Annotated in this window: 48 protein-coding genes (1 of these 48 running past the window's edge); 34 read left to right on the forward strand and 14 right to left on the reverse strand. The window is 37.2% G+C overall.

The genetic code is table 11. The annotated features are described in order from the left end of the window. From ACFIKO_RS02015 to ACFIKO_RS02090, 16 genes are all read left to right on the forward strand, one after another. Positions 1-442 (forward strand): YadA-like family protein (locus ACFIKO_RS02015; protein ID WP_375673163.1); only part of this gene is annotated, 442 nt, incomplete at its 5' end. Beyond that, positions 439-1,041 (forward strand): invasion associated locus B family protein, encoded by a 603-nt coding sequence (locus ACFIKO_RS02020; RefSeq protein ID WP_375619476.1) that lies wholly within the window; start codon positions 439-441, stop codon positions 1,039-1,041. The genes ACFIKO_RS02015 and ACFIKO_RS02020, both read left to right, overlap by 4 nt. Before the next feature lie 934 nt (positions 1,042-1,975). Further along, positions 1,976-3,286, forward strand: a complete 1,311-nt coding sequence (locus tag ACFIKO_RS02025) for a Ppx/GppA phosphatase family protein (protein ID WP_375619477.1) — start codon at positions 1,976-1,978, stop codon at positions 3,284-3,286. Positions 3,287-3,315: 29 nt separating this feature from the next. Beyond that, a complete protein-coding gene (locus ACFIKO_RS02030) occupies positions 3,316-4,044 on the forward strand; it encodes an RlmE family RNA methyltransferase (protein ID WP_375619478.1) in 729 nt (242 codons plus the stop codon). 173 nt (positions 4,045-4,217) lie between these two features. Beyond that, positions 4,218-5,243, forward strand: coding sequence for a GTPase ObgE (gene obgE / locus ACFIKO_RS02035; RefSeq protein WP_375619479.1), 1,026 nt, complete (start codon positions 4,218-4,220; stop codon positions 5,241-5,243). A gap of 1 nt (position 5,244) precedes the next feature. Continuing rightward, entirely contained in the window at positions 5,245-6,384 is a 1,140-nt protein-coding gene (proB, locus tag ACFIKO_RS02040; RefSeq protein WP_375619480.1) for a glutamate 5-kinase, read from the forward strand. Between the two features lie 45 nt (positions 6,385-6,429). Further along, complete coding sequence (locus ACFIKO_RS02045; protein WP_375619481.1) at positions 6,430-7,686, forward strand: glutamate-5-semialdehyde dehydrogenase; 1,257 nt, start codon at positions 6,430-6,432, stop codon at positions 7,684-7,686. A gap of 29 nt (positions 7,687-7,715) precedes the next feature. Further along, positions 7,716-8,309, forward strand: a complete 594-nt coding sequence (locus tag ACFIKO_RS02050; RefSeq protein ID WP_375619482.1) for a nicotinate-nucleotide adenylyltransferase — start codon at positions 7,716-7,718, stop codon at positions 8,307-8,309. Positions 8,310-8,420: 111 nt separating this feature from the next. Next, positions 8,421-8,807, forward strand: a complete 387-nt coding sequence (gene rsfS / locus ACFIKO_RS02055; RefSeq protein WP_375619483.1) for a ribosome silencing factor — start codon at positions 8,421-8,423, stop codon at positions 8,805-8,807. A 1-nt stretch (position 8,808) separates the two neighbouring features. Further along, positions 8,809-9,291 (forward strand): 23S rRNA (pseudouridine(1915)-N(3))-methyltransferase RlmH, encoded by a 483-nt coding sequence (gene rlmH, locus ACFIKO_RS02060; protein ID WP_375619484.1) that lies wholly within the window; start codon positions 8,809-8,811, stop codon positions 9,289-9,291. Between the two features lie 96 nt (positions 9,292-9,387). After that, on the forward strand, positions 9,388-10,668 hold the full coding sequence (locus ACFIKO_RS02065) for a murein hydrolase activator EnvC family protein (protein ID WP_375673164.1): 1,281 nt from the start codon (positions 9,388-9,390) through the stop codon (positions 10,666-10,668). After that, on the forward strand, positions 10,658-11,968 hold the full coding sequence (locus tag ACFIKO_RS02070) for a S41 family peptidase (RefSeq protein WP_375619486.1): 1,311 nt from the start codon (positions 10,658-10,660) through the stop codon (positions 11,966-11,968). The genes ACFIKO_RS02065 and ACFIKO_RS02070 overlap by 11 nt, the downstream gene beginning before the upstream one ends. Positions 11,969-12,007: 39 nt before the next feature. After that, positions 12,008-12,529 carry an RNA pyrophosphohydrolase gene (locus tag ACFIKO_RS02075; protein ID WP_375619487.1) on the forward strand — a complete coding sequence of 174 codons (522 nt, stop codon included), beginning with the start codon at positions 12,008-12,010 and terminating at the stop codon, positions 12,527-12,529. 100 nt (positions 12,530-12,629) lie between these two features. Next, positions 12,630-13,190: an invasion associated locus B family protein gene (locus ACFIKO_RS02080; protein ID WP_375619488.1), complete on the forward strand. Its 561-nt coding sequence runs from the start codon at positions 12,630-12,632 to the stop codon at positions 13,188-13,190. 333 nt (positions 13,191-13,523) lie between these two features. Then, positions 13,524-13,817: a YggT family protein gene (locus tag ACFIKO_RS02085; RefSeq protein ID WP_375619489.1), complete on the forward strand. Its 294-nt coding sequence runs from the start codon at positions 13,524-13,526 to the stop codon at positions 13,815-13,817. 22 nt (positions 13,818-13,839) lie between these two features. Beyond that, positions 13,840-14,154, forward strand: coding sequence for a DUF167 domain-containing protein (locus ACFIKO_RS02090; RefSeq protein WP_375619490.1), 315 nt, complete (start codon positions 13,840-13,842; stop codon positions 14,152-14,154). Between the two features lie 54 nt (positions 14,155-14,208). Here ACFIKO_RS02090 and ppa read toward each other — a convergent pair whose 3' ends face one another. The 3 genes from ppa to mgtE form a co-directional block, all read right to left on the reverse strand. After that, positions 14,209-14,739, reverse strand: coding sequence for an inorganic diphosphatase (ppa, locus tag ACFIKO_RS02095; protein ID WP_375619491.1), 531 nt, complete (start codon positions 14,737-14,739; stop codon positions 14,209-14,211). A 68-nt stretch (positions 14,740-14,807) separates the two neighbouring features. Continuing rightward, positions 14,808-16,634 carry a translational GTPase TypA gene (gene typA, locus ACFIKO_RS02100; RefSeq protein ID WP_375619492.1) on the reverse strand — a complete coding sequence of 609 codons (1,827 nt, stop codon included), beginning with the start codon at positions 16,632-16,634 and terminating at the stop codon, positions 14,808-14,810. A gap of 1,248 nt (positions 16,635-17,882) precedes the next feature. Beyond that, positions 17,883-19,259 carry a magnesium transporter gene (gene mgtE, locus ACFIKO_RS02105; RefSeq protein WP_375619493.1) on the reverse strand — a complete coding sequence of 459 codons (1,377 nt, stop codon included), beginning with the start codon at positions 19,257-19,259 and terminating at the stop codon, positions 17,883-17,885. 551 nt (positions 19,260-19,810) lie between these two features. Here mgtE and ACFIKO_RS02110 point away from each other — a divergent pair. After that, the gene (locus tag ACFIKO_RS02110) at positions 19,811-21,835 is read left to right on the forward strand and encodes a M3 family metallopeptidase (RefSeq protein WP_375673165.1); all 2,025 of its coding nucleotides are present in this window, start codon (positions 19,811-19,813) and stop codon (positions 21,833-21,835) included. A 159-nt stretch (positions 21,836-21,994) separates the two neighbouring features. Here the strand turns inward: ACFIKO_RS02110 and ACFIKO_RS02115 are convergent, their stop codons facing one another. Both ACFIKO_RS02115 and ACFIKO_RS02120 read right to left on the reverse strand, forming a co-directional pair. Further along, positions 21,995-23,071 carry an SGNH family hydrolase gene (locus ACFIKO_RS02115; protein WP_375673166.1) on the reverse strand — a complete coding sequence of 359 codons (1,077 nt, stop codon included), beginning with the start codon at positions 23,069-23,071 and terminating at the stop codon, positions 21,995-21,997. 14 nt (positions 23,072-23,085) lie between these two features. Continuing rightward, positions 23,086-24,342, reverse strand: coding sequence for a lytic murein transglycosylase (locus ACFIKO_RS02120; RefSeq protein WP_375673167.1), 1,257 nt, complete (start codon positions 24,340-24,342; stop codon positions 23,086-23,088). A 279-nt stretch (positions 24,343-24,621) separates the two neighbouring features. Here ACFIKO_RS02120 and ACFIKO_RS02125 point away from each other — a divergent pair, with 279 nt between their 5' ends. Together ACFIKO_RS02125 and ACFIKO_RS02130 are read left to right on the forward strand one after the other, a co-directional pair. Continuing rightward, on the forward strand, positions 24,622-25,512 hold the full coding sequence (locus ACFIKO_RS02125; RefSeq protein WP_375619497.1) for a UTP--glucose-1-phosphate uridylyltransferase: 891 nt from the start codon (positions 24,622-24,624) through the stop codon (positions 25,510-25,512). 39 nt (positions 25,513-25,551) lie between these two features. Then, positions 25,552-26,544, forward strand: a complete 993-nt coding sequence (locus ACFIKO_RS02130; protein WP_375673168.1) for an SIS domain-containing protein — start codon at positions 25,552-25,554, stop codon at positions 26,542-26,544. A 276-nt stretch (positions 26,545-26,820) separates the two neighbouring features. On the opposite strand, the gene ACFIKO_RS02135 is transcribed toward ACFIKO_RS02130, so the two are convergent. Further along, positions 26,821-27,180 (reverse strand): hypothetical protein, encoded by a 360-nt coding sequence (locus tag ACFIKO_RS02135; protein ID WP_012754593.1) that lies wholly within the window; start codon positions 27,178-27,180, stop codon positions 26,821-26,823. Between the two features lie 253 nt (positions 27,181-27,433). On the opposite strand from ACFIKO_RS02135, the gene ACFIKO_RS02140 reads away from it, so the two are divergent. The 3 genes from ACFIKO_RS02140 to guaB all read left to right on the forward strand — a co-directional run bounded on the left by ACFIKO_RS02140 (position 27,434) and on the right by guaB (position 32,444). Then, positions 27,434-28,819 carry a sigma-54-dependent transcriptional regulator gene (locus ACFIKO_RS02140; protein ID WP_375673169.1) on the forward strand — a complete coding sequence of 462 codons (1,386 nt, stop codon included), beginning with the start codon at positions 27,434-27,436 and terminating at the stop codon, positions 28,817-28,819. Between the two features lie 403 nt (positions 28,820-29,222). Next, positions 29,223-30,794, forward strand: coding sequence for a phospholipase D family protein (locus tag ACFIKO_RS02145; RefSeq protein ID WP_375673200.1), 1,572 nt, complete (start codon positions 29,223-29,225; stop codon positions 30,792-30,794). Between the two features lie 150 nt (positions 30,795-30,944). Further along, complete coding sequence (guaB, locus tag ACFIKO_RS02150) at positions 30,945-32,444, forward strand: IMP dehydrogenase (protein WP_375673170.1); 1,500 nt, start codon at positions 30,945-30,947, stop codon at positions 32,442-32,444. A 164-nt stretch (positions 32,445-32,608) separates the two neighbouring features. Here guaB and ACFIKO_RS02155 read toward each other — a convergent pair whose 3' ends face one another. Beyond that, on the reverse strand, positions 32,609-32,755 hold the full coding sequence (locus ACFIKO_RS02155; protein WP_375673171.1) for a hypothetical protein: 147 nt from the start codon (positions 32,753-32,755) through the stop codon (positions 32,609-32,611). Between the two features lie 465 nt (positions 32,756-33,220). Here ACFIKO_RS02155 and ACFIKO_RS02160 point away from each other — a divergent pair, with 465 nt between their 5' ends. From ACFIKO_RS02160 to ACFIKO_RS02190, 7 genes are all read left to right on the forward strand, one after another. Next, positions 33,221-34,507, forward strand: a complete 1,287-nt coding sequence (locus ACFIKO_RS02160) for an RsmB/NOP family class I SAM-dependent RNA methyltransferase (RefSeq protein WP_375673172.1) — start codon at positions 33,221-33,223, stop codon at positions 34,505-34,507. A gap of 132 nt (positions 34,508-34,639) precedes the next feature. Beyond that, positions 34,640-36,196: a glutamine-hydrolyzing GMP synthase gene (guaA, locus tag ACFIKO_RS02165; protein ID WP_375673201.1), complete on the forward strand. Its 1,557-nt coding sequence runs from the start codon at positions 34,640-34,642 to the stop codon at positions 36,194-36,196. Positions 36,197-36,365: 169 nt separating this feature from the next. Then, positions 36,366-37,088 (forward strand): glycerophosphodiester phosphodiesterase, encoded by a 723-nt coding sequence (locus ACFIKO_RS02170; protein ID WP_375673173.1) that lies wholly within the window; start codon positions 36,366-36,368, stop codon positions 37,086-37,088. Positions 37,089-38,028: 940 nt separating this feature from the next. Further along, the gene (gene ugpB / locus ACFIKO_RS02175; RefSeq protein ID WP_375673174.1) at positions 38,029-39,363 is read left to right on the forward strand and encodes a sn-glycerol-3-phosphate ABC transporter substrate-binding protein UgpB; all 1,335 of its coding nucleotides are present in this window, start codon (positions 38,029-38,031) and stop codon (positions 39,361-39,363) included. Between the two features lie 95 nt (positions 39,364-39,458). Beyond that, on the forward strand, positions 39,459-40,343 hold the full coding sequence (ugpA, locus tag ACFIKO_RS02180; protein ID WP_012754601.1) for a sn-glycerol-3-phosphate ABC transporter permease UgpA: 885 nt from the start codon (positions 39,459-39,461) through the stop codon (positions 40,341-40,343). Positions 40,344-40,353: 10 nt separating this feature from the next. Continuing rightward, positions 40,354-41,205 (forward strand): sn-glycerol-3-phosphate ABC transporter permease UgpE, encoded by an 852-nt coding sequence (gene ugpE, locus ACFIKO_RS02185; protein WP_375619505.1) that lies wholly within the window; start codon positions 40,354-40,356, stop codon positions 41,203-41,205. 2 nt (positions 41,206-41,207) lie between these two features. After that, entirely contained in the window at positions 41,208-42,254 is a 1,047-nt protein-coding gene (locus ACFIKO_RS02190; RefSeq protein WP_375673175.1) for a sn-glycerol-3-phosphate import ATP-binding protein UgpC, read from the forward strand. A gap of 1,952 nt (positions 42,255-44,206) precedes the next feature. Here ACFIKO_RS02190 and ACFIKO_RS02195 read toward each other — a convergent pair. From ACFIKO_RS02195 to ACFIKO_RS02205, 3 genes are read right to left on the reverse strand one after another with little or no spacing between them, the layout of a single operon-like run. Beyond that, positions 44,207-45,124 carry a metal ABC transporter solute-binding protein, Zn/Mn family gene (locus ACFIKO_RS02195; protein WP_375673176.1) on the reverse strand — a complete coding sequence of 306 codons (918 nt, stop codon included), beginning with the start codon at positions 45,122-45,124 and terminating at the stop codon, positions 44,207-44,209. A 10-nt stretch (positions 45,125-45,134) separates the two neighbouring features. Beyond that, on the reverse strand, positions 45,135-46,004 hold the full coding sequence (locus ACFIKO_RS02200) for a metal ABC transporter permease (protein ID WP_375673177.1): 870 nt from the start codon (positions 46,002-46,004) through the stop codon (positions 45,135-45,137). A gap of 3 nt (positions 46,005-46,007) precedes the next feature. Further along, on the reverse strand, positions 46,008-46,760 hold the full coding sequence (locus ACFIKO_RS02205; RefSeq protein ID WP_375619509.1) for an ABC transporter ATP-binding protein: 753 nt from the start codon (positions 46,758-46,760) through the stop codon (positions 46,008-46,010). Between the two features lie 679 nt (positions 46,761-47,439). On the opposite strand from ACFIKO_RS02205, the gene nrdH reads away from it, so the two are divergent. Genes nrdH through nrdF form a run of 4 tightly spaced genes read left to right on the forward strand, consistent with a single transcriptional unit; the run spans position 47,440 to position 51,180 of the window. Continuing rightward, a complete protein-coding gene (gene nrdH, locus ACFIKO_RS02210) occupies positions 47,440-47,664 on the forward strand; it encodes a glutaredoxin-like protein NrdH (RefSeq protein WP_139412768.1) in 225 nt (74 codons plus the stop codon). Beyond that, on the forward strand, positions 47,664-48,062 hold the full coding sequence (gene nrdI / locus ACFIKO_RS02215) for a class Ib ribonucleoside-diphosphate reductase assembly flavoprotein NrdI (protein WP_375673178.1): 399 nt from the start codon (positions 47,664-47,666) through the stop codon (positions 48,060-48,062). Before nrdH ends, nrdI begins: the two co-directional genes overlap by 1 nt. Continuing rightward, on the forward strand, positions 48,044-50,194 hold the full coding sequence (gene nrdE, locus ACFIKO_RS02220; protein ID WP_375673179.1) for a class 1b ribonucleoside-diphosphate reductase subunit alpha: 2,151 nt from the start codon (positions 48,044-48,046) through the stop codon (positions 50,192-50,194). Before nrdI ends, nrdE begins: the two co-directional genes overlap by 19 nt. 11 nt (positions 50,195-50,205) lie before the next feature. Continuing rightward, positions 50,206-51,180, forward strand: coding sequence for a class 1b ribonucleoside-diphosphate reductase subunit beta (gene nrdF, locus ACFIKO_RS02225; protein WP_375619512.1), 975 nt, complete (start codon positions 50,206-50,208; stop codon positions 51,178-51,180). On the opposite strand, the gene prmC is transcribed toward nrdF, so the two are convergent. The 4 genes from prmC to secA all read right to left on the reverse strand — a co-directional run bounded on the left by prmC (position 51,177) and on the right by secA (position 56,468). Then, on the reverse strand, positions 51,177-52,043 hold the full coding sequence (gene prmC, locus ACFIKO_RS02230) for a peptide chain release factor N(5)-glutamine methyltransferase (protein ID WP_375673180.1): 867 nt from the start codon (positions 52,041-52,043) through the stop codon (positions 51,177-51,179). The genes nrdF and prmC overlap by 4 nt on opposite strands. After that, positions 52,040-53,116, reverse strand: a complete 1,077-nt coding sequence (gene prfA, locus ACFIKO_RS02235; RefSeq protein WP_375619514.1) for a peptide chain release factor 1 — start codon at positions 53,114-53,116, stop codon at positions 52,040-52,042. The genes prmC and prfA overlap by 4 nt, the downstream gene beginning before the upstream one ends. A gap of 204 nt (positions 53,117-53,320) precedes the next feature. Beyond that, a complete protein-coding gene (locus ACFIKO_RS02240) occupies positions 53,321-53,812 on the reverse strand; it encodes a Fur family transcriptional regulator (protein ID WP_375619515.1) in 492 nt (163 codons plus the stop codon). After that, positions 53,751-56,468 carry a preprotein translocase subunit SecA gene (secA, locus tag ACFIKO_RS02245; RefSeq protein ID WP_375619516.1) on the reverse strand — a complete coding sequence of 906 codons (2,718 nt, stop codon included), beginning with the start codon at positions 56,466-56,468 and terminating at the stop codon, positions 53,751-53,753. Before secA ends, ACFIKO_RS02240 begins: the two co-directional genes overlap by 62 nt. Positions 56,469-56,903: 435 nt before the next feature. Between secA and ACFIKO_RS02250 the strand changes: the two genes are divergently transcribed. Continuing rightward, positions 56,904-57,671: the 5' portion of a peptidylprolyl isomerase gene (locus ACFIKO_RS02250; RefSeq protein ID WP_375619517.1), read on the forward strand. The gene runs 186 nt beyond the window's last position; 768 of the gene's 954 nt are visible here — the first part of the coding sequence; its start codon is at positions 56,904-56,906; its stop codon lies beyond the right edge, outside the window.

A 57,671-nucleotide genomic window follows, 5' to 3' on the forward strand; every position in this document is an offset into this window, starting at 1 on the left:
TGGAAAGATTGAAAAGGATTCGAAAGAAGCTGTTAATGGAGGTCAGTTACATGATTACACAGAACAGCAGATGAAGACGGTTCTTGAAGATGCGAAGAAATATACGGATGATCAAGTCAATAGTTTTGTCAATAATGGCGTTAACGAGGCGAAATCCTATACGGATATGAAGTTTGAGATGTTAAATTATGCTGTTGAGGATGTTCGCAAGGAAGCAAGACAAGCAGCGGCGATTGGTTTAGCGGTGTCTAACTTACGTTACTATGACATACCAGGATCTTTAAGTGTTTCATTTGGTAGTGGTTTGTGGCGCAGTCAATCCGCGTTTGCTATTGGAGCTGGTTATACATCTGAAGATGGAAATATTCGCTCGAATGTATCTATTACGAGTGCTGGAGGTCACTGGGGGATAGGTGCTGGAATTACTCTGAGGTTGAGATGATAATAGAAAAAATGGCTGTTATTGTAAAAAAGAGAAGTATGTTAGTAACGGTTCTGTTCGCTCTTGCCTTAATAGGCAAGAGCGAAAGCTTTGCTAGCGAGAACAATAATATTTATACAGTGCATCCACCGCACTTATCGATACCTAAAGGAGAACCTGGTGAAACACGTCGAATTATTATGCAGTTTTATGATTGGACTTTGATTTGTGACGAAAAACAAAAGCTTAAACATAAGCAAGGTATATGTAATGTGACACAGACTGTTCATGATCAAGAAGGAAATACCATTTTTAGTTGGTCTCTTGTGTCTACGACAAGTGGTCAAGCAGTGATGCTTTTTCGAACATTGCCAAATTCTGATATAAATGTTCCGATTCAAATGTTTGTAAAAGGTGTTAAAAAACCTGTTCTTATTCATTATACGCAATGCAATGAAACCGTTTGTTTGGCCCAGTCGCCTGTAGGGCCGGTTTTGACTAAACAAATAGAGCAGGACAATAAAGTACGTATTTCCTATAAAATTAAAGAAGGAAAGGTATTTTCTTTTACTGTACCATTTAAAGGGTTAAATGCGGCACTTAATTCTTTACGTCCTTAGAATCCATCGAGTATTTTTAACAAGAGTCATTTTTTCATAAATCGTTGTATTATATTTTTGAGTGTAAATTATAAGGTCAAATAAGTAAGAATTTTTATATAATATGATATCGAGGTGATTTATTGGAAAGAGTGAGAGTTTTATGAATGTAAAGTCACAATAAGTTCTTTATATGTAATAGAAAATCAAGTTAGTATTTTCCATAAAGCTTAAAGAATGATTTCGTTAGTTATTAAAAGTAAAAAAGATTAGAAATATTCGATTTAAAATAATTAAAAAGATGGCTTCCTTACAATAATAAGTAGGCTCAATTCTTTTTTAAAGCTTAAAATGGATTTTCAGAGCGGTCTGATTAAGCATTAATATTTTTCAGATAAATTTATAATCCTAGAGAGTTTTTTGAACGACAGTTTTTATTGGTATTCACAAAATAACAGCTATAGTAATTGCATTTTGTAGTACTACAGAACTTTTATTCCAGCATAATCAAAGCCACTTCATTGCATACAACAAACGAGGCTTGTGTGTGGATAACGAGATTGAAAAAAAAGAAAAAATTTTTTATAAACCTTACTAATGTATAGGTTGTTGTGACCTTAAGAGTCAGCAAATAGTATGATAATGTAGGTTTGTTACAATAAAGGTGTGCTCCGTGTAAATGGTATAAAGAAAAGAGCAAAATTTATAAAAATTGATGCGAACGTAAACGATTAATTTATAGTTTTAAGTTCATAAAGGGAAGCATGATTTCACGGAAACAACCAAAAGATTATCAAAAATATGAATGATGCTAGCGTGGAAAATTTTAATGATAGGTAAAGAAAGAATGATTTTTTGTATTTATCATTTGATGCTGCATTGTTGCTTTATTTAGGAATGAACAGAAGAGTTTTCGCGTTTATTTATTGGGGGAAACGCTCAAGGGATAAGAGAAATGACCCCGTTAAATTATGGTTCAAAAGAGTTAAAGCGAGGAGAAATATACGATACCAAAGCAGATCAGTTGTATGATCAGTGCAGTAGTAATACAAATAATCGTTCCGCATTGTCACGAACAGAGGCGTACTCTGTCTTTGTTGATATAAAGAGACAACAGAGAAAAAAACATTATGAACAGAAACAGTTTTTTGTTCAATCTGAGACAGCTTTTGAGTTTCATAATCAGATAATGATAGGTGCTCAAAAAACAAAAAAACTCAAAGCGCCTTTTCTTCGACGGTTCCCTCCAGTAAAATCTCCACCTCTTTATGCGGCACTTGACCTCGGAACGAATAATTGTCGTCTTCTTATCGCATCTCCTAGTAAACCTGGATATTTTCGTGTTGTTGATGCTTTTTCTCGTATTGTACGATTGGGAGAAGGTTTAATAAATAACGGTTTTCTTAATACACGAGCTATGGATCGTGCGATTGAAGCATTAAAGATTTGTTATTTAAAGCTAAAACAAAGGCATATTAAGCGTTATCGCTTGATTGCAACAGAAGCTTGTCGTTCTGCAGAAAATGGTAGACATTTTATTCAGCGTGTTTTGGAGGAGACAGGTCTTGAATTGGAAATTGTTGATCGGCAAACAGAAGCGCGTTTTGCTGTTACAGGGTGTAGTACACTTGTTGAACCAAATACTGACGCAATTGTACTTTTTGATATTGGAGGAGGATCATCAGAAATTGTGCTACTTGATGTTTCTCAAAAGCGTTCTTTTCGTTTAGCTAGACAAATTATCGCTTGGACTTCTCTTCCTGTTGGTGTTGTTACGCTTGCTGAACGTTTTGGAGGGAAGAATATTAGCTTAGACGATTTTGAAAAAATGAAAAGCTATGTGCGAGGGTTATTAAATAAATTTTCAGATCGTCATAAATTAGGAGAGTTAGCGCAAGGTTCGAAGTTTCATCTTTTGGGAACCTCCGGTACGGTTACGACTTTAGCAGGAATGTATCTTAATTTAGAGCGTTATGATAGGAAAAAAGTGGATGGCACTTGGATGAATGATGCAGACATTACTCTTATGACACAACGCTTATTATCATGGGATATAGAAAAACGTGTCATAAGTCCTTTTATTGGGCGCGAGAGAGCAGATTTAGTTTTAGCTGGTTGTGCAATTTTAGATGTTATTCGGGAAGTTTGGCCAAGTCAGCGTTTAAGAGTTGCTGATCGTGGATTAAGGGAAGGAATCTTGATAGAGCTGATGTTACGCGATGGGGTATGGTGTCGTCATAGAAAGAGCAGAGATTTCAAGCGTTAGAGAATTAAATATGGAGACAATGAATAACGATGAAAAAAACAATAAAAACACCGAGGGGTGGCTACGGAGGTTCAGGGTCACATGAATTATATCAGCGCGTAAAAAAGAAAGCAGGAACCATTAAAGCTTCATCACGACGATGGTTAGAGAGGCATCTGAATGATCCTTATGTCCATCAATCAAAAGTAGATGGTTATCGTTCTCGCGCGGCTTATAAACTCATTGAAATTAATGAGCGTTATAAGTTTTTGAAAAAAGGTCAAAAGGTTATTGATCTAGGAGCAGCACCTGGGGGCTGGTGTCAGGTGGCGGAGCGTATAGTAGGGTCAAGCGATGAAGATCCTAGCGTTGTTGGTATTGATTATTTACATGTTGATCCATTGCCTAGAGTTGCCATGTTAGAAATGGATTTTTTGCATACAGATGCACCACAGAAATTAATTGAAACTTTAGGGACAAAACCGGATGTGGTTCTTTCTGATATGGCAGCGCCAACAACAGGCCATCGTCAGACAGATCATTTAAGAACGATTTATTTATGTGAAGTTGCGGCTGATTTTGCTCTTTCGGTTCTTAAGCCTGGGGGACATTTTTTAGCAAAGGCTTTTCAAGGAGGAGCAGAAAAAACTCTTCTCACGATACTAAAACAGCATTTTAAAAAAGTCTATCATGTTAAACCACCCGCAAGCCGATCAGAGTCAGTAGAACTTTATCTTCTAGCACTTGAATTTAAGGGAAAAACAAAAATACAAGAATAGCGCCTTCTTTTAAGAAGACTTAACTTTACTTAATCTATTTAGATGTGATGATTTTTTTCTCAAAGAGTTATCGGCGATATTGACAGTTTTTCTGTTATCAATGATGAAAAACTGGTAAAACTAATGTATTGCCTATAGAGGTAGAGAGATTGATTCCTCAGTGAGTGCTTCTAATGAAATTTCTTGATCAAGCTAAAGTTTATATTCGTTCTGGTAATGGAGGTTCTGGAGCAGTATCATTTCGTCGCGAAAAATTCATAGAATTTGGGGGACCTGATGGGGGGAATGGAGGACGGGGTGGTGATGTTTGGGCTCTTGTTGTTGATGGGCTTAACACGCTGATTGATTATCGCTACCAACAGCATTTTAAAGCAAAAACAGGGGGGCATGGCAAGGGTCGTAATATGACGGGTGAAAAGGGTGATGATGTCATCCTTAAAGTTCCGGTTGGGACGCAAATTTTTGAAGAAGATAACACAACGTTAATCTGTGATTTAACGGAAGTAGGACAGCGCTATCGTCTTGCAAAAGGAGGGAATGGCGGTTTTGGTAATCTTCATTTTACAACATCGACAAATCGAGCACCGCGTCGTGCAAATCCAGGTTTGGCTGGAGAAGAGCGCGCAGTATGGCTTCGCTTGAAGTTAATTGCTGACGCTGGGCTTGTTGGTTTACCCAATGCTGGAAAATCAACTTTTTTAGCTTCTGTAACGGCTGCAAAACCAAAAGTTGCAGATTATCCTTTTACCACTCTACATCCTCATCTTGGTGTTGTACGTATTGATGATCGTGAATTTGTTTTGGCTGATATTCCAGGATTAATTGAAGGAGCGCATGAAGGTGTGGGAATTGGAGATCGTTTTTTAGGACATGTGGAACGTTGTCACGTACTTCTTCATCTGATTTCTTCTCAAGAAGAAGATGTAGCAAAAGCATATCAAATTGTGCGTCATGAACTTGAGGCATATGGAAATAATCTAAGTGATAAGACTGAAATTGTCGCTTTAAGCCAGATAGATACTCTGACAATTGAAGAGCGTAAAACGAAACAGGAAGCTTTGCAAAGAGCAGCGGATCAACCTGTTATGATGTTTTCTGCGGTTAGCCGCGAAGGTTTAGAAAATGTGCTGCGTGCTGGTGCACATATTATTGAAATGTCACGCAAAGAGGAGATCAGTGTGGATAGCAAGGTTGATTGAGATGGCTGTTGGATCGCAAAAACTTACACACTATAAACGTATTGTGGTCAAGATTGGATCTGCCCTTTTGGTTGATCCTCAGACAGGTTTACGGGTTGAATGGCTTAAAAGCTTGATCAGTGATGTTGTTGAATTGCACAAAAAAGGCGTAGAGATATTGTTGGTGTCTTCAGGCGCTATTGCTTTAGGAAGGACATTGCTACATCTTCCTAAAGGGGCTTTGAAATTGGAAGAAAGTCAGGCATGTGCTGCTTTGGGGCAAATTGAGTTAGCGAAAACCTATAGTGATGCCCTTGCTCAATATGGGCTCAAAACAGGACAAATTTTGCTCACTTTATTTGATACGGAAGAGCGAAGGCGTTATCTTAATGCACGTGCGACGATTAATGTGCTTTTACGTTTTAGAGCGGTACCTGTTATTAATGAGAATGATACTGTTGCGACAAATGAAATTCGTTATGGTGATAATGATCGTTTAGCTGCACGTGTGGCAACAATGATGGGGGCAGATCTTTTAATACTTTTATCTGATATTGATGGTCTTTATACAAAGTCTCCCCATAGTGATCCAACGGCTGAATTTATACCTTTTGTTGCATCCATTACGCATGATATCGAAAAAATGGCAGATGTTGCTGTTTCAGAGTTTTCACGGGGAGGAATGAAGACCAAGCTTGATGCTGGAAAGATAGCTAATGCTGCTGGAACGGCGATGATTATCACCTCAGGCAAGCGTATGAATCCCCTTGCTGCAATTGACAAAGGTGAACGCAAGAGTTTTTTTGCGGCTGGTGAGAAATCTGTTAGTGCTTGGAAAACATGGATTTCTGGTCATTTAGATCCATCTGGTGTTTTGACGATTGATCAAGGAGCCATTAAGGCTCTTGAGTCAGGAAAATCATTATTAGCTGCAGGGGTTATTGCTGTTGAGGGAAATTTCCATCGTGGGGATACGGTTGCAATTGTTGATACAAATGGGGTTGAGATTGCACGTGGACTTGTAAGCTATGGCAAAGATGAGGCTGTACGCATTATAGGACGTAAAAGCGAAGAAATTGAATCTATTCTTGGGTATGAGGCGCGCTCTGCTATGGTGCATCGTAATGATATGATTCTACGTTTCTTGACCAATTCTGTTTAAAAAAGTTACTTTTGTTTTTATTGTTTTGGCAGAGTGGATAATACGATGACTTTAGAAGAACAAATGAAAGATATGGGACAAAAAGCACGTTATGCCGCTGCAGCATTGGCTGTTGCTTCTTCTGAGCAAAAGAACAATGCATTGGAAATGATCGCTTTAAGTCTAGAGGCTCAGTCAGATAAAATTTTACGAGCGAATTGTCAAGATTTAGAGAATGCTGCTCAGAATAATTTGAAAGCAGCAATGATTGATCGGCTAAAATTGGATGACTTGCGTTTACGTACAATGATAGACAGTGTTCGCCAAGTTGCTCGTTTATCTGATCCTGTTGGACAGGTCATGAGTGCGTGGAAACGTCCAAATGGGCTTCATATAAGTCGTGTACGAACACCTCTTGGTGTGATTGGTATTATTTATGAAAGTCGTCCAAATGTTACAGTTGATGCAAGTTCTTTGTGCTTAAAAGCAGGCAATGCTGTGATTTTGCGCGGTGGTTCGGATAGCTTTCATTCTTCTCATGCTCTTTATGGAGCTTTGGTACAAGGTTTAGAACGCTCTGGTTTACCCAAAGATGCTATTCAAATGGTTGGAACGACAGATCGCGCTGCCGTTGGGGAAATGCTCAAAGGATTGGATGGAGCGATTGATGTGATCGTACCACGTGGTGGAAAGAGCCTTGTTGCCCGCGTTCAGTCTGATGCACGTGTTCCAATTTTTGCTCATTTGGAGGGACTTTGTCATATTTATATTGATAAATCGGCAGATTTAGCTATGGCACGCAATATTGTTTTAAATGCAAAGTTGCGGCGGACAGGGATATGCGGTGCTGTTGAGACAGTTCTCATTGACAGCCAGGCATTAAAAAAGTTTCTTCCTGTTTTAACTGCTTTACAGGAGAAGGGGTGTGAAATTCGTGCCACAGAAGATATTGTTTTTCTTATGTCAGATGTCAAATTAGCTTCTGAAGAAGATTGGTCGCATGAATATCTTGATGCTATTCTTTCTGTTAAAACGGTTGAGGGTGTTGAGGGAGCCATTTCTCATATCAAGCGTTATTCATCAGGACATACGGAATCGATTATTGCTGAGGATTTGAAAGTAGTGAAGAATTTTTTTAATCATTTAGATTCAGCTATTTTGCTGCACAATGCGTCCACACAATTTGCTGATGGAGGTGAATTTGGTTTTGGAATGGAAATTGGTATCGCAACAGGAAAAATGCATGCACGTGGCCCGATAGGTGTTGAACAGCTAACTTCATTTCAATATCATGTTAAAGGAAATGGTCAGGTTAGAGCTTGAGAACACCATTTTTTCCATGGAAAAATTGTATGCCACATGTTGAAAGATCCAATGTTGTGGGTCTTTTTGGGGGGTCCTTTAATCCACCGCATGTAGGGCATCTTCTTGTTGCAAAAATTGCCATTCGGCGTTTGCATCTTGATCAGTTATGGTGGATGATCACTCCAGGAAATCCTTTAAAGGATTGTACACAGTTGCTCTCTTTAGAGGAGAGAATGCAATTAAGTTTTAAACTTATTGACCATCCGAAAATTCGCTTAACAGGTTTTGAACAGGCTATAGGGAGCAAAGTATCAGTAGATACAATTTTTCATATTCTTACCCATTACAGTGGCGTAAATTTTGTATGGATTATGGGGGCAGATAGTTTTACGACGATACATCATTGGTATCGATGGCATGATATCGTCTCTATGCTTCCTATTGCGATTATTGATCGTCCTTTAGGCAATCGGTCGGCACTTTTTTCTCCTATGGCACATATTTATCGTCGTTTTCGTTTGGATGAGAGAGAAAGTAAGCGATTACCTTTTATCAAGCCACCAGTTTGGACTTATTTGCATGGACCTTTATCTTTTCAATCTTCAACAAATCTGCGTTTGAAAAAGAATGATTTTTCTTGAACATTTCATAAGATTCTGCTTCTCTTTAGAGAAATCTCTTTTTTAGATTCCACAACGATAAGAAAGGATATTGATCTGAAAAACATTGCACATAAACACTCTTACAATAGTATGCCTTCAAAAGAAAAAAAAGTTTTTTCTGTTAGTGAGAGTCTTGAAGTTATTCTCAAGAGTTTAGAAGATACAAAAGCAGAAGATATTGTTGCTATTGATATTCGAGGGAAGTCATCTTTGGCTGATTATATGGTCATAGCTTCAGCAAATTCGCAGCGTCATGTATCTTCTGTTGCTGATCATTTATTACATACTTGGAAAGATAATGGGCAGGGGCTTGCGCGCGTAGAAGGGCTTGCTGGAGGTGATTGGGTATTGATTGATATAGGTGACATTATCATTCATCTTTTTCGTCCAGAAATTCGCCTTTTTTATAATTTAGAAAAAATATGGATCACTCCGGATTTAAACGATACAGCTTTGCTTCTCTTCGGAGATCATTAAAATGCAAATTTCTATTTTTGCGGTTGGCCGTATGAAAAGTGGGGCGGAGCAAAAATTAGTTCAGCATTATTTGGATCGTTTTTCTAAAATTTCTGGAGTTGTAGGCTTTCATTTAAAAAAGTTACAAGAGATACCAGAAAGTCGTGCTCAAACAGCGTGTCAACGTATGGAGGAAGAGGGGAGAAGACTTATTGAATTTTTACCTGAAAAATGTCGATTAATTGTGTTAGACGAGCGTGGAGAATCGATTTCTTCAACTTCTTTTTCTGAAAAATTGAGGTGTTATCGTGATGAAGGCATTCGAGATGTCGTCATTGCTTTGGGAGGACCTGATGGGCATAATGAACAAATAAGGAAGCATGCTGATTTGCTTTTATCTTTTGGTTTGATGACGTGGCCACATCAAATTGCACGTATTCTTCTTACAGAACAACTTTACCGGGCTGTGACAATTGAAAATAATCATCCGTATCATCGTTTTTAATATTTTTGTGCAATTTTTAGCACTTATTTATATATTTATTAATATTGTTTTAGCTGACACCATTTAAAGCATCTCTAATGTATACGATGAGGTGTTGTGGTTGGGCAAATGAAAAAGCTTCTACATAGAAAGATGCTATATTTATATGGGGAATGCGTGATATTTGTCATTCTGCTCTTGAGTATGTTTTTTTGCTTTTCTGTATCGCATGCGGAAGATACAATGAGGAGTACAGAAGCACATAAAGAATTGGGAGAAATTCGCCAAAATATTTCACTTTCGCGTGAGCGTGTTGCTTTTCTTACGCATCAAGTTGAGCATTTAAAAAAAGATCAACGTGTTTTGAGTGATGCACTTATAAAGGCGGCTAAAGAAGAACGTACAGTAGCAGATGATATTGCTAAAAGGGAAGAAAAGCTTAAAAAAATGATAGAAAAGCGGGTACAAGTCTATCAAAGTTTAAAAAATCGTCGCGCTGAATTTGCGGAAGTTCTTGCAATTTTGGAACGTATGGGATTGAATCCGCCTCCTGCTCTTATGATACAGCCAGAGGATGCGTTGGCTTCTATACGTAGTTCTGTTTTATTAGGTACTGTTATTCCTCAGATGCAAGAGAAAACACGAGATTTAACACAGAAACTCAAGGAGTTGACCAATTTGAGTAATTCCATTACTACGGAATATACGGCATTAAAGACAAAACTGCAAAATCAAGCAGAGCAGCGAAAACGTCTAGAGCTTTTATTAGACAAAAAAAACAAACTACAAAAAAAATCAGAAAAAGAACTTACAGAACAGCAACAAAAAAATATTACTCTTGCTAAAAAAGCGCAGTCTTTGGAAGAATTGATTTTAGAGCTCGACCGTCAGTCAAAACTTAGCTCTGACGCATCAGTAAAGGTACGGAAAAGTTTGCAATTATTAGAACAGTCCAATTTTGAAAGCCGAAAAGGTTCATTACTTTTTCCTGTTTCAGGAAAAAGAATACATCACTCTAACAAAAGTTCGCAGATTACGCGCTTTGGTGAAACGATAGAAACAGAGGCAGGAGCTGTTGTTATATCGCCTGTGGATGCTTTTGTTGCTTTTGCTGGGCCATTTCGTTCTTACGGACAGTTAATTATTCTCAATGTTGGAAATGGTTATCATATCATTCTTACTGGAATGTCGAGAATTAATGTAAAACAGGGGCAGTTTGTTCTTTCAGGTGAGCCTCTGGGTATAATGGAGATGCAATTTATTTCAAACAGTGTTGCATTGGATATAGGAAAAACTTCTCCAATGCTTTACATTGAGTTTAGAAAGCAGGGAAAACCTGTAAATCCAACTCCTTGGTGGCAGACTGAAAAAATAAGAAGGAGCCAAAATGATTCGTAAAGTTATTCTTTTGGTCGCTGGGGTATTGCTCGGCGCCTGTTCAATGATTATGGTGCAGTCTGTTGCTGCGAATAATGAAGATAATGCATATAAAAAGCTAGCTATATTTGGCGATGTTTTTGAGCGCGTGCGTATGCAATACGTTACAGTTCCAGATGATAAAAAGCTTATTGAAAATGCTATCAATGGCATGCTCACATCACTGGACCCTCATTCATCTTATTTGAATGCTGAAGAAGCCAAGGATATGCGGGATTCTACGAAAGGAGAGTTCGGAGGTCTTGGTATTGAGGTCACTATGGAAAAAAACTTAATTAAAGTTGTTTCACCAATGGATGATACTCCCGCTTCAAAAGCAGGTATTTTAGCAGGAGACCTTATTTCAAAAATTGATGATGTACAAACGAATGGTCAAACATTGAATGAAGCTGTTAATAAGATGCGAGGTGCTCCTGGAACACCCATTACCTTAACAATTATTCGTTCTGGCGTTGATAAGCCATTTGAAGTGAAGATTGTTCGTGATATTATCAAGGTAAAAGCGGTGAAATATAGGGTTGAGGGTGACATTGGATATTTAAGAGTTATCCAGTTTTCTGAGCAGACATTGGGTAATCTTCTGGCAGCAATTAAAGATATCCAATCTAAAATTCCTGAAGATAAGCTAAAAGGTTACGTCCTCGATTTGCGGCTTAATCCTGGTGGGCTTTTAGATCAAGCTGTTAATGTTTCGAGTGCTTTTCTCAATAAAGGTGAAATTGTGTCGACTCGTGGGCGCAAAAAGAGTGATGTGACAAGATTTGATGCGAAGCCAGGTGATGTTATCAATGGAAAACCGCTCATTGTCCTTATTAATGGTGGTTCGGCAAGTGCTTCTGAAATTGTTGCGGGTGCATTACAAGATCATCGTCGTGCAACAATTTTAGGGACGCAGTCTTTTGGTAAAGGATCTGTTCAAACAATTATTCCTTTGGGTGAAAATGGAGCTTTACGCTTGACAACAGCACTTTATTACACGCCATCTGGTACTTCTATTCAAGGAACAGGGATCACGCCTGATATTATTGTAGAGCAACCACTCCCTGAAAAATATAAGGGTTATGATGTAAAAGTTGGTGAGTCTGCATTAAAAGGACATATCAAAGGAAAACGAGAGAGTAATAAAGGATCTGGTTCAGCTGCTTTTGTTCCGAAAGATCCTAAAGATGATATTCAATTGAATGAGGCCTATAAACTGTTACGAGGTGAAATGGCAAATGCAGCATTTCCACCAGATCCCAATAAGGATGTGTTAAAGTGAGAAATGATATCTATAGCTTGCGATTTTGAGGAATATTAAATGGATGCAGGTATTAATTTGAAGATTCTTCCATATCGCAAATGTGTTGGGATTGTTGTCTTTAATCATGAGGGGAAAGTTTGGGTTGGGCGCCGTTTAATGACGCCCATTCATGCAAATATTGACATATCTCATTGTTGGCAGCTTCCTCAAGGAGGGATTGACGAAGATGAAAAACCATTAGATGCAGCATATCGTGAACTTTATGAAGAAACGGGTATTCGATCTGTAAAGTTGATTAAAGAAGCACAAAATTGGTTCCACTATGATTTTCCACAAGAACTTATTGGATGCACATTAAGCAATAAATATCGTGGGCAAATACAAAAGTGGTTTGCTTTCCAGTTTACGGGAAAGCTTTCTGAAATTGCGATTAATCCGCCACCAGATGGTAATAAAGCGGAATTTGATCAATGGAAATGGATTGATCTAGAAACCCTTCCGTTGATCGCTGTTTCTTTTAAAAAGCATGTCTATATGAAAGTTGTCAGCGAATTTCGAGGTAGCCTTAGACCATTATAAAAGCTATATGATTATAAGAAAGCTTTTTTTATTAAGACGCTTTATATTATTTATAAACAATAAACATGTTTCTCTTTTATGTAAAGAACAGGAATATAAAATGAAAAAATTATTTAATTTACTTATAGTTTTTACTCTCTTGAGTATTTCATCCGTTGCATTTGCAACAAATTCAAAGCCTCCTGCATCAAAAGATGCGGCAGCGACATTGCCAAATGGAGCTTCTTCTTTGACTGAAACCTACGGTTTGTGGACTATTAACTGTGGTATACAAGAAGGGAAAAGAATTTGTTTTATGCACCGTCAAGAAGTGAATGAGCAGGGGCGTGTTGTTGTGGCTATGAGCCTTATTCTCAATGCTGAGGGTGTTGTATCTGGTAATTTAACAGTTCCTTTTGGTATTTTGGTTTCTAAGCCTGTTCGTTTACAAGTTGATGAGGGAAAAGCTGTTATCGAAACTGGTATTCGGACTTGTGTACCAGCAGGTTGCATGGTTCCTGTCGTTTTTGACAAAAATCACGTAGCAGCTTTACGTTCTGGAAAACAGTTAAAGTTGGCAATGACAATTGCTGCTACAGGTGAACCAGCTTTAAATGATTTATTTGTTCAGCTCAATGGTTTTAGCAGTGCTCTTAACCGTTTGACTGCTTTGCAGAAATAATTTTAAAAATAAAATAAAAGCGGCCTTTAAAAGGCCGTTTTTAGTTAGTTTGTTTTTTATATATTAATAATTAAAACGATGAGATTTAAGATTAATCCTATAAGGGATATTCAAATTTTTTGCTGTTTCTTCTATTTTCATGTACTATTTTTAATTTTGATATTTGTTTTCTAGCTGCATCGTCATTAAATAGAGAGATGAAGAATTTAGATGTCTGGTTTTTATTCAAGAAAAAAGAGTATTGAAGTATAAAACCATTTTTTGGTACACAAACCTACTTTAATGAAGGTTTTCTATACGCTCTTCTGTTTCCTTGATTGAAAGGGATGACGCATGATTTATGCATTGCTTCGAACGATTGATTTGATTTTTGATATTTATATTGATATTTTAATCGCTAGTGTCATTTTTTCTTGGCTTTATGTCTTTAATATCATAAATTCGCGCAATCGCTTTGTTATTTTGATAGGAAGCTTTCTAAATCGTCTTACAAATCCTGTTCTAAGCCGTGTCCGGCAAATTTTACCAAATTTTGGAACAATTGATATTTCACCTATTGTAGTGTTTATTATTATTTATTTTATTCGTACTTTCATGTGGCGCGTTTACGCAAACATGTATTTATAGAAATATTACTTGAGGCGAATACATGTTTTATCAAGTTGATAAAAATAACTTGATTTTGTTTGTATATCTCATTCCCAAATCATCCGTTGACAAAATAATAGGGGTTGAATGTAGGGATGGTGAAAAACAATATCTGGTTATACGCCTTCGTGCTGTTCCTGAAGATGGAAAAGCGAATAAAGCTCTCATTAAATTTCTTGCGAAGCAGTGGAGAATACCATCTTCTTCTATTTCTCTGAAAAACGGCACAATATCTCGATACAAACAACTTTACTTTTCAACACATTTAGAAGAGCTAAAGCAGATATGGCAATCCTTTAGAGATTGTATCTCGTAGAAAAAATAAATAATAAAGCTTATTAAAAAAACAGGCTTTATTTTATTAAAATCGTTATATTTTTTTATTGCGCTCAACAGCCTGCTTAATTAATTCATAAGCAAAGTTTTTATCACGCCATCCTTCAATTTTGGCCCATTTCCCAGGTTCCAGATCTTTGTAATGCTTGAAGAAATGTTCAATTTGTTTGAGTGTAATCTCGGGCAGATCTGTATAGTCATGAATATTGATATAGCGTTTTGTTAATTTTGGAGTGGGAATGGCAATAATTTTTTCATCTTTACCACCATCATCTTCCATCATCAGAGCTCCTATGGGGCGAACATTGATAACACAACCAGGGATAAGTGGACGGGTATTACAGATAAGGACATCAATAGGATCACCATCATCTGAAAGCGTATGAGGGACAAAACCGTAATTTCCAGGATAAACCATTGATGTATGAAGAAAACGGTCAACAAATAATGCGCCCGACTTTTTATCCATTTCATATTTTATTGGTTGACCACCAAGAGAGACTTCCACAATAACGTTAATATCTTCTGGTGGATTCTTGCCTACGGGTATTTCTTTAATATTCATAGAGACATCCTTTCTGGGATATAGTGAGGCTCAATACAATTAAATATTTTACCAAAGAGATTATGAAATTAGCTTAAAATTGATGCACGTGTTTTTTCAAAACGTTTACGTTCATTAGGATCAAGATAGAGTTTGCGGAGACGAATATTTTTAGGGGTTACTTCCACAAGCTCATCATCTTGTATCCACGATAAGGCACGTTCTAATGTCATTTTAATGGGAGGCGTTAGCTTTACGGCTTCATCTTTTCCGGAAGCGCGCATATTGGTGAGTTTTTTTCCTTTTAACACATTAACTTCTAAGTCATTATCTCGTGAGTGGATGCCAATAATCATACCTTGATAGACTTTCACACCCGCATCGATGATCATAGGTCCACGATCTTCAAGATTAAAAAGAGCATAAGCGACAGATTCACCATTGTCATTTGAAATCATAACACCATTAACACGACCAGCAATGTCTCCTTTATAAGGTTCATAAGCATGGAAAAGGCGATTCATAATTGCTGTACCACGTGTGTCCGTTAAAAGTTCAGATTGATAACCAATGAGTCCTCTGGTTGGCGCATAAAAAACAAGTCGGACACGATTTCCCCCAGAAGGGCGTAATTCCACCATTTCGCCCTTACGTTCCGACATTTTTTGTACAACAGTACCGGAATATTCTTCATCAACATCGATAACAACTTCTTCAACTGGTTCAAGAGTTATTCCATTTTCATCTTTTTGCATAACAACACGTGGGCGTGAAACACTAAGCTCAAATCCTTCACGGCGCATATTTTCAATGAGAACTGCAAGCTGTAATTCTCCTCGTCCTGAAACGTAGAAAGAATCTTTATCGGCTGATTCTTCAATTTTAAGAGCGACGTTGCCTTCTGCCTCTTTTAACAATCTGTCACGAATGACACGACTTGTTACTTTATCGCCTTCAGTTCCAGCAAGGGGACTATCGTTGACGAGAAAACTCATAGTAACAGTAGGAGGATCAATTGGTTGGGCAGTAAGGGGTTCATTAACAGTAGGATCACAGAAAGTATCAGCAACGGTACCTTTTTGTAGACCTGCAATCGCAACAATATCACCAGCACTTCCTTCTTCAATAGGTTGCCGTTCTAAGCCACGAAATGCTAAAATCTTTGAAATACGCCCAGTTTCTAAAAGTTTTCCATCTTGTCCAAGAACCTTGACATTTTGGTTGGGTTTTAGAGAGCCAGAATGAATCCGCCCTGTAATAATTCGTCCCAAAAACGGATCCGCTTCAAGAATAGTTCCAATCATGCGAAACGGTCCTTCTGCTACACTAGGAGAAGGGACATGCTGCGTCACAAGATCAAATAAAGGACCTAATCCCTGATCTTTTGGTCCCTCGGGGGCTTCAGCCATCCATCCATCGCGTCCAGATCCATAAAGAATAGGAAAATCAAGCTGTTCATCGGTTGCATCAAGAGCAGCGAAAAGGTCAAAAACCTCATTAATGACTTCATCAACGCGTGCATCAGGCCGGTCAATTTTATTAATAGCAACAATAGGGCGCAACCCCACTTTCAATGCTTTGCCAACGACAAATTTTGTTTGTGGCATTGGTCCTTCAGCAGCATCAACAAGTACAATGGCTCCATCAACCATATTTAGAATGCGTTCAACTTCTCCACCAAAGTCGGCATGTCCTGGTGTATCAACAATATTAATTCGAGTATCTTTCCAAACAACAGATGTCACTTTCGCTAGGATTGTAATTCCACGTTCTTTTTCAATATCGTTTGAATCCATCATACGTTCGCTTGTACGCTGATTATCACGGAAGTTTCCTGATTGCTTGAGAAGCCCGTCTACAAGCGTTGTTTTCCCATGGTCAACGTGGGCAATGATGGCAATGTTACGCAATTGCATAAATTTTCTTCTTTTCGTTTAATGAAATTTCATTTGAGGCAAAGTCTTTACATTCCTTGCCTGACTATTATAAAACCTTTTACATGTTTTTTTATAATTTTGGAAGATGGAGGTAATATTTTTATGGTAAAACTATTCATCCAAGTCTTTAAGGCTCTATTAAGCTTCAATTGCTGGAGCTTCTTTTATAGTACGTATGTTCTATTCTCGAGCTAAGAATTGTCCATAAAAATCACCGTCAATTTGATTTTTATCAATATGATGTAAGGAATTTATATGAACGCTTGTAAGAATAAATAAGTATAAAGCTAGCTGTATTATTATTGTTGTTTTGCAAAGAGGCTGATAAAAATCCGGAATATCTCTTAATCCATAGCCAATTTATTGACGACTGTACGATATTTTTATTCTAACAAAGCTTTTTCTTATTCTATAACTTGTCAATCAAAATCCAGATTTAATGCTAGCGTGTATTTGAGGTAAATATTGAGACGATTAAGCATTTTATAAGATTTTAGATTTTGTATGCCAGATTGGGGCAAGAGTTATATCTGTTTTATTTATGAAACCGGAATACAGTCTTATTTAGAAAGAATATGAAGGCATCAAAAGAAAATTCTTATCTTTGCCGTTAAGCCAAATTTATGCTTTCAAAAGCATCTAAGCAATATAAACCATGAGGATAGTGCATTGCCTCACACTTTTGTTAATCGCATTCTCTAATAGGAGTATGCTTTTCATGCTAAACAGAACGCTTTAAACAGAATAGACCTGTTGTTGCATATTTATGTACTTAAGAGAGATTTTTGAACGTATACTACATCCATTTCATGATAGGGATCATAAATGATATAATATACGCGAATAGTATACTATCAACACCGTTGTGAAGAAATATAAAGCCTATTGTGCATATCATTATTATTCTTTCTCAGCTATCAATATTGCAACAGTTTTTGATACGAGAGAGAGAGAGGATATAAGAAGTATTTATTTTTTCTTGAATAGTTTTTAGCTATACACCAATCCCGTTTGTGACAAGCAAGAAGATAACTTTAATTCATTTAATATGAAAAGCTTTATGATGAGGCAAATTTACGATATTCGGAGCTGTTATTCAATAAAAATAATAAATTGTCTATGGAGCGGTGCGCTAGAAAATAAATTAATGGAGCTTATTCTCTTCTGGAAAGATCTTAGGTTACATGACAAAGTCTTTCCAGAAGAAAGAGTTTTTACTTTACATGTTTAAAGAAGAGTTCCTGACAAAATGATGGAAGCTACAGAAAAATAGATTATAATGCCCATGACATCTACTAAAGTTGCCACAAAAGGAGCAGAAGCACTTGCTGGATCAAACTTTAAGCCTTTAAGAATAAAAGGCAGCATAGATCCAGAAAGAGAACCAAAGGTAACGATTCCGACTAAAGCTGTACCTACTGTTGTCGAAACAGCAATCCAATGTTGCCCATAGTCGTAGATACCGAATTTTTGCCAGAGAGCAATGCGCGTAATGCCAATAATTCCAAGTAAGAGACCAAGAGATAGTCCTGTTGGAATTTCACGAATGAACACTTTCCACCAGTCTTTCAACGTGAGTTCACGTAAAGCCAATGCACGGATAATAAGGGATGTAGCCTGTGAGCCGGAATTTCCTCCTGAGCTCATAATGAGAGGTATGAACAGTGTAAGAATAATCGCTTTTTCGAGTTCTGTTTCGAAATGTTGCATAGCACTTGCTGTCAGCATTTCACCGACAAAGAGTAAAGCGAGCCATCCGCCACGTTTTTTCATCATTTCAGGGAACTTAATTTGCATATAGGGCTTATTAAGCGCTTCCATACCCCCAAATTTATAGGCATCTTCATTCATCTCATCAACCATAGTATCAAGCACGTCATCGACGGTTACAATGCCAATGACATGGTTACTTTCATCAACTACAGGCACAGAGAGAAGATCATGGCGCTGGAAAAGGCGTGCGATATCTTCATGATGTGTGAAGGGCGATATTGTAATGGGCGAGTCATGGGTAGGGACATTAAGAATTTGTTCATCAGGTGAGGCAAGAATAAGGTTACGCAGTGAAACAGCTTTGAGAAGAATACCTGTTTTAGGGTCAATTACATAGCTGGTATAAACGGTTTCACGTGTTCGCTCGACCTCACGAATGTGATCCAAAGTTTTTTGTATAGTCCAGTTTGAAGGAACGGCTATAAATTCTGTTGTCATCAGTGCCCCTGCTGTATGATCAGGATAACTGGTGAGTTTTTTAAGTTCAGCGCGCGTTAAGGGCTTAAGCAAGGCATAAAGTCGTGTGCGGGTTTCTTTATCCATTTCTTGAAAGACGTCTGCAGCAGCATCGGCAGACATGCCATCAAGAATTTCAACAGCACGATTTATAGGGAGAAGTTCTAGGATGGAAGCAGGTTGTTCAAGCTCTGGTTTATCAAAAAGTTCGATAACATAATCAAGAGGCAGAAGACTAAGAATGGTTACACGTTCCATGATATCGAGGTCATTGATGATATCAATAGAGTCTGCAAAATGCTGATTTTTTAACTTTTCAGCGAGAGCTTCAGGAGAAAAATTTTTGAAGTCGAAGGTCGTTTTGATTTCAGTCATGATAAAGTACCTCCTGAAGAGTTGGAGAGTTGTAAATCTAGATAATAGATGAGATAATAACAAAAAGTTTATGGAAGATTTAAAAAAACTCCCCAGCTATATTCCCAATTGTTAATATTTTGAGTAAAGTCAAGGGTGAATTATAAGTTATAAACAAGTTTCTGAATCGCTAAAACGAGAATACAGCTTAATTTGAGGATAATATAAAAGCATAAATGTAAAAATCAGTTCTGATTTTTACCATCATTTCTTTAATGTAGTTTTGTGATTTTCAAAAGAATCTACAGCAATATTTTGTGAAGAGTGGAGATTATGCCTTTCTTCAAGTGTTTTTTTAATATGCAATTCTATTGTGAAGTGTGAGCGAATAATCTTTATTTCTCCAATATAATATGTTTTGAAATGAAAGAATTTTACGATTTCTAGGTTTTTTATTCAATAGCGTTTGGAAAGGTCGTTTTGAAACTCACAAAATAGTTTTAGTATATTATCAATTTGTGTCGTAAAGATAATTATTACAGCTTAAATTTATAATGGAGACATAAAGTATTATGACAAAAGCAGCAGTGCTGGACTGGAAGGGATTTTCAGGTCTTCCTGATTTTTCTTCTATCAGTGATGAAGATTTTAAACCCGCTTTTGAACAGGCACTTAAAGAAACCGAAGAAGAACTAGAGGCGATTGCGATGGTGCAAGAACCACCAACGCTTGAGAATTTTTTGCAGCCTTTTGAGCTTTGTGGCAAAGCGCTTGATCGTGTCTGTTCAATATTTTTCTTGCGCACCAGTGCTCATACGAATGTATTAATTCAAAAGCTAGAGCAAGAGTTTGTTGTAAAGCTTTCTCGTTATTCTTCAAAAATGATGATGGATGCACGGATATTTGCGAAAATAGATGTGCTTTATAAACAGTCGCAGCTGGGTATATTTGAGAGTGAAACAACACGTGTTCTTGAATTATGGTGGAAAAAGTTCGTTTGTCATGGGGCAAAACTCGATGAAAATGCTAAGAAACGGCTTTTGGAAATTAATGAAAGACTTGCTTTTTTAAATGCTACTTTTGGACAAAATGTTTTAAATGATGAAGCTGAATGGATTCTGTTTTTAAAACAAACCGACTTATCTGGTTTACCGCAAGATCTCATTGATTCAATGAAGGAAATTGCGTGTGAAAGAGGTAATGAAGAAGCGTATGCATTAACACTAGCACGTTCGATTGTTGAACCTTTTTTAAAATTCTCTGATCGTCGTGATTTGCGTGAGGTTGCATTCCAAGCTTGGGCTAAACGTGGTGAAAATAATAACAAGAATGATAATAAAACAATTATTGTAGAGATTGTTGAGCTTAGAGATGAGCAGGCTAAATTATTAGGATATAAATCTTTCGCAGATTTGAAACTCGATAATACCATGGCTAAAAGTGTTGATTCCGTTATGGATTTACTTATGCCTGTATGGGAGCGCGCAAGAGCGAAGGCTTCTACTGAGCAAATTGAATTACAAAATTTTGCCAACAATCAGGGCAGCAATGAATCTTTAGCTGCTTGGGATTGGCGTTATTATGCTGAAAAACTTCGTACTGAAAAACTTTCTTTCGATAGCGCTGAGATTAAATATTATTTTCAGCTTGATCGTATGATTAAAGCGGCTTTTGGGGTAGCAGAAAAACTCTTTGGCATTACATTTGAAGAAAAAAACGCTGTTGCACTTTGGCATCCTGATGCACGTTTGTGGGAAGTAAAAAAGTTTGATGGAAGTCTGCTTGGGCATTTCATTGGTGATTATTTTGCACGTTCTTCAAAACGGTCCGGTGCGTGGATGAGTAGTTTGCAATCACAATATAAATTGGATGGCGGACAAAAGCCTATTATCTACAATGTTTGTAATTTTGCTAAACCATCCAAAGGGGAGGTTGCTCTTTTATCACTTGATGATGCGCGTACGCTTTTCCACGAATTTGGGCACGCATTGCATGGTTTGCTTTCTGATGTTACATGGCCATCTGTATCGGGAACATCGGTTTCGCGTGATTTTGTTGAGCTGCCTTCTCAACTTTACGAACACTGGTTAACTGTACCAGAGATTTTACAAACTTATGCTACGCATGCAAAAACAGGACATCCTATGCCGCAAGCATTAATGGATAAGGTTTTGTCAGCACAGACATTTAATGCTGGCTTTGCTGCAGTTGAATTTACTTCATCAGCTCTTGTAGATATGGCTTTTCATAAAGGACAAAAGGTAACTGATCCAACAGTGTTTGAACGCCAAGAATTAGAAAAGCTGCAAATGCCTGATACAATTATTATGCGCCATCGTCCTCCACATTTTACGCATATATTTTCAGGTGATGGTTACGCCGCTGGTTACTATTCTTATATGTGGTCGGAAGTCCTTGATGCTGATGCTTTTCAGGCTTTTGAAGAAACGGGAGATGTTTTTAATTCAGAGCTTGCTGATAAGTTGAAACGTTTTATTTACTCTGCTGGAGGAAGTCGTGATCCAGAGGAGCTTTATAAAGCTTTTCGGGGACGGATGCCTTTACCAGAGGCAATGATTAACAAACGTGGACTATAAGATATAACGGTATGGTTAATACCATGCCGTTTTCATATTATTCGAAAAATGCAGTTGTGATTTATGCAAATTTTCTCTTCATTATAGCTCTGTAAACAGAGTTTTTTATCTTATTCGCTTGTTTATGGAGGAAATTAGATTTTGTATTTTAAAGAGACATTATGGGAAAGAAAAATTATCAGCTCGATCTTTTTGATGCCCATTTGGTGGAAACCATGATTTTTTTATAAAACTTGACTTTCTTTTGCCTAAAAGGTGAGTGTTTTGTTGTGCCATATCATCGAGGCTCATTGGAGGCTGACGCATAATATTACTCCGCTCTTTATTCTCTGATTCTTGTATAAGTTTTTGAATAGCTTGATCGGTTGAGTAAGGATTTTCATGAGAAAAGGCATAAAAATTTAAAATATTTTTCAATGGTTTTTCTAAATAAGAGGCAAGTTTTTTCTTTCCTTCAGAGGTGAAATGCATGCCATTATTGGTGCGTAATTTGGTTATTTTTCCATTAATATCATAGCCTGAAAAAGAAAAATTTCCTTCTTCATCACTAAAGCCGCTCCAGATATCGAGGAAATATCCTCCTGCTTTTTCTGTTTCTTGTTTATAGAGCGCATTAAAAATTTTCATTTTTTGTGTCAAAAGGTCATTTCTAAAGGCAGGTTGACTTATCCATATCCATGATTTTCTAGAGGCATGAAGACTTTCAGCAATTTCGATAATTCTTTGTTTGTAGATGTGCATCCATTCTGATTGATCTGTGTTAATTGTGCTATAAGGGTCTGTGATTGGTTGATTATCATTTGCACCGATCATCATGATAATAACATCGGGGTTATTTTGATCAATGAGTTTAGAAATATTGCTTTGCCAAGAATAATAATCCGTTCGAACTAAACCGGAAGCTGGCATTGTGTTGTTCATGATAACGATATCGCTATTATTTATAAAAAACTTCTTAAGTGCATCGGCAACAGCAGAAGCTGTAAAATCCCCTATGACAAGAATGCGCTTTGCATTCTCATTTTTTAGCTTTTGTATGTTTTTTGGGGTTACGATCTTTTTTTGCGGCTTGTCTATTTTTTGTTCGATAATTTGCGGTGGTTGTTGCGTCTGTTTGTTATGTTGTGATAACCATTTGAAGAAGTTCGTTGCTTTACTTGGGGATGGCTGTATGATCCCCACAATGGAAAGTGAAAATAGCAATAATATCAAGTATATCAGGCGAACAGAAGACAAAACCCAAGTCTCCATTATTGTTTGCGAAGGAGAAAAAGCACTTGAGATGATGGATATCCATTTGCTTTTAGACCGTGACGTAGTTGAAAGGCTTTAATTGCTTTGCGAGAGGCTGTTCCGATTTTTCCATCAATATTCCCTTTATAATAGCCCAGTGCTATTAAGCGAGATTGCAGTTCTTTGCATTCTTGGAAAGTAAGAGGTCGAAAAGGTCTTTGCCAATCATGCACCAATCCAGGATACCCAGCGATGCGATCAGCAAGAAGAGCAACAGCAAACGCATAACGATCTGCATTATTATAATGTTTCAGAACAAAGAAGTTTTTTGTGACTAAAAATATAGGTCCTTTTGCTCCATCTGGATATTTTAATATTGCTTGTTCAGTTAATGTAGGAAGAGGATGCCCATTTGCGTGTTTTACACCTAATTTTTTCCATTGTTCAAAGGAATACCACCCTACAGGAAGGTTTTTCCCCTGCGGCACTTTTACCTCTACTCCCCAAATAAGATTAGGTTGCCAGCCATTTTTGTGGAGAAGGTTAGCAGCAGTAGCCAGAGCATCTGGAACAGAGTTCCAGATATCACGCCGTCCATCTTGGTCCATATCAACTGCATAGGCGAGATAACTGCTTGGAATAAATTGTGTATGCCCCAATGCACCAGCCCAAGATCCAGTGAGTTGAGAGCGTTTAATTTCGCCACTTTGTAGAATTTTCATAGCAGCAATCAGTTGTGTATATGCATATTTTGCACGTTTTTTATCAGCATAAGCTAGAGTTGCAAGAGAGCGAATGGTATCACGCATTACACTTTTATTGGCTAAAACTTTCCCATAGTTGCTTTCCATTGACCAAATAGCAAGCAGAATATTGCGGTCAACACCAAAACGTTTTTCAATTTGAAGAAGCCATTTGTTCCATTTTTGAGTTTGGCGCCGTCCTTCTACAATTGCAATATCATGGACACGATTATCGAAATAGTTCCATGAAGGAGCAACAAATTCCGGTTGGTATGCGGCGCTTTTTAGAACTTTTGGATCAATAGCATTAACACCTTTAAATGCCATATGAAACGTAGAAGAGGTAATATTGTGAGCAATAGCTATTTTTTTAAATTCTTTAATCCAGTGTTTAAATCCGCTATCCGCATATGAAAGGGATACAAAAAACATTAAAAAAGCAGAAAAAATAACGGCAGAGCCAGTGAGAAGAATTCTCCAAGTTATTAACTTCTCTAAAAAAGAGAAAGTCTTCAATTCTGTTTTTTGCATTTTGAAATCCCCATTAATATTCAATTTATTAGATGTGCAATAACTTTATTGCAATAACTTTATTTTGTATTTAGTTTAATCGATAATATGATCAAGAAGAGGAGAAAACTGAAATAAATAATTCGTTTTAATACTTGCAATAAATTCTCATATTCTCTTTTACATTTTTGATTGTCCATTATAATGATAATCAAAACAATAAGATATCTTTTTTACCATTTCGTAAAAACATATGTTAAATAAAATAAAAAATATATGAATTCATCGAGGAGGGTGAGTGTGCGTAAAATCCGGAAAGCTGTATTTCCAGTAGCAGGTCTTGGTACGCGTTTTCTTCCTGCGACAAAAACAATTCCTAAGGAAATGCTAACAGTTGTTGATAAACCTGTTATTCAATATGTTGTGGATGAGGCGAGGGAGGCTGGTATTGAGCATTTTATTTTTGTGACTGGACGTAACAAAGCAGTCATTGAGGATTATTTTGATGCGCAAGTTGAATTATACACGACACTGGCTGAATGTGGAAAGAAAGAAGATCTTGCACATTTATACCGTTTACAGCCATTACCAGGGTCAACTTCTTTTACTCGGCAACAGCAACCTTTGGGATTAGGGCATGCTCTTTGGTGTGCACGTGAATTAGTTGCAGGGGAACCTTTTGCTTTGTTATTACCCGATATGCTGATTCAAGCCAAAAAGGGATGTCTTTCTGAGATGATTAGTCTTTATGAAAAGGTGGGTGGGGGAAATATTATTGCTGTTCAGGAATGCGATCTTGAAGAAGCACATAAATACGGTATAGTTGGCAAAGGTAAACAGATTGCAAATGGTTTTAAAATCACAAAAATGGTAGAGAAACCAGTGTTAGGAACGGCACCATCAAATTTGTACATCAATGGACGTTATATTTTGCAGCCAGAAATTTTTAATATTCTTTCCACTCAAGAACGAGGAACAGGAAATGAAATTCAATTAACAGATGCTATGATACGGCTTTCAAATGAGCAAGATTTTTGGGGTTTGCAAGTAGAAGGGCGCACTTTTGATTGCGGTTCTAAAGCTGGTTTCATTGAAGCCAACGTTGCATTTTCTTTGGCACGCGCTGATATGCACAGCCATGTTTCTGCCTCATTGAAAAATTTACTGGAAACCATTAATATTGAGAAATGATATAGATCTCTCATTTAATTTCATTGATCGAATTTGATTATGATAATACCGTCTCCTCGTATGGCTTTGCAAGGTGCAGTTGCATCAGCACTTAAAACACTTACCAGTGAAAAGCAGGGGCTTGAAGCCCTTGAAAAATCTCTTCTGGGAACTCTTTCTTCTTCTGTTGAAGCGGCTGTTCAAACTATTAGAAATGCTCGTGGACATGTGGTCATTACTGGTCTTGGGAAAAGTGGTCATATAGGGACAAAAATTGCAGCAACCTTAGCTTCAACTGGAACGCCCGCCTTTTTTGTTCACGCTGCAGAAGCCAACCATGGTGATCTTGGTATGATTGGATCTGATAATGTTATTCTTGCTTTATCATGGTCTGGTGAAACTCAAGAGTTAAGTGGTATTATGAGTTATGCAGCGCGTTTTCGTATCCCCCTTATTGCGATGACATCAAGTGAGTACTCTGTATTAGGACGACAAGCTGATATTGTTTTATTATTACCAAAGATAGAAGAGGCTTGTCCCCATGGTTTAGCTCCTACCACTTCAACAATTATGCAATTGGCAATGGGAGATGCATTAGCGGTTGCTCTTTTAGAAATGCGTGGTTTTACCGCAACGGATTTCAAAATATATCATCCTGGTGGTTCTCTTGGTGCAAGCCTTAAATACGTGTGTGATATTATGCATGAGGGTGATAATATTCCTTTAGTTATGCAGGGAACATCTATGACTGAAGCGATGAATGTTTTGGTGGAAAAGCATTTTGGTTGTGTTGGTGTTGTGAATCAAGAAGGCGAACTAATCGGAATTGTAACCGATGGCGATCTTGCACGTAACATGCATTTTAATTTATCAAAATTTAATGTTGACGAGGTGATGACCAAGGCTCCTAAAGTTGTAAAACCAAATACACTTGTTGGTGCAGCAACAGCTTTTATTAATGATCATCATATTGGTGCATTTTTCGTAGTTGAAGATAAAAAACCGATAGGAATTGTTCATTTTCATGATCTTTTGCGCATTGGCGCCGCTTAGATTAAAGTTCTCTATCAAATAAAATGTTATTTTAGGTTAAAATAGATTGAATGGTACAAAGTAACAATTTTATTGTAAGGTGGCTTTACGGATATTTTGTGGAAGAAAATGATTATTTTACGCATTTCATAATGTTTAGAAAATTTTCAAGGTAAAGATTATATCAGTCTCTTTGCGTATTTTAGAGAGGGTCTTCTATCAGGAGGAGAAAAGATCACCTCCTGCTTAATGTATGTGCTCCCTCTGTTCTTAAGAGAGACTTCCCTTGTACTTTGTTTAAGATTTCCGCTTAAGGAAAAACTGTGCTCCTGTATGTGAGGTGCAGAGAAGTTGTGTGGCGTCATATGACACTGTACAATTGACTCTAGAAATTGTTCCACGGAGAATAGAGCGTATTTCAATTTCTATATTTTGGGCATTGAGATAATTATATGCCCCTTCTGATAGTTTTTCTTCTGTATCTGCTGCACGCGTTTCAAAAACACCATTGTGGAAAGAAGAAATAATACCATTCTCATCAACCCATTTTCCATCAATTCCAGTTGGCATATTTGAGTTATAATATTGCGAAAAGCTACAGGCACTTAACAGCAAGGTGGTAATTGTAAGACATAAAATATGATAGGTATGTTTCATTTATTGCACTCTATTTAGATTATTTTGCTCTCTAGTTTTTATAACATTATTAAATTACCCCATGAGTCAATATGAAAAATTTGATGAAAATCAATGAAAAAGCAAAAAAATGGAAAAAAATGCCTTAATGTTGTATTTAATTAACAGCTTGATGAAGTTCGTAAGTGAAACACAAGAGGTGAAATATTTCTTATGGTTTACAACAATTTTTATATTAAGCTGCTGAGTAGTCTCAAAGGAGATTATTGACATTATGGTTGGTCCCATTCTTGTTGCGAGTGAAGATTATGGAAGACGTATAGAACTTTCTGCTATGTTGCGAGGTTTTGGTTATCGTGTCATTGAAGCAGAAAATGGTCTCCGTACAATTGATCTTTTACACAGGCGTAAAAACATTGTACTTGCACTCCTTGATGTCGTTATGAGTGATTTGAGTGTGAGCGATTTGATTAAAATGATTAGAGTTGCTGGTGTTTCTGTTCCTATTGTCGTTATAGCACAACAAGAGAATCAGGATTTACTCCAGAAAGCTTTAACAGCCGGAGCTATTGATTATTGGATTCACCCAGTAACATTATTACGCGTAAGGGTTACTTTGGATATTCTTGCTCTTATTTCTGCCTTGGAGCATGAAGTTCGAGATATTCGGCGAAAAAAAGAGAATCATTTACGGTTTTCTGATCTTTGCATAAAAAGTAGAGCTATGCAGGTAGTGTTAGAACAATCGAGACAAGCAGCAACTTCTTTACAGAATCTTTTGATAGAGGGGGAAGTTGGAACAGGACGTGAGACATTAGCTCGGATTATTCATCATGAGGGATTATTCTCAGAAGGTGTTTTTATTCGCTTTCAATGTTCAGCCATCGTTGATCCAGAAGAAGAAAATCAGCAGTGGTTTAAAGAATTCCTACCATTGGTTTCTTCTCTTGAAAAAGGGACACTTTGCCTTTGTGATATTGATCGACTTGAGCCCATACAGCAAAAACGGTTTGCTCATTACCTTAAAGAAAGGGAAAGGGATACAAAAGGAGAGTTTTTCCCTTTTCGGATCATTGCTATTTCAACATCGCGTTTAAAGGATTTGGTTAAAGAGAACTTTTTTTTGCATAGTTTGTTTGAACAATTTTCTCACTTGTCTATTAGCGTCCCTGCTTTACGAGAATTAAGGGATGATTTTCCAGAGATCACACAGCGTTTGATTGATCGCATTATCACCGAAACAGGGCGGTCACATGTCCATGGTTTAGCAGGATCTGCTCTTTCCTTGCTTATGCAGTATGATTGGCCTGGCAATAGAAATGAACTTGAAAACTTTTTATTTCGTGCGATTTTACTCAGTGAAGGACCGTTATTAACTGTTCGAGATTTTCCACAATTAATGGGAAATCCATTAATGAATGTTCCAAATATTATTGAGGGTAATATGCAAGAAGATAATGAACAAGAATCTATAAAATTTTTGAATACTGATGGGCATGTGCGTACTTTTGCAGAGATGGAACATGATATTATCGAGAAAGCGGTTAAACATTATAAAGGACATATGAGTGAGATTGCGCGCCGCCTTCATATTGGTCGCTCTACACTTTATAGAAAAATGGAAGAATTGCGAACAATAAGAAATCAAGAACGAAAGTAAAATTCATAACAAATCTCTCTTCATGACAAGCATGAGTTTTAAAAAAATAGAGTGGATTTTGATAAAGTCTGTGTGGGGGTGCTTAAGAAAACAATCGTTTATTGTAAAATTTATCTATAGAGGATGATTTTGTAGATTTAAATCAAATATAAATTTTATGTGACTATTTTAATCGTCTGTTTTAGTTTATATAATTTTAGTTAAGTTTACATTTATTAAAGCAGAGAGGCATTTTTAAAAACTTTTAAATACTACCGCTAAAATTTTGTATCATCAATATTAAATTTATACTCTCTTAAGCAAGAAGTGGCATTTTATCTGCTGCACGGTTAAGATAAAGTGATTAGTATTATCGTTTGCATTACTGATGATACGATAGCTTAAAATAGAAAGTTTGTCCTCTTTGACTCTTTTACAGATTGTTATTGGTTTTGTCCTCTTTTTTTTTATTGCATCTATGTTGGCAATTTACACCTATGGGCGTTTTGTGAAAAATGCCAGGGGGCAATGTTCTTATGCGTTACCTATTCAGAAAGATGAAACGAAGCTTGATCGTATCGTCAGTCAATTAGCTGAGGAAGAAAATGGATTGGGGATTGATAAAGATGCCCTTTCCCTCATTATCAGCAATTTGGATGCGTTTTGTGTTCGTGCAATAGGAGCTGCAGAAGCTGGGCGTAGCCTTGATCTGATGTATTATATTTGGGATGATGATTTAACGGGGCGTCTATTATTAAGTGAAATAGTTAATGCAGCGGATCGGGGTGTTCGGGTACGGCTTCTTTTGGATGATATTAACGCTCAAGCACGTGATCCAGCTTATATTGCGCTAGATAAACATCCTCATATCGAGGTGAGAATGTTTAATCCAGGACGATCGCGTAAAGGTGGATTACGCCGTGGTTTAGAGATTATATTACGGGCGATTACTGTTACACGTAGAATGCATAATAAAGCTTTTATTGTTGATGGTAGGATCGCTTTTGTAGGAGGACGTAATCTTGCAGATTCTTATTTTGATGCTGGTGAAGAATCCCATTTTCGAGATTTAGATTTGATGTTAATCGGACCCTCTGTTAAAAAGGTGGAAAGTATTTTTGATGATTTTTGGAATAGTGCTGTTGTTTTGCCAATTCATACTTTGGTTGTTCCTAAAAGCGCAAGTGATCTTAGCTATTGGAAGGATAAATTACAAAAATTTCGGGATTCCAAGGTTGCAAAAGTTTATTTAGATTATGTCAAAGAGCATATTAATTTTGATTGTTTTATCCAAACAGGAAGGCGGTTATTTTTAGCAGACAAAGTTGTTGTTCTTTCTGACCCTCCAGAAAAAGCATTGCGTAAAAAAGCAAGCAATTGGCTTATGAAGGCACTTTCAAAGGTTATTGGAAATGCCCAAAAAACGGTTCAGATTACGTCACCTTATTTTGTTCCTGGTAAGGTCGGAACGCAGAATTTTAGTAATTTGGTTTCAAAGGGTGTTGATGTCAAAATTCTGACGAATTCTTTAGCAGCTACTGATGTAGCATTGGTGCATGGTGGTTATGTATCGTATCGTAAGGCGTTGTTGAAAAGTGGTGTTAAGCTTTATGAATTAAAAGCGGAGGGCAGCACCCATGGGTTACGATTGTTTCGATCGAGTAAGGCAAGTTTACATGCCAAAGCTTTTTTAATTGATCGTAAAACAGCTTTTATTGGGTCTTTAAATTTTGATCCCAGATCAGCATCATTAAATACAGAAATGGGCATTCTTTTTGAATGTGCTCCCATTACAGCAAGATTAGATTTGTTGTTTTCTGAAGAAACCACAGGGGAAATGAGCTATCATCTGCGTCTTGGTGATAATAATCGTATTTATTGGGATTTTATTGAAAATGAAAAAAAATATAGCATTGACCATGAGCCAGAAAGCAATTTTTGGCGTCGCGCATTTGCAAAAATAATAAGTTGGTTACCTATTGAATCACAATTGTAAATTTTTATAAACCACACTTAAAAAAAATATTTATTTTTCTTTTCATTTTGTTTGTAGCATGGCATAATTTTTTGCCAATCTACCATGTATGAGAACCGCAGTTGTATTTTAAAGCTCCTTGCGGTGTTTTATTATAAAAGGAATTTCGCTATGGCAAAGATTGTTGAAACGGGGACAGGTGCATTGGCACTAACTTTTGATGATGTACTTTTACAGCCCGGTCATTCTCTTGTCATGCCTAGTCAAGTGGATCTCAGTACGCGCATTGCAGCGGATATTAAGCTCAATTTGCCATTGCTTTCTGCTGCAATGGATACGGTAACAGAATCACGTTTGGCAATTGCTATGGCTCAAGCTGGAGGTCTTGGGGTTATTCATCGTAATATGTCTCCTGCAGAACAGGCAGAAGAAGTTCGCCAAGTAAAAAAGTTTGAATCTGGTATGGTTGTTAATCCAGTCACAATTGGACCAGATGCAACACTTGAAGAAGCGAAATCTTTGATGCGCTCTCATGGCATTTCAGGTATTCCGGTTGTTGAAAATAGTGTTAAAGGTGGGACAGCGGGACGACTTGTTGGCATTTTGACCAATAGAGATGTCCGTTTTGCATCGGATCCAAAACAAAAAATTTATGAATTAATGACGCATGAAAATTTGATCACAGTGCGTGAAAATGTCCAACTTAATGAAGCAAAATACCTTTTACATCATCATCGTATTGAAAAATTACTAGTTGTGGATGAACAAAATCGTTGTGTCGGACTGATAACAGTTAAGGATATTGAAAAAGCAAAATTAAATCCAAATGCTGCTAAAGATTCTCAAGGGCGCTTACGTGCTGCAGCGGCCAGTAGTGTTGGGAATGGAGGGATTGAGCGTGCTGAACGCCTCATCGACGCAGGTGTTGATGTGTTGGTTATTGATACAGCGCATGGACATTCTCAACATGTGCTAGAAACTGTTGAACGAATTAAAAAGATGGCTTCCTCTCCAGCTGTTATTGCTGGGAACGTAGCGACTGCTCAAGCAACGCAGGCATTGATTGATAGTGGTGCAGATGCTGTAAAAGTTGGTATTGGTCCTGGCTCTATTTGCACAACGCGTATTGTTGCTGGTGTCGGTGTTCCTCAACTGGCAGCCATTATGAATGCTGCAGAAGTTGCTGAAAAAGCGGGCATTCCCATCATTGCAGATGGTGGAATCAAAGCATCAGGTGATTTTGCTAAAGCTTTAGCTGGTGGGGCTTGTGCAGCGATGATTGGATCTCTTTTAGCAGGTACAGAAGAAAGTCCTGGTGAAGTTTATCTTTATCAAGGTCGATCTTTTAAAGCCTATCGTGGTATGGGATCTGTTGGTGCTATGGCACGAGGATCGGCAGATCGCTATTTTCAAGATGATGTTCGTGATGAACTTAAGTTGGTTCCTGAAGGTGTGGAGGGGCAGGTGGCGTATAAAGGTCCTATAGCATCAGTTCTACATCAGCTTGCTGGTGGACTCCGTGCTTCAATGGGGTATGTTGGAGCAAAAGATCTCGTAGAGTTTCGTGAAAAAGCAACGTTTGTACGTATTACTAATGCGGGACTCCATGAAAGTCATACGCATGATGTTTCTATTACACGGGAGAGTCCAAACTATCGTGGGCCAGTTTAAAGATATAAGAGCATAATGTCATATCGCATAAATATAAAATCTTCCGAGAACAAGAAAAAAGACTGCGCTTTTTTCTGTTTGTGATTTGGTGTAATAATCCCAAAAAGGAAAGAATTAGAGGTTAAAACTCTAATTCTTTCTGTTAAGACTATATAAAATTAGAATTAACTTTTTGTAGTCTTCCGTCCTGTCTTTGACGTACGTTGGCGAGTGTTTGCCTGATCACTTTGGACGGATTTCTTTGCGTTGTTTGAGGGCATTGTGTTATGACGGCTTTTAGATGAAGTTGTTTTTCCATTATTATAAGTCATTATTTTCTCCTTTTAAATTGTCTGGCAGTTGCCAGTAGAGTAAAAACGGTCATGCCAAATAGTGGTTCCAAGCATTTTCTAAAAAGTTAATTTTTTGGTGAACGTAAGATGAACTTGTTTAATTTTATGAGAAGATTTTTTCTGTTATTCAGATAATCCTCATAAATTTTATTTTGCGCAATAATAAAGAGTTTGTTTTTTTCGTAATGCATGGCGGAAATAAGTTCTTTATGGATTGGCTAAGTATCTTTTAGTATAAGAGGAAGAGGGATAAAAAAGTGAATGGGCAGAAGATGAAAGGAAAAATCTAGATACTCTAAATTGGATCTTATAAAAAGTATGATCAGATCATTTTAATATTGAATATAAATTTTTAAAGGCTTTGAGAAGGTTTCATTGGCAAGAAGAAGATAACATTATTTTTTTAGATGATTTAAAATTTTATTATTTTAATGGGAGAAGTGAATGCGATTAGGTGGGCGTTTGCAAGCAGCGATAGATGTTCTCAAAGAGATAGAAATGAAGCATCGCCCAGTAGGAGAAGCTTTAAAGGATTGGGGTCTTTCTCATCGCTTTGCTGGAGCAGGTGATCGCGCAGCTATTGGTACAATCGTTTATGATGTTTTAAGACGACGCTATTCTTTACAATGGCGTATGGAGAGTGATGATATCCGAGATATCGTTTTTGGTGCCTTATTAGATTCTGGAAAAATGACGTTGGAGCAAATTGACGGTGAGTTGGCAGAAGATCGGTTTGCGCCGCAGTTATTAGGAGCTAAACAGCGTAAATCGTGGCAAGGTCAGCAATTAGTGGATGCTCCAGACTATATTCGTGGTGATATTCCGCAATGGTGTCAAGCGCATCTGCGTCCTTTATTTGGTGATAATTGGATCACTGAAGCGGCTGCGTTAGCAACGCGTCCTTCTTTAGACTTACGGGTAAATAACCTAAAGGCAACACCAGAAAAGGTGTTGAAAGAATTAGCAAAAACCAAACTTAAATCTTTGCCATGGTTTGGGCAAGCTTTAAGAATTGCACCGATTGAAAAGTTTAACCGTCATCCTAATGTTCAAGTGGAACCAGCTTTTCAAAAAGGACACTTTGAAATACAGGATTTAGGATCTCAAATTGTTGCTCACCTTGTAGAAGCGCAAGAAAACATGCAGGTATTAGATTATTGCGCAGGTGCTGGGGGTAAAACATTAGCTTTAGCTTCCGATATGAACAATCGTGGGCAAATTTATGCTTATGATTCAGACAAAGCTCGTTTGGCTCCTATTTTTGATCGTCTTCGACGCGCTGGTGTTCGTAATGTACAAATACGAGTGCGAAGAGAAGAATTAAAACCATTAACAGGTCAGATGGACAGAGTTCTACTAGATGCACCATGTAGTGGGACAGGAACATGGCGTCGTCGTCCAGATGCGAAATGGCGTTTAACATTAGAACAGGTGAAACAACGCCAAACAGAACAGAGGGCTATTTTGAATGAAGCGATAGCTTATCTTAAGCCAAATGGGCGCCTAGTCTATATTACCTGTTCTCTTTTTACAGATGAAAATGAGGAACAAATTTCCCGTTTCCTTCAACAACATTCTTATTTTGCTCCAATAGATATGCCAGCGCTTTGGCAGAAACATTTTAGTTTTTCTCCTGTGCAACCAGTTTTTTCAAATTATGGACTTACTTTGTCGCCGGCCACAACACAAACAGATGGGTTCTTTTTATCTGTGTTGCAAAAAAAACATTGATCCATATTTTTGCATTTTTTATCATAAATTTTACGAGAATAATCTTTTTCTTAAGAAAACAGGCTTGTGAAAAGAGAAAGATTGAATCATAACTCTCATGAGTTTTCTTTTACAATTGTTGATTGGTTTTCTATGAGCATATCACATCCAGACACTGTTCTTATTATTGACTTTGGTTCACAAGTTACACAACTTATTGCACGACGGGTACGAGCAATGGGGGTATATTGTGAAATTGCTCCTTTTCAATTGGCTTTAGAAGCTGTGCGACGCATAAATCCTAAAGCTATTATTTTATCAGGGAGTCCTTATTCCGTTATTGATGAGGGCTCTCCACGTGCTCCAATGGAAATTTTTGAGGCGGGTATTCCGATTCTGGGTATTTGCTATGGTGAACAAGTCATGTGTGTTCAGCTTGGAGGAAAGGTTGAAGCTGGACATGAGCGTGAATTTGGGCGTGCTTTTTTGGAAGTGCAAGAAGAGAGTGCTCTTTTTGATGGAGTGTGGGAAAAAGGTTCTTGTTATCAAGTATGGATGAGCCATGGTGAGCGTGTGGCAGCTTTACCAGAAGGTTTTTGTGTCATAGGGACCTCAAACGGAGCTCCCTATGCGGCTATTGCTGATGAAAAAAGACATTTTTATGCAGTACAGTTTCATCCTGAAGTTATCCATACACCAGATGGTACAAAACTTTTGCAAAATTTTATTCATAAAATCTCTGGTCTTAAAGGCAATTGGTCAATGGCTTCTTATCGTGAGCAGGCAATTGCTACCATACGACAAAAAGTTGGGAAAAGTCGTGTGATTTGTGGTCTTTCAGGGGGAGTGGATTCATCTGTTGTAGCGGTACTCCTTCATGAAGCCATAGGAGATCAACTGACATGCATTTTGGTAGACCATGGGCTGATGCGCAAGAATGAAGCTGAAGAAGTTCTCACGCTCTTTCGTGATCATTATAATATAGAGCTTATTCACGTTAATGCTGCCGATATATTTCTTCATGCTTTAGAAGGTGAGACAGATCCAGAAAAAAAGCGTAAAACGATTGGTCGCCTTTTTATTGAAGTTTTTGAAGAAGAAACTAAAAAAATAGGAGGTGCAGAGTTTTTAGCACAAGGAACACTTTATCCAGATGTTATTGAGAGTGTGTCTGCTATTGGTAAAACGGTAACCATTAAAAGCCATCATAATGTGGGTGGGCTACCAGAACAGATGAATATGAAACTTGTAGAACCGTTGCGTGAGCTCTTTAAGGATGAGGTTCGCTTGCTAGGGCGAGAGTTAGGATTACCAGAGCAGTTTATTGGTCGCCATCCTTTTCCAGGTCCAGGTCTTGCAATTCGCTGTCCAGGTAATGTGACCCGTGAAAAATTAGAAATTTTACGTGAAGCAGATGCCATCTATCTCGAGGAAATACGTAAAGCCGGTCTTTATGATGAAATTTGGCAAGCTTTTGCTGTTCTTCTTCCTGTTCAAACTGTTGGCGTGATGGGGGATGGGCGCACTTATGAATTTGTTTGTGCTCTTCGCGCTGTCACATCTGTAGATGGAATGACTGCTGATTTTTATCCTTATGATATGGCGTTTTTAAGTAAGACGGCAGCACGTATTATTAACGAAGTTAGAGGGATTAATCGTGTTGTATATGATGTAACCTCAAAGCCTCCTAGTACTATTGAATGGGAATAATTAAAATGAAGGATAAGTCTTTTTAAGAATAAAATATGACTGAGGGTTTGATATTCGAAAAGTGTAAAAAAATCATTTAAAAATGATTATGTATTTTCATATGATATAAGCCTTTATCTGGCAATCTGTACGTCAATATTTTTTAAAATTGAGAAGTGTGGAATTTTGCATGTCTGAGAAAAAAATTGTTGCACACCGTGGTGGAGCTCATCTTTATCCTGAAAATACTCTTTCGGCATTTAATAATGCGATAGCGTTAGGTGTTGATGAAGTTGAATGCGATGTTCATTTGCTGAAAAGCGGTGAAGTGGTTGTTTTTCATGATTTCCGTCTAGACCAATTGGTTGGAAAAAAGGGGTATATTCACGACATTGATAATGAAACACGCAAACAACTCTGCGTAAAAGGAAGCCAAGAAGCACCTCCCTTATTAGAAGAAGTGCTTGATCTTTTAGCACCAACGAATATTGCATTGCATCTTGAAATCAAGACATGTGGTGAAGTGGAGCGTGAAACAATACTATCCCAAAAAGCACTTGCGCTAATAAAAAGCCGAAATTTATCAGAACGGGTTTCTGCAATTAGTTTTGATCCTTTGATCCTTCGTCCTTTTATTGAAGCAGGAATACCATCTGGTCCATGTGTTGATAATTTTGAAGGTGATATGTACCATCATTTTTCTGAATGGAAGCAATTAGGTTATTCTGATTTAAGTTTAGATGGCTCTATTGTTTCACAGGACTTTATTAAATCAGCTCTTGAGGCTGGTTTTACTGTAGGGGTATGGACAATTAATGGAAAAGCTCGGTTATCACATTGGCTTGACATGCCTGTACATTATATTACGACAGATCAACCCAATCTCGCATTGCAATTGCGTGCACAAAGGTAAAAATACATCAATACAAAGGGAACTATATATCCTCATAAAGTTAGTGTAATGAAAGAAGAAAAATTATCTAATATATAACAATAATACATTGATTTATAATGATAATTAATGGTTTCTTCATGCAAATAAGAGGACTTAATACGTAAGATTTTCTTATTTCAAATCATTCGTTTTCACATTACAAGCAGGGTTGGTGTGTGGATAAAAAATTATTGAGAAAAGAATAAAAATATTCATTTAACGTATTTCAAATGCAAGACTTGTTGAAGCCTTAGGGTTGCATATGATGATGTCGTTTTGTACTTTTATGAAGTATAAAAATGATGGCATACAAAAAGTCTTATATAATTTGATGGAGAGGCTTTATGGCTTATTTTATAGGAGCTATCATGTAATGTAGATGTATTGAAAGATTTTTTAACAACATGAAAATTGATAAAACAATGTCATTTTGTTTTGCGTGAGGGGCGTGATCTCACTACAGGAAAGGGGACAATTAAGCGCTTCAAAATGATTTTCTTAGTTTTAAGAAAAATTCTATTTTTCTCTTCGTTAAATTCAGTAGCAACATCGTGTTAAAGTTATAAGTCGAAAGTTATAAGACAAATAACAAAAGAATAAACAATTCTTTTTAAAAAAGTAAATCCATATATTAAAATAGTCATTGAATGAAATTTGCGATCTATATCTTTTTACCAATTGACTTTGCTTATTTTAGTCATCTCACTTTTTTCAGATAGTTACAAACGCATATCTCGTTAATACATAAGAAAGCTTATAAAAGAAAACGAATAAATTTAAACAAATTCATTTGACCTTTTGGTGGTTCCTGTTTAAATGAGAGAATATATTTCTGAAATAAAACTGTCATAGCATGTTCATATGTAATACTATAGATTTAGGGGTAGTTTGTATTCCATCACTTCAGAAAGGGTGAGCCATGAGTCGTTTTTATTTTTCCATAGCGGCCACGGTTGCTATCGTAATGTCTACAGCGGGGATAACAGCAAGTGTTGCGCAGACAAAAATCAGCTTTTGGCATTCTATGAGTGGTGAATTAGGAAAGCAAACTGAAAGTCTCATTAACGATTTTAATGCAAGCCAATCTGAGTATAAAGTTATTCCTTCATTTCGCGGTGAATATGAAGAGGGATTGATTTCACTCATTGCAGCATTTCGTGGAAAGAAACAGCCAGTGCTTGCACAAATTTATGATGTTGGTACTGGAACTATGATGGCTGCAAAAGGCGCAATCTATCCATTTTATCAACTTATGGCTGATACAAAACAAGAATTTGATCCTACAGATTATTTCCCTGCTATTAGTGGTTATTACTCCGATGAACAGGGACGTATCATTTCTATGCCATTCAATATTTCAACTCCCATTCTTTATTATAACAAAGATATCTTTAAAAAAGCAGGGCTTGATCCGGAACAGCCTCCTAAAACGTGGCAAGATATAGAAGACTTTTCCAAAAAAATTCTTGAGACTAAAGCGGCAACTTGCGGTTTTACAATGGCTTATGCCGCTCAATGGATTGGTATAGAAAATTTTTCAGCGTTGCATAATGTTCCTTTTGGAACGAAGGAGAATGGTTTTAAAGGACTTGATTCAGAGCTTACATTTAATGGACCTTTACAAGTGCGTATGTGGTCTGACCTGAAAAAGTGGTCTGATCAAGGTGTTTTCCGTTATGGTGGTCCAGCGGGTGCATTAGATTCAACACCAATGTTTATGGCACAAAATTGTGCAATTTTTATGCAATCTTCAGGATCACGGGCTGGAATCGTTTCTGAAGCTCAGTTTGATGTGGGAGTTGGTATGCTACCGTATTATAAGGATGCAGAAGGGACACCACAAAATTCAGTTATTGGGGGAGCTTCTATTTGGGCGTTTAAGGGACATACCCCAAAGGAATATGCAGGGGCAGCCGCTTTTCTTAAATTTCTTTCAAAAACAGAAAACCAAGCAAAATGGCATCAGGAAACAGGTTATCTTCCAACCACAAAAGCGACTTATGAATTGAGTAAAAAACAACATTTCTATGAAAAAACGCCGGGTGCGGATATAGCTATTAAACAGATTAATCTTAATCCACCAACAGTTAACTCGAAAGGGATAAGATTTGGTAATTTACCACAAATCCGTGCCATTCTTGATCAAGAGTTGGAAGCTGTTCTTAGTGGTTCAAAAACACCGAAAGATGGTTTAGATGAGACCGTTGAACGTGGAAATAAACTCTTGCGTGAATTTGAAAAATCTAATCATTAATTTCGTTTTATTGTTAAATATTAAAGACTCAACAAAAGAAGTTGAGTTCTTTTTGTTTATCTTTTTTAAGTCTCTACATTTAAAGAGCCCTACGAATGCAAGAAAAACATGCATATTTTAAAAATAGTCTACTTTCTTACGGACTGCTTTTTCCTCAGCTTCTTGTGACTTTTTTGTTTTTCTTTTGGCCTGCTGCTCAAGCAATAAAATCATCTTTTGAGCGTGAAGACCCTTTTGGCTTTACAACAACCTTTATTGGTTTTGAAAATTATCTAACCGTTCTTTCTGATCCTACTTATCTGCAATCACTTCTTACAACCGCAGTATTTTCCATCTCAGTTACTGTCGCTTCAATGACAATATCACTTCTCTTAGCTGTCTGTGTTGATCGTGTCATCCGTGCAAAAAAGGCTTATACAATGCTTTTGCTCTGGCCCTATGCTGTTGCTCCAGTATTGGCAGGTATATTATGGCTGTTTATCTTTCATCCCACCATCGGAATTATCCCTTTTCTTCTCGAGAAAATAGGGGTGCTATGGAATTATCGTATTAATGGCACTCAAGCAATGATTCTTATTGTCATAGCGGCTAGTTGGAAACAAATTTCTTATAATTTTCTCTTTTTTCTTACAGGTCTTCAGTCTGTTCCGCGTTCTCAAATAGAAGCAGCCGCCATTGATGGTGCTGGTCCCTTTAAACGATTTTGGACTGTGGTTTTCCCGCAAATTTCACCAACGACGTTTTTCCTTCTTATTGTCAATGTCAATTATGTTATGTTTGACACCTTTGGTATTATTGATAACACAACTTCTGGAGGTCCTGCGCGTGCAACGAGCATCCTCGTCTATAAAGTATATGACGATGGCTTTAGAAATCAAATAATCGGTGCATCAGCAGCACAATCAACAATATTGATGTTGATGGTTATTGTCTTAACCTTTATTCAGTTTCGCTGGATTGAGCGCCGTGTACAATATTAGGAAGTAAATTATGGTTGAAAATCGCCCTATTTTGAAATTTCTAACCCATATTACTCTCATTGTTGGCATTATCATTATTTGCTTTCCAGTTTATGTTGCTATCATTGCATCAACCCATAGTTCAGCAGCATTCAACTCAGGAACACTTCCTCTTTTACCTGGGAAATATGCTTTGGAAAATTATAAAACAATCTTTGGTGATGGCCTTGCACAACTCGGTCTTCCCAACCTCTGGCCACTCTTAATGAATTCACTCATTATGGCTCTTGGGATTAGTATTGGGAAAATTATTATTTCACTTTTATCTGCTTATGCAATTGTTTATATGCGTTTTCCTTTCCGAAAAACTGCTTTTGTTCTTATTTTTGTTACATTGATGCTCCCTGTCGAAGTTCGTATTCTTCCAACCTATGAGGTTGTTGCGAAATTGGGGATGATCGACACCTATAGTGGAATGATTATTCCACTTATTGCATCTGCAACCGCTACATTTTTATTTCGCCAGTTTTTTTTGACTGTTCCAGATGAACTCTTAGAGGCAGCACGTGTTGATGGTGCAGGCCCAGTTAAATTTTTTAAGGATATTCTTCTTCCTCTTAGTAAAAGCAATATCGCTGCTTTATTTATCATTATGTTCATTTATGGATGGATACAATATCTCTGGCCTCTTATCATCACAACGGATCAAAATCATCAAACGATCCTTATTATTTTAAAACAGCTTATTGTCGAATCACTTCAACATGATCCTCAATGGAATATACTTATGGCAGTATCGGTTGTTGCCATGGTTCCCCCTGTTCTTGTTGTTATCTTCATGCAACGGCTTTTTATCAAAGGCCTTATTGAAACGGAGAAGTAATTATGGCCATAATCCAGTTATCAAATATAAAAAAACGGTATGACAACGGCATTCTGGTCATTGATGATTTAAACTTAACTGTTGCTGATAAAGAACTTCTTGTTCTTGTCGGTCCTTCAGGGTGCGGAAAATCAACCTTATTGCGTATTATAGCAGGACTTGAACAAGTTACCTCAGGTGAATTATGTATTGATAACGAACGTATCAATGATCGTGAACCAGCTGATCGTGATATTGCTATGGTTTTTCAGAATTATGCTCTTTATCCCCATATGACAGTTCGTGGAAACTTAGAATATGGTCTTAAAAATCGTAAAACTCCTAAAGAAGAAATTAAAAAACGCATCGCACATGCTGCAAAACTTTTGGAGATAGAATCATTTCTTGATCGTAAGCCACGACAATTATCAGGAGGACAACGTCAGCGTGTTGCAATGGGGCGTGTGATTGTACGCCAACCCCGTGTTTTTCTCTTTGATGAACCTCTTTCAAATCTTGATGCAAAATTGCGGGCGCAAATGTGTATTGAAATAAAAACACTACAGCGTTCATTAGGAACGACTAGCCTTTATGTTACCCATGATCAACTAGAAGCTATGACATTAGCTGATAGAATAGTCGTTTTGAATAAAGGAGCTATCGAGCAAATTGGAACACCAATGGAAATTTACGACACTCCAGCAACAACATTTGTTGCTGATTTTATTGGTTCTCCTCCTATGAATTTTCTTGATCGCCATGTCTTAGAACAACATTTAGGGCATTCATTTTCTTATGGCAAAGAAACTGATCTTTTAGCATTCAGACCTGAAATAATCTTATTGGGCGAATATCCAGATAAAGGACCTGTCTTTCACACAAAAATTGAGCTTATCAAGCCTATTGGAACAGGTTGCCATGTTTTAACGCGTTGGAATGATATCATCTTTACGATTGAAATAAAAGAACGCTTGACATACGACTATGGTCAAAAACTAAGTTTCACTGTCGCTCATCAGAATTTTCATACTTTTAACAAAAACACTGGAAAGCGCACAAATAATAAGTAAGCATTAATTGATGTGACAAGGCTTTCTTTTATGTTGCGTCATGATAATGTTGCGTTTCGACTTTCTCGATTACATTTACAAAATAAGGTTGTAACCGATGAGATTAAAAACAAAATTTTAAAAGTTTTGATAATGATCCATTGTCCCATGGCGCTGAGAATGTCAAAACATTTATATGAAGAAAATGTGCATTTTCACGGTCTGTGAGAAGAATATTATTTTCAAATCTCAAACATAATAAAATTATTTTCATTATAAAAAATATCAATATAAAATATAACCATTTATTAACCATATTTTGCTCATTTATAATTTTTCATAAAAAACAATGTATTATCATATGTTTCTTGATGTAATAATTTATGTAACTTATAAAAAGTAAATGAGAGAAATAGAGGGAAACAATAATTCACAGATGAGAGGGGATGTGCCCCCTATCTTAGCTTTGATCCCTAACATAAGAAGTCTATTTGATCCAAAAATACGACGCTGTTCTAAATAGTTTGTACGAGAATAGGTATATTCTATTTTACCGCTGGCCATATGATCTTAAATGGTTTCAGAGCTCCTATAAGAAGCTTTTGTTTTTTCTACCAATCACATAAATTAGAGAGAAGCCTACGCGCGTATGCTGCAAGTTTATTTTTTCTCATGTAAATCACTATGCAATTCTCAGCGAGGGTATCCGATCAGTTGCAAAAGAAATCACTGAGAGATAGAAGGCGCGCTTGTTTTACAATTTTCATTACTTTTAATGATAAAAGCAGATGAAACACATCTGTAACATCCCATCGATCTTTCTATATTCTTGAGTTAAAAAATTGCCTATAGACCATCCTTAAACAGATCTTTATGAATATGACAGAAGGGATTGGTGCGAACAGCTATAAGAATCAGCAGGGACAAAGATAGTTATCTTATTGTTTTACAAAGCATTTTATGAAAGCTGGTATATTTTTTCAATATATTGCCAGTCTATTAATGGTTTTATGATATTGCTTTCTTGTAAAGTGCGTGCTTTTTTGTTGCTTATAAATCAACCTAAACTTTATACAGCAGTATGTTTGAGACAAAAATATGAAGACGGTTCAGTGCTGTATTCAGTTTTTGTATATCAGAGTGGAATAAGCTTATCTTCTTATGTAATTTCTAAAATGAGGAGACAGCTTAATTTAGGGGGAATATGAAAGCATAAAGATAAAAATAGTTTCTATCTTCAGCATCATCTTTTAATTTAATATTGCGACTTTCAAAAACGTCTGAGCCAATGTCTCTTGCATAATGGAGACTGCGCATTGCCGAACACATTTTTTTATTACGTTCTTTGAATAGAATTGCATCTCTCATACAAAACAAAATACCTAAAAAGAAGGCTCTTAGGTTGCCAATTCACGCACTTGTTTTAAAAAATATTTTGCAAGGTTATTCCAACTATTTTTTCACACAGTCGTTTATGAGTAGTATAACATAAACTCCATTGTGTATCGTCATCTTTATGCTTATAAAAATGCAAGCTGGGGCCATCATCATACTCTCTGCCAGTCTCTAACATTGCAACAATTATTGTGTTGAGACTCTTCATAAGAGGCATTTTTTCTTCAAGATGTTTTTATTCATACACTCATTCTACTTGCATGTTATAAATGGAGTTGGGTAGATAAAAATACTTTAAAAAAGAGACCCCAAATGCTTCTTATGGATCGTTTCAAGTGTCGAGAGTTATTGTAAAAGAAGCGTTGGAAAATAGAATGATGCCGTTGACGATCTGGACACCATGAGGCAATAAATCCACTTACTTTATCTATCTTAGCATCTATTGAGTATAAATTTCTCTGTAAAAGTAACTTTATTTTATATCAATGTTATCAATTATAGATTGTTGGGTATCATTAGTAACATAATCATAGACTTACGATTTTATGAACGCTTTTTTATCTCTTTTGTAGAAGATCTTAATGTTTTGTGATGGCATCAATGATGGTATTCACATTATGTTCCATCATATCGAGATAAGTTGCTGCGGGGCCATTTTTATTTGACAATGCATCAGAATAAAGTGTTCCACCAATTTTTAAACCTGTTTCTTTTGCAATCTGTTTTATGAGACGGGGATTAGAGATATTTTCAACGAATAGTGCAGCTGCTTTATTCGCTTTAATTTGTTTGATAAGTTTAGCAACATCGGCTGCGGTTGCTTCAGCTTCTGTTGAAGCACTTTGGGGGGCAAGGATAGTAAAGCCATATTCTTTGGCAAAATAGCCAAAGGCGTCATGAGATGTGATAATGATACGTTTATCTTTAGGGATGGTAGCAATTTTTGTTTTCAGGGTATCTTGTGCTATTTTAAGTTTTTGGATGTAGGTTTCGGCATTTTTTTTGTAGCTGGTGCAGGATTGTGGATCGATTTTACAAAAAGCAGCAGCGATATTTTTCACATAGATTTTGACATTGGGAATTGTTTGCCAAGCGTGTGGATCAATAATGCTGTGGTGGTGATGGGCATTATGTTCTTGATTTTTCATTTTGAGGGAGGGAATGTTAGCGCTAACTTTGACAAGAAGTGCTTTTGTACCGCTTGCTGTAATGAGGCGATCAATGAATCCTTCTAAATGAAGTCCGTTGATGAAAATAATTTGAGCATTTCTAAGAGCTTGAGCATCATGGGGGGTAGGTTCATAAGTGTGGATATTCGCATTGGGACCTACAAAAGTGGTCATAGAGATATGGTTATCTCCTACATTTTTTACGAGATCTGCGAGAATAGAAAAGCTCGCAACAACTTTGATTTTATTGTTTGCAGAAGCAGAAAATGGCGAAAGGGAAAGCAATAAAGCTCCAAGAAGAACAAATTTTTGAGCAAACTTAGGCACATTTTTTTCCTTAAAGTGAGGAGGTATAAAAGAGGTGGGGAAACCATGTTACAATAAAGCCACGTGGACTTATCAAGCAGGAAAAAAGATAAATAAATCCTGCGGCAATGATGATAGCAGGGCCGGAGGGAAGTGAAAGATGAAAAGAAAGCAGGAGACCACATACGCTAGAAATGATTCCAAAAAGAGTGGAAAGCGCGCAAATAGGGCCTAGCCGTGAAAACCAAAAACGGGCTGTAATAGCTGGAATCATCATAATGCCAACGGAAAGTAATGTTCCTAGTGATTGAAAGCCTCCAACCAGATTCAACACCACAAGTCCAAGCAATAAAATATGAATATATTTACTCAATGGAGAGAGTGATTTAAAAAAGAGGGGGTCAAAGCTTTCTAAAACGAGTGCACGCCAAAAAATACAAAGGCTGCATAGGGTAATCAGCATTATAGTAGTGATTAACCAGAGGGCTTGTGCATCAAGTGCAAGAACCGATCCGAATAAGAGATGAAGCAGCTCAATTGTTGAGTCTTTTAGTGAGATAATGATGACACCTGCCGCGAGTGCAATAAGATAAAAGACAGTCATGGATGCATCTTCTTTCTGAAAGCTATTTCGTGAAATTAAAATGGTTGCTAAAGCAACAATAATACCAGCGAAGATGCCACCAAGTGTCATAGATATGAGAGAAAAGCCACAAATCAGAAAAGCAGTTGCAACACCAGGAAGAATGGCATGAGAGATAGCATCTCCTGTCAAGCTCATTCCACGGAGCATCAAAAATACACCAACAGGACAAGCGCTAATAGATAGGAAAATAGAACCGATAAGGGCGTTTTGCATAAATTGGAAATCAACAAAGGGGGCAAGAAAAAATGCATACACGTCTTATAACCTAAGAAAGAGAGGATCATTGATGGGAAGATTTTGTTTTTGTGCGCTAATAGGAAAAGAATTGGATGTGAGAGATGGCATAACGTGATGAATAGTGTTGTTTAAAAACTGTGTTGTTTCTCCATAAAAGGCGTCTTGTTGATTAATTTGAATCATTTGGGGGAAAAATTCTTGCACGATGAGAGGGTTATGGAGTGCTGTGAGAACTGTGCGTCCTTGTTTTTGCCAGTATGTGATCAGTGCAAGAAGGTCTTTTTGGGTATTATGATCTACACCATTGAAAGGTTCATCAAGCAAAATAATATTGGCATCTTGCACAATGATACGTGCAAAAAGAGCACGTTGTAATTGCCCGCCTGATAATGTTTCAAGCGAACGGGGTGCGAGTTCTGTAAGCCCAACCATTTCAAGCGCATTTTGAATCTTAGAATCATAAGGGCGCTGGCTTTTCCATAATCCACAAAAAGACCACAGTCCTGTTTTTACAAGCGTTTTCACATCAATTGGAAATGTTTGATCTACATCACATTGCTGAGAAAGATAAGCAATGCGGCTTTTTTTTGGTTTTGTAATTTTTCCCTTAAGAGGTTTAATCAATCCGGCGATGGCTTTTAGCAGTGTCGATTTTCCAGCGCCATTGTCACCTGTTATTGCAACCAATGAACCAGCTTTTAACTTTGCTGAAAAGTTCTTTATTGCTATTCTATTTCCATAGCCTAATGTTGTCTTATTGAAGTGCAGATCCATATTTTTACCATCGTTGCTTATCATTTTGGAAACTATGTAATAATATAACATTTGTCAATAAAATGTTATATTATTACATAGTTTTGAGGACTGAAAATTTTAGTGGGAAGATCGTGGAAAATTAAAAATAATAATTGAATTCACCTTGACGAAAGAGAGAGAGTATATACTATATATAGTATCAAAATGATTGGTGATTCTAAATAAGCACAAGAGAGGGTGTTAGTGTGTTTCGTTTGGTATCTAAGTTATTTCCATTATTGTAAAGAGTTTATTGACCAAGGGCATAGCAGTGTTTTTGCTGAAGGATCTCTTTTGGAAGGATTCCTTTCGTTTTTGTAATTGATTTTTGCCGAAAAAGAGTAAAACAGAGCTCTTGAAAAACGGTAGTTTAGAACGTTAGTTTTTTAGACAGCAGGAGGGAATTGTAATGCAAGCAAAAGATTGTTTTATAACTGGAGGTCTTTGCCATTTAAGTTATAGAATAATCGCTTATTCTCATCATAGTCTTTGAAGTTATTTGATGAGGAATTCTGTTATGTTCAGGAAGCTGTGTACTATTTTAAAATAACCACATGTTTTGCGTACAATTTCTGTTTTTTGTTATTCTTGAGTACTTATAAAATTATTAGATTGACCTTTTAGGGTTGATTGTTTGGAATTGTGAAAGTTGAAGAAAATGTCGATCACTATTTATAGCAAACCATCTTGTGTCCAATGTGATGCTACACGCCGCGCTTTTGATGCAAAAGGCATTCATTATCGTGTTGTTGATATTTCTTGTGATGAACAAGCATACAGTTTTGTTCAATCTCTGGGGTATCGTCAGGTTCCTGTAGTCGTTTGTGGTGAAAATCATTGGTCTGGTTTTAGACCAGATATGATTAGTGGTCTTTGTGTTTAATGGGACTTATTGTTTATTATTCGAGTGCAACGGGTAATACTGAACATTTTGTTTCGCAGCTTGGTCAACGACTCTTCAAAATTGATAAAAAAAAGCCGTTTGTGTTAGTTGATGAGCCTTATGTGTTGGCTGTTCCTACCTATGCAGATGGGGAAGGGAGAATGGCTGTGCCGAAAGCCGTTATCCATTTTCTTAATGAAGCTGAGAACCGAAAATTAATTCGTGGTGTCATTGGTGGTGGGAATCGTAATTTTGGTTGTTATTATAATTTAGCAAGTAAAATCATTGCTGAAAAATGTTGTGTACCTTGCCTTTATCGTTTTGAACTGCGTGGAACTGATGAAGACGTTATTTATGTAAAAAAGGGATTGGAAAGATTTTGGAAACAATTGGTATAGGACAAGCGCAGAAATCGGAGCAGATTACTGATTATCATGCGCTGAATGCAATGCTTAATCTTTATGATGAAAATGGTCATATTCAATTTGATATGGATCGGCTTGCCGCACGGCAATATTTTCTTCAGCATGTTAATCAAAATACAGTTTTTTTTCATAATCTGAAGGAAAAAATAGACTACTTAATAGAAGAAGGTTATTACGAAAAAGCTTTATTTGAGCTTTATGACTTTTCTTTTATTAAAAAGCTTTTTAAGCGTGCTTATGCATTTAAGTTTCGTTTTCCTACCTTTTTAGGCGCATTTAAGTACTATACCAGCTATACATTAAAGACTTTTGATGGAAAACGTTATCTTGAACGTTATGAAGATCGTGTCTGTCTTGTAGCTTTATATTTGGCACAAGGGAATAAAGCTCTTGCTGAAAGTTTTGTGGATGAAATTATTACAGGACGTTTTCAGCCGGCAACACCGACATTTTTAAATGCTGGGAAAAAACAACGTGGTGAATTGGTTTCGTGTTTTTTGCTACGTGTTGAAGATAATATGGAATCGATAGGTCGTTCGGTTAATTCGGCTTTGCAGCTTTCAAAACGTGGTGGAGGTGTGGCGCTTTGTTTAACGAATTTGCGGGAAGCTGGGGCACCAATTAAGCAAATAGAAAATCAGTCCTCAGGAGTCTTACCGGTAATGAAACTCTTGGAAGATTCTTTTTCTTACGCCAATCAGCTTGGGGCACGACAGGGGGCTGGAGCTGTTTATTTGCATGCCCATCATTTAGATATTATGAAGTTTTTGGATACAAAGCGTGAAAATGCTGATGAAAAAGTTAGAATCAAAACGCTTTCGCTTGGTGTCGTTATTCCTGATATTACTTTTGAACTTGCACGGAATAATGAGGATATGTATCTCTTCTCATCTTATGATATCGAGCGTGTGACAGGTAAGCCCTTTAGCGATATTTCTTTAACGGAGCATTATCGTTCTTTTGTTGATAATGCAAAGATTCGTAAAAAGAAAATAAGTGCACGTGTTTTTTTCCAGACATTAGCGGAAATACAATTTGAGTCGGGTTATCCCTATATTTTATTTGAGGATACTGCTAATCGATTGAACCCAATAGCTGGGCGCATAAGTATGAGCAATTTATGTTCAGAAATTTTGCAGGTGAGTGAAGCAAGTGAACTGGAGACAGATTTAACTTATCGCACGATTGGAAGTGATATATCCTGTAATCTTGGATCCATGAATATTGCCAAAGCAATGGAAAGTCCTGATTTCGGACAGACCGTGGAATCTGCTGTTCGTGCTCTTACTGCGGTTTCGGATATGAGCAATATTGCTTGTGTGCCTTCCATTGCGAAAGGCAATGCTGAAAGTCATGCGATTGGTTTGGGACAAATGAATTTGCATGGGTTTCTAGCGCGTGAACAAATCTATTATGGGTCTCCAGAAGCGATAGATTTTACTAATATCTATTTTTATATTGTGACATATCATGCCATACGGGCTTCCAATTTGATTGCACGTGAACGTCAAGAAATGTTTGCAGGGTTTGAAAAATCAGCTTATGCAGATGGACGTTTTTTCGAAAAATATATTGAAAAAGAATGGAAACCGCAATTTGCTCTTGTGCAAGAGCTTTTTGCACGGAACAATATTGTTATCCCAGATCAAAAGGATTGGCAGGAACTCAAAAAATTAGTCATTGAGTATGGGCTTTATAACCGCAATTTGCAGGCGGTTCCACCTACGGGATCTATTTCCTATATTAATCATGCCACTTCTTCTATTCATCCAATTGCTTCAAAAATTGAAATTCGCAAAGAGGGAAAAATTGGGCGCGTTTATTATCCTGCTCCTTATATGGATAATACGAATTTGAATTTTTACCAAGATGCTTATGAGATTGGTCCTGAAAAAATTATAGATACCTATGCTGCTGCAACACAGCATGTTGATCAAGGTCTTTCATTAACATTATTTTTTCCTGATACCGCTACCACACGTGATATTAACCGCGCACAAATTTATGCCTGGAAAAAAGGTATAAAGAGTATTTACTATGTACGATTACGGCAAGTAGCATTAAGTGGAACAGAAGTTGATGGCTGTGTTTCGTGCAGTTTATAGGAGATCATCATATGACAAAGATTACAACCAAAAATCCTGTTGTGTGCGCTGTTAATTGGAATAGATTACATGATGAGAAAGATCTTGAAGTATGGAACCGCTTAACTGGGAACTTTTGGTTACCTGAGAAGGTTCCACTTTCCAATGATATTCCCTCATGGTCAAGCTTAACAGATGAAGAACGTAAATTAACAATTCGTGTTTTTACAGGACTAACGCTTTTAGATACAATTCAAAACACTGTCGGAGCCATTTCGCTTCTGGCTGATGCAATAACAGAGCATGAGGAGGCAGTGTTGACGAATATTGCTTTCATGGAAGCGGTTCATGCACGTTCTTATTCCTCTATTTTTTCAACCCTTTGTTCAACGGTTGAAGTTGATGATGCGTTTAGATGGTCAGAAGAAAATATTCATTTGCAGAAAAAGGCTAGATTAGTACTTGAGCGTTATGAAGCAAATGATCCACTTAAGAAAAAAATTGCTTCGACTTTGCTGGAAAGCTTTTTATTTTATTCTGGTTTTTATTTGCCCATGTATTGGGCTAGTCGCGCTAAGTTGACCAATACAGCAGATCTCATTCGATTAATTATTCGTGATGAAGCAGTCCATGGTTATTATATAGGTTATAAATTCCAATTGGGCTTTGCAAAGCTTGATGAAGCCAAAAAGAAAGAAACTAAAGATTTTGCTTTTAACCTGCTCTTTGACCTTTATAATATAGAGTGCAAATATACTGAAGATCTTTATGATGCACTTGGATTGACAGAAGATGTTAAAATTTTTCTTCATTATAATGCTAACAAGGCTTTAATGAATTTAGGTTTTGAAGCTCTTTTCCCCCCTGAGGTTTGTCGTGTTAATCCCGCTATTTTGGCAGCTTTATCACCAAACTCTGACGAAAATCATGACTTTTTTTCAGGGGCAGGTTCTTCTTATGTCATTGGCAAGGCGGTTGCTACCACGGATGATGATTGGGAATTTTAATGTTTGCATGCAAATAGAAGTGCGCGGGGTATTCCATTTAGATCTTTGCGCACTTCTAAACATTGAAAACCATTTTTTTCAAATAAATTGCAGACTTCATTTTCTTGAGAGTAACCAATTTCAACAGCGACATAGCCGTTTTCTTTTAAGTAGTTGGCTGCTTCATGGGCGAGTTTTCGATAAAAATAAAGTCCATCTTCCCCTCCTATCAGGGCGCGCAATGGGTCATGTAAGCGCACTTCTTTTGCAAGTTTTTTGATATCTTGTGCGGGAATATAAGGTGGATTGGAAACAATGAAATCAAAGCGATCTGCGACAGCATCAAACCAGTTGCTAAGAAGAGGTGTGAAGCGGTGTGCTACTTCAGCATTCTTTGCATTTTTTTTCGCTGTTTTAAGGGCATCTTCAGAAATATCGACTGCCACCGCATAGGATTGGGGAATTTGTTTAAGGAGTGTAATGGCAATGGCGCCACTTCCTGTTCCCATATCAAGGAATGTTGTTCTTCCCGAATTTTCGACCTGTTTTTGGAGAAAAGGGAGAACAAGATCTATCAGCGTTTCTGTATCAGGACGAGGTTCTAACGTCTCTTGAGACAATGTAAAAGATATACCATAAAATTCTCGTGCTCCTATAATACGATAGACGGGTTCGCCTGCAATACGCCGTTGTAAAGCCTGTTCTATTTGTATAATATGCTCAGAAGACAGATGCATATCTGGTTTAGAAATTCTTTCAGCAGCATTTATTCCTGTTATCCATTCAACGAGTATTTTCGCATCGAGATCGGCTTCAGCAATTCCTTTCGTGCGCAATTTTTCTTGCATTTGTTGGATGACATTCTTGAAAGAATATTTTCTCAATTATTATCCATTTCCATCAGTAATGTTGTTTGATGATCTGAGATGAGTGCATGAAGAAGCTCATCAAGATCTCCCTCTAGAATGCGATCAAGCTTATACAAGGTTAGATTAATACGGTGATCCGTGACACGTCCTTGTGGAAAATTATAGGTACGAATACGTTCTGAACGATCACCAGAACCAACTTGGCTTTTACGAGAAGCTGAACGTTCACTTTCCGCTTTTTGTCGTTCGATATCGAATAAGCGTGCCCGTAAAATTTGAAGGGCTCGTGCTCGGTTTTGATGTTGTGATTTTTCTGCTTGTACGACCATAATTCCTGTTGGAATATGCGTGATACGAACAGCTGAATCCGTTGTATTAACATGCTGTCCTCCTGCTCCAGATGCACGCATTGTGTCAATACGAATATCTTCAGGGCGAATATCAATATCAATTTCTTCAGCCTCCGGAAGGACTGCAACGGTAGCAGCAGATGTATGGATACGTCCACCGGTTTCTGTTTCGGGGATGCGTTGCACACGATGAACCCCTGATTCATATTTCAATTTAGAAAAGACACCTTTTCCTGAGATAGTAGCAATAATCTCTTTATATCCGCCAACTTCTCCCTCACTGAGTGAAATGACTTCTACTTTCCAATGGTGAGCATGGGCATAACGTTCATACATGCGGAAAAGGTCACCAGAAAAAAGTGCTGCTTCTGATCCACCCGTTCCTGCTCGAATTTCAACAATAGCGTTTTTTTCATCAGCAACATCTTTAGGCAAAAGCAGAATCTGGAGTTCTTTTTCAAATTGTTCTACTTTTTTATATAACAATGTTAGCTCTTCTTGGGCAAGATTACGCATCTCTATATCTGTTTGTTTATCATTGATTATCATTTCTAATTCTGTAATCTCTCCGTAAAGAGCATTTAATGCGCGTATAGAGGCAATAACGGGTTGTAGTTCTGCATATTCAGAAGCTAATTTGACATATGTTTCAGCATTTGGATTAGTCGTCATTTGGCTTTCAATTATTTCAAAGCGCTTTTCAAGCTGTCTCATACGATCTTGTGGCAAAGAAACCATGATAATATTAGCCTAATTTTTCGTAATACAATTTTATAATTTTTTGTTATAATACTGGCAAAGAATTACCGTATAGCATCATACAAAAAGAGGGAATAGAGCAAAATTTTTTTTTGCCAATAAAAACTATTATATTTTAAAGGTAAATTTTTATAGAACTTGATTTGCCTGAGGTATTTTATCTAATGATATATAATCACTTTTTTAAGAGTTTTTTTTTCCATAAAGTTCAAGGCGGTGATGAATAATATCATAGCCAAGGGACTTTGCAATTTCCTCTTGCAGCTTTTCAATAACATCAGAATGAAACTCGATAACTTGTCCTGTTTCTATATCAATGAGATGATCATGATGTTGCCCATCTGCTTGTTCAAAACGAGATGGACCACCACTAAAGCTATGGCGATGAATTGTTCCATTTCCTTCTAATGTTTTCATGGTTCGATAAACAGTTGAGAGTGAAATACTCGAATCTATTTTGTTTGCACGCTGAAAAATTTCAAATGCATTGGGATGGTCATTTGTATCAGTCAAAATATCAAGAATAACTCGTCGTTGACGTGTTACTCTTAAACCAGCTGTGCGCAATTCTTGCTCATAATTTCGCTTTTTATTCATTTTCATAGTTTGCTTTTCAAACAAAGGCTCCATGACAGTGTTTGTATTTTTTCTCTGAACCACAAGGACAACGCTCATTACGTCCAACTTTTCCCCATGTGGTTATATCATTAGGGTCACGATCTTGTGGATTAACAAATCTATTTTCTTGTGATCGTGCCCATAAGGTGGGAGCATTTTCTTGACTTTGATCATTAAAGACAGAAGAAGCAGCATCAGTTTGCTCAGGCATGGCTGGTTCTGTAGGTTGTTGAATGATTTCAAAGCGCATAAGCTTAGAAGTGACAATTCGGCGCAAATTTCTCAACATACTTTGAAAGAGTTCAAAAGATTCTGTCTTATATTCATTGAGCGGATCCCGCTGCGCATAACCACGAAAACCAACAACAGAACGCAAATGGTCTAAACTCACCAGATGTTCACGCCATAACGTGTCAATAGTTTCGAGTAATACTGCCTTGTGAAAATAAGCCATAACTTCTGGAGAATAGCGTTCAGTACGTTCATTTTCAAGTTTTGTAACAGCATCTGATACACGCTCCAAAATTTGCTCCTCGGCAATTCCATCTTCTTTTGCCCATTCTTTTACTGGAAGCTCAAGATTAAAGAGTTGTTGAAGTTCTTCTTCGAGAGTTTTTACATTCCATTTTTCAGAATATGTCCCTGATGGAATATAAGCCTCTACGAGATCCTCTACGACTTCATTGCGCATTTCAAGGATCATTTCTGATAAATCATCTGCGTTCATGATCTCCATACGCTGTTCAAAAATAACCTTGCGTTGATCATTCATGACATCATCATATTTTAGCAGATTTTTACGAATTTCAAAGTTTCGTGCTTCGACCTTTTTTTGTGCTTTTTCAAGGGCTTTATTAATCCATGGATGGATAATAGCTTCATTTTCTTTCAATCCAAGTTTTTGAAGCATACCATCCATACGATTGGAGCCAAAGATACGCATAAGATCATCTTGAAGAGAGAGAAAAAATTTTGAGCGACCTGGATCGCCTTGGCGACCAGAACGTCCACGAAGCTGGTTATCAATACGACGGCTTTCATGACGTTCCGTTGCAATAACGTAAAGACCACCAGCCGCTAAAGCTTTGTCTTTAAGCCTCTGAACATCTTTTTTTATTTCTTCAATTTTAGCTGTCCGCTCTGGACCTTCGGGGATATCCTGTAACTCTTGTCGAATGCGCATTTCAACATTACCACCAAGCTGTATATCCGTACCGCGTCCTGCCATGTTGGTTGCGATGGTAAGAGCTCTAGGAACTCCTGCTTGCGCAATGATGTACGCTTCTTGTTCGTGATAGCGAGCATTTAAGACTCTAAAATCGGTAATGCCTTCTTTTCGCAAACGCTCTGCCAATTGTTCTGACTTCTCAATAGAGGTTGTTCCAACAAGAATAGGCTGTTCTTTTTCGTGTGCTTGACGGATATCACGTACAATTGCCCGATATTTCTCTTCTGCTGTTCGATAAATTTCATCATCTTCATCAATACGTTGTATTGGCAAATTTGTAGGGACTTCGACAACGTCAAGACCATAAATATTTCTGAATTCTTCGGCTTCTGTTGTTGCAGTTCCAGTCATTCCAGATAATTTCCTATACATACGGAAGTAATTTTGGAAAGTGATGGAAGCAAGTGTCTGGTTTTCTGGTTGAATAGCAACATGCTCTTTAGCTTCTAACGCTTGATGAAGTCCTTCAGAATAACGCCGCCCAGGCATCATTCGCCCTGTAAATTCGTCAATAATAACGATTTCATCATTGCGAACAATGTAATCTTTATCGCGAGCAAACAGTTTATGAGCTTTTAGAGCATTATTGACATGATGAACGATAGCGACATTTTCTATGTCATAAAGACTTTCACCTTTAAGATGTCCAGCTTGTTCGAGCATTTTTTCAATTTTTTCAGTACCAACTTCGGTAAAAGTCGTTGTTTTTTGTTTCTCGTCTATTTCATAGTCTTCTGGAGTTAAGGCAGGAATAAATGTATCAATGAGGTTATAAAAGTCAGTACGATCTTCTAGAGGACCGGAAATAATAAGTGGTGTACGGGCTTCATCAATAAGAATCGAATCAACTTCATCAACAATTGCGTAATGATGTCCACGTTGGACCATTTGACTACGATCGAAGGCCATATTATCACGCAAATAATCAAAACCTAGTTCATTATTTGTGGCATAGGTGATGTCGCATGCATAGGCCTCTCGGCGGGCATCACTATCAAGATCATGAAGAATCACGCCTGTTGTAAGCCCTAGAAAACTAAAAATTTTCCCCATTGTTTCAGCATCACGACTGGCGAGATAATCATTTACTGTCACAACATGAACGCCTTTACCTTCCAATGCATTGAGATAAATTGGTAAAGTTGCCATTAATGTTTTACCTTCACCAGTACGCATTTCAGCTATGCCACAGTCGTGAAGGACCATTCCACCAATAAGTTGCACGTCAAAAGGACGCATGTCATAAACACGTTTTGCGGCTTCACGAACAGTTGCGAAAGCTTCTGGTAAGAGCAAATCAACACTTTCACCTTCACTAAGACGTTTACGAAAGGCATCTGTTTTTTGGCAAAGCTGCTCATCACTTAATTTTACAAATTGTTCTTCCAAAGCATTAATTTGTGCAACTTTTTGGCGGAGTGCTTTGAGACGTCGCTCATGAGCTGAACCAAAAAACTTACGGGCAAAAACACCTAAACTGACCATCTCTGGCCCTTTCTTTTAATTGTTGTCACTCTTGTTGGGTAATTCATACGCTTTCCCCGTACTCTACATTTTCTTCAAGTTATCTGATATGATTAGAGACATCATGAAACGCAGATGGTACCATTATACTTGTTGGTGTGCAATTTTTCACTTTAATTGTAAAGTAGAGATAAGAGGCTAAGCGCTCTATGTCAACTTTAGGTACGCTATTTAACTGATACAATACAAAGTAATTTAAGATACAATATGTCATTTTTCTCTATTATCATGTTTTTCATCTGCATTAGATAGGATTGGAGCAACTGAGATAAAAGGATAATTCTATACTTTTTTAAAATAAAATTACTAATTTATTTCTCTATGTTTAAAGGTTAAAGTGTTATGGTAAAGAAAATTGGAATCTTGAACCTGCCTTCATTTTTAAGGAGTATATTTATGAAATTTAAATTTATCACGCTTTTTTTAGCATCAACTTTATTGGCAAGTACAAGTTTAGGAGTGAGAGCCCAAGAAGGTTTGAATTCATCGTCGAATGATTTAAAGACTTTGGAGAAAGCTTCTGAAAAAGCCGTTTCTCCTTCTCATGTTATGGCGGTTATTGATGGGAAAAATATTACAGCAGGCCAATTAGATGATTTAGCGCTTGAAATAAATCCTAATTTAGTACGCTTTCCTGATGAACAACGCCGTATGATGGTTCTAAAAGCTTATTTAGATATGCAGGCACTTGCAAAAGAAGCAAGAAGCAAAGGTCTTGATAAGACAGAAGCTTACGATAAACGTATGGCAGTCATGCGTGACAATGTTCTTCAACAGCTTTATTTTAAACAGGCGATTGTTGACAAAATCTCGGATACTGATTTGGAAGCTCTTTATAAGCAAGAAGTCGCTGCTTTACCTAAAGAAGATGAAGTTAAAGCGCGCCATATTTTGGTCAAAACGAGAAAAGAAGCAGAAGCTATCATTAAGCATTTAAATAAAGGCGAAAATTTTGAAGAGATTGCAAAGAAAAGTTCAACAGATGGTTCTGCTGCCGTTGGGGGTGATCTTGGTTATTTTAGCCATGGTCAAATGGTCAAGCCTTTTGAAGATGCTGCATTTGGTTTGAAAATTGGCGAATACACTAAACAACCCGTTGAAAGTCCTTTTGGTTGGCATATTATTAAATTAGAAGATCGTCGTTTGAAACAACCGCCTGCATTT

This window comes from Bartonella sp. TS82HLJMH (genome assembly GCF_042193495.1).
In the GTDB taxonomy this organism is placed as follows: domain Bacteria; phylum Pseudomonadota; class Alphaproteobacteria; order Rhizobiales; family Rhizobiaceae; genus Bartonella; species Bartonella grahamii.

Coding starts and splice junctions, on each gene's coding strand:
- ACFIKO_RS02020 (WP_375619476.1), top strand. CDS start 439: ATGATAATAGAAAAAATGGCTGTTATTGTAAAAAAGAGAAGTATGTTA.
- ACFIKO_RS02025 (WP_375619477.1), top strand. CDS start 1,976: ATGACCCCGTTAAATTATGGTTCAAAAGAGTTAAAGCGAGGAGAAATA.
- ACFIKO_RS02030 (WP_375619478.1), top strand. CDS start 3,316: ATGAAAAAAACAATAAAAACACCGAGGGGTGGCTACGGAGGTTCAGGG.
- obgE (WP_375619479.1), top strand. CDS start 4,218: ATGAAATTTCTTGATCAAGCTAAAGTTTATATTCGTTCTGGTAATGGA.
- proB (WP_375619480.1), top strand. CDS start 5,245: ATGGCTGTTGGATCGCAAAAACTTACACACTATAAACGTATTGTGGTC.
- ACFIKO_RS02045 (WP_375619481.1), top strand. CDS start 6,430: ATGACTTTAGAAGAACAAATGAAAGATATGGGACAAAAAGCACGTTAT.
- ACFIKO_RS02050 (WP_375619482.1), top strand. CDS start 7,716: ATGCCACATGTTGAAAGATCCAATGTTGTGGGTCTTTTTGGGGGGTCC.
- rsfS (WP_375619483.1), top strand. CDS start 8,421: ATGCCTTCAAAAGAAAAAAAAGTTTTTTCTGTTAGTGAGAGTCTTGAA.
- rlmH (WP_375619484.1), top strand. CDS start 8,809: ATGCAAATTTCTATTTTTGCGGTTGGCCGTATGAAAAGTGGGGCGGAG.
- ACFIKO_RS02070 (WP_375619486.1), top strand. CDS start 10,658: ATGATTCGTAAAGTTATTCTTTTGGTCGCTGGGGTATTGCTCGGCGCC.
- ACFIKO_RS02075 (WP_375619487.1), top strand. CDS start 12,008: ATGGATGCAGGTATTAATTTGAAGATTCTTCCATATCGCAAATGTGTT.
- ACFIKO_RS02080 (WP_375619488.1), top strand. CDS start 12,630: ATGAAAAAATTATTTAATTTACTTATAGTTTTTACTCTCTTGAGTATT.
- ACFIKO_RS02085 (WP_375619489.1), top strand. CDS start 13,524: ATGATTTATGCATTGCTTCGAACGATTGATTTGATTTTTGATATTTAT.
- ACFIKO_RS02090 (WP_375619490.1), top strand. CDS start 13,840: ATGTTTTATCAAGTTGATAAAAATAACTTGATTTTGTTTGTATATCTC.
- ppa (WP_375619491.1), bottom strand. CDS start 14,739: ATGAATATTAAAGAAATACCCGTAGGCAAGAATCCACCAGAAGATATT.
- typA (WP_375619492.1), bottom strand. CDS start 16,634: ATGCAATTGCGTAACATTGCCATCATTGCCCACGTTGACCATGGGAAA.
- mgtE (WP_375619493.1), bottom strand. CDS start 19,259: ATGACTGAAATCAAAACGACCTTCGACTTCAAAAATTTTTCTCCTGAA.
- ACFIKO_RS02110 (WP_375673165.1), top strand. CDS start 19,811: ATGACAAAAGCAGCAGTGCTGGACTGGAAGGGATTTTCAGGTCTTCCT.
- ACFIKO_RS02120 (WP_375673167.1), bottom strand. CDS start 24,342: ATGCAAAAAACAGAATTGAAGACTTTCTCTTTTTTAGAGAAGTTAATA.
- ACFIKO_RS02130 (WP_375673168.1), top strand. CDS start 25,552: ATGATAATACCGTCTCCTCGTATGGCTTTGCAAGGTGCAGTTGCATCA.
- ACFIKO_RS02135 (WP_012754593.1), bottom strand. CDS start 27,180: ATGAAACATACCTATCATATTTTATGTCTTACAATTACCACCTTGCTG.
- ACFIKO_RS02140 (WP_375673169.1), top strand. CDS start 27,434: ATGGTTGGTCCCATTCTTGTTGCGAGTGAAGATTATGGAAGACGTATA.
- guaB (WP_375673170.1), top strand. CDS start 30,945: ATGGCAAAGATTGTTGAAACGGGGACAGGTGCATTGGCACTAACTTTT.
- ACFIKO_RS02155 (WP_375673171.1), bottom strand. CDS start 32,755: ATGACTTATAATAATGGAAAAACAACTTCATCTAAAAGCCGTCATAAC.
- ACFIKO_RS02160 (WP_375673172.1), top strand. CDS start 33,221: ATGCGATTAGGTGGGCGTTTGCAAGCAGCGATAGATGTTCTCAAAGAG.
- guaA (WP_375673201.1), top strand. CDS start 34,640: ATGAGCATATCACATCCAGACACTGTTCTTATTATTGACTTTGGTTCA.
- ACFIKO_RS02170 (WP_375673173.1), top strand. CDS start 36,366: ATGTCTGAGAAAAAAATTGTTGCACACCGTGGTGGAGCTCATCTTTAT.
- ugpB (WP_375673174.1), top strand. CDS start 38,029: ATGAGTCGTTTTTATTTTTCCATAGCGGCCACGGTTGCTATCGTAATG.
- ugpA (WP_012754601.1), top strand. CDS start 39,459: ATGCAAGAAAAACATGCATATTTTAAAAATAGTCTACTTTCTTACGGA.
- ugpE (WP_375619505.1), top strand. CDS start 40,354: ATGGTTGAAAATCGCCCTATTTTGAAATTTCTAACCCATATTACTCTC.
- ACFIKO_RS02190 (WP_375673175.1), top strand. CDS start 41,208: ATGGCCATAATCCAGTTATCAAATATAAAAAAACGGTATGACAACGGC.
- ACFIKO_RS02205 (WP_375619509.1), bottom strand. CDS start 46,760: ATGGATCTGCACTTCAATAAGACAACATTAGGCTATGGAAATAGAATA.
- nrdH (WP_139412768.1), top strand. CDS start 47,440: ATGTCGATCACTATTTATAGCAAACCATCTTGTGTCCAATGTGATGCT.
- nrdI (WP_375673178.1), top strand. CDS start 47,664: ATGGGACTTATTGTTTATTATTCGAGTGCAACGGGTAATACTGAACAT.
- nrdF (WP_375619512.1), top strand. CDS start 50,206: ATGACAAAGATTACAACCAAAAATCCTGTTGTGTGCGCTGTTAATTGG.
- prfA (WP_375619514.1), bottom strand. CDS start 53,116: ATGGTTTCTTTGCCACAAGATCGTATGAGACAGCTTGAAAAGCGCTTT.
- ACFIKO_RS02240 (WP_375619515.1), bottom strand. CDS start 53,812: ATGAGCGTTGTCCTTGTGGTTCAGAGAAAAAATACAAACACTGTCATG.
- secA (WP_375619516.1), bottom strand. CDS start 56,468: ATGGTCAGTTTAGGTGTTTTTGCCCGTAAGTTTTTTGGTTCAGCTCAT.